Annotated in this window: 53 protein-coding genes, 2 tRNA genes and 1 pseudogene (1 of these 56 cut by a window edge); 21 read left to right on the forward strand and 35 right to left on the reverse strand. The window is 68.3% G+C overall.

The window, feature by feature from the left end; genetic code table 11:
• Window positions 1-103 precede the first annotated feature (103 nt).
• The 6 genes from WDU93_RS09325 to WDU93_RS09350 all read right to left on the reverse strand — a co-directional run bounded on the left by WDU93_RS09325 (window position 104) and on the right by WDU93_RS09350 (window position 6,556).
• Complete coding sequence (locus tag WDU93_RS09325; RefSeq protein ID WP_337319855.1) at window positions 104-1,591, reverse strand: amidohydrolase; 1,488 nt, start codon at window positions 1,589-1,591, stop codon at window positions 104-106.
• Window positions 1,588-2,220 (reverse strand): FMN-binding negative transcriptional regulator, encoded by a 633-nt coding sequence (locus tag WDU93_RS09330; RefSeq protein WP_337319857.1) that lies wholly within the window; start codon window positions 2,218-2,220, stop codon window positions 1,588-1,590. Before WDU93_RS09330 ends, WDU93_RS09325 begins: the two co-directional genes overlap by 4 nt.
• Before the next feature lie 49 nt (window positions 2,221-2,269).
• The gene (locus WDU93_RS09335) at window positions 2,270-3,754 is read right to left on the reverse strand and encodes an alanine/glycine:cation symporter family protein (protein ID WP_337319859.1); all 1,485 of its coding nucleotides are present in this window, start codon (window positions 3,752-3,754) and stop codon (window positions 2,270-2,272) included.
• A 92-nt stretch (window positions 3,755-3,846) separates the two neighbouring features.
• Window positions 3,847-4,845, reverse strand: coding sequence for an Fpg/Nei family DNA glycosylase (locus WDU93_RS09340; RefSeq protein ID WP_337319861.1), 999 nt, complete (start codon window positions 4,843-4,845; stop codon window positions 3,847-3,849).
• Between the two features lies 1 nt (window position 4,846).
• A complete protein-coding gene (locus WDU93_RS09345; protein ID WP_337319863.1) occupies window positions 4,847-5,332 on the reverse strand; it encodes a ribose-5-phosphate isomerase in 486 nt (161 codons plus the stop codon).
• Between the two features lie 39 nt (window positions 5,333-5,371).
• On the reverse strand, window positions 5,372-6,556 hold the full coding sequence (locus WDU93_RS09350; protein WP_337319865.1) for a ferrochelatase: 1,185 nt from the start codon (window positions 6,554-6,556) through the stop codon (window positions 5,372-5,374).
• A 123-nt stretch (window positions 6,557-6,679) separates the two neighbouring features.
• Here WDU93_RS09350 and pepN point away from each other — a divergent pair, with 123 nt between their 5' ends.
• The 4 genes from pepN to WDU93_RS09370 all read left to right on the forward strand — a co-directional run bounded on the left by pepN (window position 6,680) and on the right by WDU93_RS09370 (window position 12,502).
• Window positions 6,680-9,247 carry an aminopeptidase N gene (pepN, locus tag WDU93_RS09355; protein WP_337319869.1) on the forward strand — a complete coding sequence of 856 codons (2,568 nt, stop codon included), beginning with the start codon at window positions 6,680-6,682 and terminating at the stop codon, window positions 9,245-9,247.
• A 71-nt stretch (window positions 9,248-9,318) separates the two neighbouring features.
• On the forward strand, window positions 9,319-10,395 hold the full coding sequence (locus tag WDU93_RS09360; RefSeq protein ID WP_420064058.1) for a mechanosensitive ion channel family protein: 1,077 nt from the start codon (window positions 9,319-9,321) through the stop codon (window positions 10,393-10,395).
• Window positions 10,350-10,838 carry a globin gene (locus WDU93_RS09365; protein ID WP_420064063.1) on the forward strand — a complete coding sequence of 163 codons (489 nt, stop codon included), beginning with the start codon at window positions 10,350-10,352 and terminating at the stop codon, window positions 10,836-10,838. Before WDU93_RS09360 ends, WDU93_RS09365 begins: the two co-directional genes overlap by 46 nt.
• A complete protein-coding gene (locus WDU93_RS09370) occupies window positions 10,838-12,502 on the forward strand; it encodes an FAD-binding dehydrogenase (protein WP_337319872.1) in 1,665 nt (554 codons plus the stop codon). Before WDU93_RS09365 ends, WDU93_RS09370 begins: the two co-directional genes overlap by 1 nt.
• Here the strand turns inward: WDU93_RS09370 and WDU93_RS09375 are convergent, their stop codons facing one another.
• A complete protein-coding gene (locus WDU93_RS09375) occupies window positions 12,503-13,168 on the reverse strand; it encodes a DUF8185 domain-containing protein (RefSeq protein WP_337319874.1) in 666 nt (221 codons plus the stop codon).
• A 50-nt stretch (window positions 13,169-13,218) separates the two neighbouring features.
• Between WDU93_RS09375 and WDU93_RS09380 the strand changes: the two genes are divergently transcribed.
• Window positions 13,219-14,103, forward strand: a complete 885-nt coding sequence (locus tag WDU93_RS09380; protein WP_337319876.1) for an acyl-CoA thioesterase — start codon at window positions 13,219-13,221, stop codon at window positions 14,101-14,103.
• Between the two features lie 28 nt (window positions 14,104-14,131).
• On the opposite strand, the gene WDU93_RS09385 is transcribed toward WDU93_RS09380, so the two are convergent.
• The 4 genes from WDU93_RS09385 to WDU93_RS09400 all read right to left on the reverse strand — a co-directional run bounded on the left by WDU93_RS09385 (window position 14,132) and on the right by WDU93_RS09400 (window position 17,722).
• Complete coding sequence (locus tag WDU93_RS09385; protein ID WP_420064059.1) at window positions 14,132-14,650, reverse strand: acyl-CoA thioesterase; 519 nt, start codon at window positions 14,648-14,650, stop codon at window positions 14,132-14,134.
• A complete protein-coding gene (gene ettA, locus WDU93_RS09390) occupies window positions 14,601-16,280 on the reverse strand; it encodes an energy-dependent translational throttle protein EttA (protein WP_337319880.1) in 1,680 nt (559 codons plus the stop codon). Before ettA ends, WDU93_RS09385 begins: the two co-directional genes overlap by 50 nt.
• Before the next feature lie 124 nt (window positions 16,281-16,404).
• Window positions 16,405-16,953 carry a single-stranded DNA-binding protein gene (locus WDU93_RS09395; RefSeq protein ID WP_337319882.1) on the reverse strand — a complete coding sequence of 183 codons (549 nt, stop codon included), beginning with the start codon at window positions 16,951-16,953 and terminating at the stop codon, window positions 16,405-16,407.
• Between the two features lie 142 nt (window positions 16,954-17,095).
• Entirely contained in the window at window positions 17,096-17,722 is a 627-nt protein-coding gene (locus tag WDU93_RS09400) for a LysE family transporter (RefSeq protein ID WP_337319884.1), read from the reverse strand.
• 87 nt (window positions 17,723-17,809) lie between these two features.
• On the opposite strand from WDU93_RS09400, the gene WDU93_RS09405 reads away from it, so the two are divergent.
• Window positions 17,810-18,073, forward strand: coding sequence for a hypothetical protein (locus WDU93_RS09405; protein WP_337319885.1), 264 nt, complete (start codon window positions 17,810-17,812; stop codon window positions 18,071-18,073).
• A gap of 17 nt (window positions 18,074-18,090) precedes the next feature.
• Here WDU93_RS09405 and WDU93_RS09410 read toward each other — a convergent pair.
• Window positions 18,091-18,163, reverse strand: a tRNA-Arg gene (locus tag WDU93_RS09410).
• A gap of 59 nt (window positions 18,164-18,222) precedes the next feature.
• Here WDU93_RS09410 and orn point away from each other — a divergent pair.
• From orn to WDU93_RS09445, 7 genes and pseudogenes are all read left to right on the forward strand, one after another.
• Window positions 18,223-18,849, forward strand: coding sequence for an oligoribonuclease (gene orn, locus WDU93_RS09415; RefSeq protein WP_337319887.1), 627 nt, complete (start codon window positions 18,223-18,225; stop codon window positions 18,847-18,849).
• A gap of 34 nt (window positions 18,850-18,883) precedes the next feature.
• Window positions 18,884-18,959, forward strand: a tRNA-His gene (locus WDU93_RS09420).
• Window positions 18,960-19,184: 225 nt separating this feature from the next.
• Window positions 19,185-19,694 (forward strand): hypothetical protein, encoded by a 510-nt coding sequence (locus tag WDU93_RS09425; RefSeq protein WP_337319889.1) that lies wholly within the window; start codon window positions 19,185-19,187, stop codon window positions 19,692-19,694.
• Between the two features lie 48 nt (window positions 19,695-19,742).
• Window positions 19,743-20,135 (forward strand): annotated as a pseudogene (locus tag WDU93_RS09430) (GNAT family N-acetyltransferase); the annotation flags it as partial.
• Between the two features lie 120 nt (window positions 20,136-20,255).
• A complete protein-coding gene (locus tag WDU93_RS09435; RefSeq protein ID WP_337320200.1) occupies window positions 20,256-20,600 on the forward strand; it encodes a metallopeptidase family protein in 345 nt (114 codons plus the stop codon).
• A complete protein-coding gene (gene clpS, locus WDU93_RS09440) occupies window positions 20,597-20,887 on the forward strand; it encodes an ATP-dependent Clp protease adapter ClpS (RefSeq protein WP_337319891.1) in 291 nt (96 codons plus the stop codon). Before WDU93_RS09435 ends, clpS begins: the two co-directional genes overlap by 4 nt.
• Before the next feature lie 11 nt (window positions 20,888-20,898).
• A complete protein-coding gene (locus WDU93_RS09445) occupies window positions 20,899-21,387 on the forward strand; it encodes a DUF2017 family protein (RefSeq protein WP_337319893.1) in 489 nt (162 codons plus the stop codon).
• A 10-nt stretch (window positions 21,388-21,397) separates the two neighbouring features.
• Here WDU93_RS09445 and WDU93_RS09450 read toward each other — a convergent pair whose 3' ends face one another.
• The 6 genes from WDU93_RS09450 to gatC all read right to left on the reverse strand — a co-directional run bounded on the left by WDU93_RS09450 (window position 21,398) and on the right by gatC (window position 27,104).
• Window positions 21,398-21,979 carry a nucleoside/nucleotide kinase family protein gene (locus tag WDU93_RS09450; protein ID WP_337319895.1) on the reverse strand — a complete coding sequence of 194 codons (582 nt, stop codon included), beginning with the start codon at window positions 21,977-21,979 and terminating at the stop codon, window positions 21,398-21,400.
• A complete protein-coding gene (locus WDU93_RS09455) occupies window positions 21,963-22,280 on the reverse strand; it encodes a hypothetical protein (protein ID WP_337319896.1) in 318 nt (105 codons plus the stop codon). The genes WDU93_RS09450 and WDU93_RS09455 overlap by 17 nt, the downstream gene beginning before the upstream one ends.
• A 38-nt stretch (window positions 22,281-22,318) precedes the next feature.
• Window positions 22,319-23,572 (reverse strand): DNA polymerase IV, encoded by a 1,254-nt coding sequence (gene dinB / locus WDU93_RS09460; RefSeq protein ID WP_337319898.1) that lies wholly within the window; start codon window positions 23,570-23,572, stop codon window positions 22,319-22,321.
• Between the two features lie 198 nt (window positions 23,573-23,770).
• Window positions 23,771-25,285 (reverse strand): Asp-tRNA(Asn)/Glu-tRNA(Gln) amidotransferase subunit GatB, encoded by a 1,515-nt coding sequence (gene gatB, locus WDU93_RS09465; protein ID WP_337319900.1) that lies wholly within the window; start codon window positions 25,283-25,285, stop codon window positions 23,771-23,773.
• A complete protein-coding gene (gene gatA, locus WDU93_RS09470; RefSeq protein ID WP_337319902.1) occupies window positions 25,285-26,808 on the reverse strand; it encodes an Asp-tRNA(Asn)/Glu-tRNA(Gln) amidotransferase subunit GatA in 1,524 nt (507 codons plus the stop codon). Before gatA ends, gatB begins: the two co-directional genes overlap by 1 nt.
• On the reverse strand, window positions 26,805-27,104 hold the full coding sequence (gene gatC, locus WDU93_RS09475; protein ID WP_337319904.1) for an Asp-tRNA(Asn)/Glu-tRNA(Gln) amidotransferase subunit GatC: 300 nt from the start codon (window positions 27,102-27,104) through the stop codon (window positions 26,805-26,807). The genes gatA and gatC overlap by 4 nt, the downstream gene beginning before the upstream one ends.
• A gap of 43 nt (window positions 27,105-27,147) precedes the next feature.
• On the opposite strand from gatC, the gene WDU93_RS09480 reads away from it, so the two are divergent.
• From WDU93_RS09480 to WDU93_RS09490, 3 genes are all read left to right on the forward strand, one after another.
• Window positions 27,148-28,848, forward strand: coding sequence for a long-chain-fatty-acid--CoA ligase (locus WDU93_RS09480; RefSeq protein WP_337319906.1), 1,701 nt, complete (start codon window positions 27,148-27,150; stop codon window positions 28,846-28,848).
• A 25-nt stretch (window positions 28,849-28,873) separates the two neighbouring features.
• On the forward strand, window positions 28,874-30,706 hold the full coding sequence (locus tag WDU93_RS09485; RefSeq protein WP_420064060.1) for a DEAD/DEAH box helicase: 1,833 nt from the start codon (window positions 28,874-28,876) through the stop codon (window positions 30,704-30,706).
• Window positions 30,707-30,851: 145 nt separating this feature from the next.
• A complete protein-coding gene (locus tag WDU93_RS09490; RefSeq protein ID WP_337319908.1) occupies window positions 30,852-31,127 on the forward strand; it encodes an acylphosphatase in 276 nt (91 codons plus the stop codon).
• A gap of 7 nt (window positions 31,128-31,134) precedes the next feature.
• On the opposite strand, the gene ligA is transcribed toward WDU93_RS09490, so the two are convergent.
• Genes ligA through WDU93_RS09505 form a run of 3 tightly spaced genes read right to left on the reverse strand, consistent with a single transcriptional unit; the run spans window position 31,135 to window position 35,799 of the window.
• Window positions 31,135-33,462 carry an NAD-dependent DNA ligase LigA gene (gene ligA / locus WDU93_RS09495; protein WP_337319910.1) on the reverse strand — a complete coding sequence of 776 codons (2,328 nt, stop codon included), beginning with the start codon at window positions 33,460-33,462 and terminating at the stop codon, window positions 31,135-31,137.
• A gap of 54 nt (window positions 33,463-33,516) precedes the next feature.
• Window positions 33,517-34,614, reverse strand: a complete 1,098-nt coding sequence (gene mnmA, locus WDU93_RS09500) for a tRNA 2-thiouridine(34) synthase MnmA (RefSeq protein WP_337319912.1) — start codon at window positions 34,612-34,614, stop codon at window positions 33,517-33,519.
• Between the two features lie 9 nt (window positions 34,615-34,623).
• Complete coding sequence (locus WDU93_RS09505; RefSeq protein ID WP_337319915.1) at window positions 34,624-35,799, reverse strand: cysteine desulfurase family protein; 1,176 nt, start codon at window positions 35,797-35,799, stop codon at window positions 34,624-34,626.
• Between the two features lie 108 nt (window positions 35,800-35,907).
• On the opposite strand from WDU93_RS09505, the gene glgX reads away from it, so the two are divergent.
• The 3 genes from glgX (at window position 35,908) to glgB (ending at window position 42,319) form a co-directional block, all read left to right on the forward strand.
• Window positions 35,908-37,989 (forward strand): glycogen debranching protein GlgX, encoded by a 2,082-nt coding sequence (gene glgX, locus WDU93_RS09510; protein ID WP_337319918.1) that lies wholly within the window; start codon window positions 35,908-35,910, stop codon window positions 37,987-37,989.
• A 152-nt stretch (window positions 37,990-38,141) separates the two neighbouring features.
• Window positions 38,142-40,115: an alpha-1,4-glucan--maltose-1-phosphate maltosyltransferase gene (locus WDU93_RS09515; protein ID WP_337320203.1), complete on the forward strand. Its 1,974-nt coding sequence runs from the start codon at window positions 38,142-38,144 to the stop codon at window positions 40,113-40,115.
• Window positions 40,112-42,319 carry a 1,4-alpha-glucan branching protein GlgB gene (glgB, locus tag WDU93_RS09520; protein WP_337319920.1) on the forward strand — a complete coding sequence of 736 codons (2,208 nt, stop codon included), beginning with the start codon at window positions 40,112-40,114 and terminating at the stop codon, window positions 42,317-42,319. Before WDU93_RS09515 ends, glgB begins: the two co-directional genes overlap by 4 nt.
• Window positions 42,320-42,380: 61 nt before the next feature.
• On the opposite strand, the gene WDU93_RS09525 is transcribed toward glgB, so the two are convergent.
• Window positions 42,381-43,316, reverse strand: coding sequence for a tetratricopeptide repeat protein (locus tag WDU93_RS09525; RefSeq protein WP_337319922.1), 936 nt, complete (start codon window positions 43,314-43,316; stop codon window positions 42,381-42,383).
• A complete protein-coding gene (locus tag WDU93_RS09530) occupies window positions 43,313-45,172 on the reverse strand; it encodes a DUF8094 domain-containing protein (protein WP_337319924.1) in 1,860 nt (619 codons plus the stop codon). Before WDU93_RS09530 ends, WDU93_RS09525 begins: the two co-directional genes overlap by 4 nt.
• Window positions 45,173-45,295: 123 nt before the next feature.
• Here WDU93_RS09530 and WDU93_RS09535 point away from each other — a divergent pair, with 123 nt between their 5' ends.
• The gene (locus WDU93_RS09535) at window positions 45,296-46,351 is read left to right on the forward strand and encodes an AI-2E family transporter (protein ID WP_337319926.1); all 1,056 of its coding nucleotides are present in this window, start codon (window positions 45,296-45,298) and stop codon (window positions 46,349-46,351) included.
• 3 nt (window positions 46,352-46,354) lie between these two features.
• Here the strand turns inward: WDU93_RS09535 and WDU93_RS09540 are convergent, their stop codons facing one another.
• From WDU93_RS09540 to rpsB, 9 genes are all read right to left on the reverse strand, one after another.
• On the reverse strand, window positions 46,355-47,071 hold the full coding sequence (locus tag WDU93_RS09540) for an alpha/beta hydrolase (protein WP_337319929.1): 717 nt from the start codon (window positions 47,069-47,071) through the stop codon (window positions 46,355-46,357).
• Entirely contained in the window at window positions 47,068-47,355 is a 288-nt protein-coding gene (locus WDU93_RS09545; protein ID WP_337319931.1) for a hypothetical protein, read from the reverse strand. Before WDU93_RS09545 ends, WDU93_RS09540 begins: the two co-directional genes overlap by 4 nt.
• 9 nt (window positions 47,356-47,364) lie before the next feature.
• A complete protein-coding gene (locus tag WDU93_RS09550; protein WP_337319934.1) occupies window positions 47,365-48,024 on the reverse strand; it encodes an aggregation-promoting factor C-terminal-like domain-containing protein in 660 nt (219 codons plus the stop codon).
• Between the two features lie 46 nt (window positions 48,025-48,070).
• Window positions 48,071-48,631, reverse strand: a complete 561-nt coding sequence (locus WDU93_RS09555; protein WP_337319936.1) for a DivIVA domain-containing protein — start codon at window positions 48,629-48,631, stop codon at window positions 48,071-48,073.
• Window positions 48,631-49,827 (reverse strand): phosphatidate cytidylyltransferase, encoded by a 1,197-nt coding sequence (locus WDU93_RS09560; RefSeq protein ID WP_337319937.1) that lies wholly within the window; start codon window positions 49,825-49,827, stop codon window positions 48,631-48,633. The genes WDU93_RS09555 and WDU93_RS09560 overlap by 1 nt, the downstream gene beginning before the upstream one ends.
• A gap of 5 nt (window positions 49,828-49,832) precedes the next feature.
• Window positions 49,833-50,387: a ribosome recycling factor gene (gene frr, locus WDU93_RS09565; RefSeq protein WP_337319939.1), complete on the reverse strand. Its 555-nt coding sequence runs from the start codon at window positions 50,385-50,387 to the stop codon at window positions 49,833-49,835.
• A 71-nt stretch (window positions 50,388-50,458) separates the two neighbouring features.
• Window positions 50,459-51,175 (reverse strand): UMP kinase, encoded by a 717-nt coding sequence (gene pyrH, locus WDU93_RS09570; protein WP_337319942.1) that lies wholly within the window; start codon window positions 51,173-51,175, stop codon window positions 50,459-50,461.
• Window positions 51,176-51,267: 92 nt separating this feature from the next.
• The gene (gene tsf / locus WDU93_RS09575; RefSeq protein ID WP_337319944.1) at window positions 51,268-52,095 is read right to left on the reverse strand and encodes a translation elongation factor Ts; all 828 of its coding nucleotides are present in this window, start codon (window positions 52,093-52,095) and stop codon (window positions 51,268-51,270) included.
• Window positions 52,096-52,127: 32 nt separating this feature from the next.
• On the reverse strand, window positions 52,128-53,039 hold the full coding sequence (gene rpsB, locus WDU93_RS09580) for a 30S ribosomal protein S2 (protein ID WP_337319946.1): 912 nt from the start codon (window positions 53,037-53,039) through the stop codon (window positions 52,128-52,130).
• 319 nt (window positions 53,040-53,358) lie between these two features.
• Between rpsB and WDU93_RS09585 the strand changes: the two genes are divergently transcribed.
• Window positions 53,359-53,949, forward strand: a complete 591-nt coding sequence (locus tag WDU93_RS09585) for a murein hydrolase activator EnvC family protein (protein ID WP_337319948.1) — start codon at window positions 53,359-53,361, stop codon at window positions 53,947-53,949.
• A gap of 16 nt (window positions 53,950-53,965) precedes the next feature.
• On the opposite strand, the gene WDU93_RS09590 is transcribed toward WDU93_RS09585, so the two are convergent.
• The 3 genes in view from WDU93_RS09590 to WDU93_RS09600 are tightly spaced (at most 33 nt apart) and all read right to left on the reverse strand, a layout consistent with a single transcriptional unit that may run on beyond the window.
• Window positions 53,966-54,868 carry a tyrosine recombinase gene (locus tag WDU93_RS09590; protein WP_337319951.1) on the reverse strand — a complete coding sequence of 301 codons (903 nt, stop codon included), beginning with the start codon at window positions 54,866-54,868 and terminating at the stop codon, window positions 53,966-53,968.
• 33 nt (window positions 54,869-54,901) lie between these two features.
• Entirely contained in the window at window positions 54,902-56,083 is a 1,182-nt protein-coding gene (gene dprA, locus WDU93_RS09595) for a DNA-processing protein DprA (RefSeq protein WP_337319953.1), read from the reverse strand.
• Window positions 56,080-56,584, reverse strand: the 3' portion of a protein-coding gene (locus WDU93_RS09600; RefSeq protein WP_337319956.1) for a YifB family Mg chelatase-like AAA ATPase. Its footprint extends 1,025 nt past the window's final position; only the last 505 of its 1,530 coding nucleotides appear in the window; its start codon lies off the right edge, out of view — the gene reads right to left on this strand; the stop codon is at window positions 56,080-56,082. The genes dprA and WDU93_RS09600 overlap by 4 nt, the downstream gene beginning before the upstream one ends.

Below are 56,584 nucleotides of genomic sequence, written 5' to 3' on the forward strand. Positions count from 1 at the left end.
CCCCCCCCCCCCCCCGCGCCCCCCCCCCCCCCCCCCCCCCCCCCCCCCCCCCCCGGGGGGGCCCCCCCCCCCCCCCCCCCCCCCCCCCCGCTTCCGTGTGTGGTCAGGCCAGATGTGTCACCCGACCGCCGAGCAGGGTGGCGATGACGGGCATCTCCCGCAGCTGTTCGCGCGTCGACGTCAACGGATCCGCACCGCACAGCACGAGATCGGCCGCCCCGCCGATCTCCACCTCGGTCGAGCCGTGTCGGCTGCTGGCCCGCAGGGCCGCCTCGATCGAGACGCGTTCCTCAGGGTGCCACGCCTCCCGCTCGTCGCCGGTGCGGTGCACAGCTGCCGCGATCGTGAGCCACGGGTCCAGCGGAGCCACCGGAGCATCCGAGCCGAAACGCACCTGGACGCCGGCGGTGAGGAGCGATGCCAACGGGTACCCGATCGACTGTTGGGCCGCCCAGAGTCCCGTTGCGAGATCCCGATCGTCGACGGCGTGCTCCGGCTGCACGCTGGCGACCACTCCGAGGTGAGCGAAGCGGGCCAGGTCGGCATGCCGCACCAGCTGTGCGTGCTCGATCGTGCCCCGCGCCTGCGTGAAGGTGAACGCATCGAGAGCGGAGGCCACCGCGCGATCACCGATCGCATGCACGGCGACCTCCAGCCCCGACGCGGTGGCTGAGGTGAGCAGTTCACGCAGATCATCGGGCGAGATCGTCAGCACGCCGAAGTTGCTCGGGTCGCCGGCGTACGCGTGGGAGCAGGCAGCGGTCCGGGTACCCAGCGATCCGTCGCTGATCAGCTTCAGCGGCCCCATCCGCACCAGTCCCGCCGTGTCCGGCAGCAGCTCGCCGCTGCGCAGGCCCTCGTCGATAGCGCGCTGCAACCCCGCCGGGTAGACCGCGAACTCGACGTGGTGGGCATCGAATCCGGCGGATGCCCGGCGCTGCCAGGCGTCGGCATTCCACGCCATGTCGAAGTCGACCAGCCCGGTGATACCACGGGCTGCCGCCGCCGCACCCGCCTCCGCCACGGCCGCGTCAGCCGTGGCGTCATCGGCCGCATTCAGACGACGGGAAATCTCGAAGGCATCGTGCTCGCGCAGCATCCCGTCGACGGGGGCGATGAATCCTTCGCGACGGAATGCCGCAGTGTTCAGCCACACGCTGTGCACATCGGCGTTGATGAGATACGTGGGCCGCTCGCCTGTGGCCGCGTCCAGCAGCGCCAGCGACGGCGCATCCGGCCAGAGGCCGTCACGGAACCCGGCCCCGACGACGCGGCCGTCCGAGAGCGTCTCCGCAGCGCCCGCCAGCCGCGCCGCCTCCGCCGCCGTGGTGACCTTCTCGAGAGCGAACCGCTGGGCACGCAATGCCCACTGCACGGTGTGCACGTGGTGATCCCACAGGCCGGGAACGACCCGCCCGCCCTCACCGTCGATCACGGCGCCGCGCGGGCGAAGCGCCCCCGTCGGGGCGATGTCCGCGACGGCACCACCGTCGATGACGACATCCACCGGCTCGTCGCCGAATGCCGCAGCCGCCGACCCGCCCATGCGGACCGCGCGCAGAAACCCGACCTGCTCACCCGGCGCGATCATGCCGATGCGCTCCGGCGCGCATCACGGGCACGGCGCATCTCTTCGGCGAGGGCGTTGTTGCCTGCTGCGGTGAGCTCGGCGATCACGGTCTGCACCGCATCGTCTGGCTTGTTCTGACTGAGTTTGCGCTTCGCGACCACCTTCGTGGGGCGCAGCCTGAACCCGACCGTGCCCGCCGCCAGACGCCGCACGAAGGCGTCGTCGTTCGGCAGCTCCCACATCCCGCGCGGATGCGCCATGCCGCTCTCGAAGACATCGACCATGCGCTCCAGCACGCGGAGATTCTCGTCGTCGCTAAGAATCTCCGGCACACCGGACAGGTGCACGGCCACGTAGTTCCAGGTCGGAACGGCCGCGACATCCCCGTACCATCCCGGCGAGACATACCCGTGGGGGCCCTGGAACACGATCAGCAGCTCGCGCTCGCCCAGTCCGTGAATGAGGTCGTCGGGCCGCCCGACATGCCCGACGACGGTGAGGTCATCGGCATCGTCGTCCAGCAGCACCACGTAATGCGAGGCCACCAGTCCCTCGTCGGCGTCGCTGACGATCATCGCCCACGGCGAGGCCGCGATGACGCGGCGCAGCTCGGCCGGGTCGGTCATCGCGAAGCTGGGATTCTGACGCATCCTCTCAGCCTAATGAGGTCGCGACACGATGGCGTGTCGCGACTGTCACCTACTTGCCTGCGCCCTTGATCACTGGGATCGCCTGGGTCTTCCAGTCCTCGTACCCCTTGTCGCCTGCCATGAACGACTCCACCTCTGCGGTCGACGCCCGCAGCTTCGGGTCGTTGTCGAGGTACTTCTTCGTCTCGCGCGCGACGAGGCCCGACAGGATGAGCAGACCGATGAGGTTCGGCACCGCCATCAGACCGTTCATCACGTCGGAGAACGACCAGACGAGGCCGAGCTGCACGGTGCAGCCGACGAAGACAACGAGCGAGAAGAGGATACGGAAGGGCATGACCGCGCGTCGGCCGAACAGGCGCTCGACGTTGCGCTCGCCGTAGTACGACCAGCCGAGGATCGTCGACCCGGCGAACAGCACGAGACCGATCGTGACGATGTAGTGACCCCACTCCCCCGGCAGGCCGTGCGAGAACGCCTCCCCCGTCATCAGCGCGGGGCTGATCTGCTCACCGGTCGCGGGGTCGGTCATGTGCCAGACGCCGGTCGTGATGATGACCAGGCCGGTGCAGGTGACGACGATGATCGTGTCGATGAAGGTCTGCGTCATCGAGACAAGTCCCTGCCGCACCGGGTGGCTGGTCTTGGCGGCGGCAGCCGCGATGGCCGCCGACCCCATGCCCGACTCGTTCGAGAAGATGCCGCGCGCGACACCGAACTGCACGGCGATGATGATGGCCGAGCCGGCGAAGCCGCCGATGGCGCTCGTGCCCGTGAAGGCCTCGCTAAAGATCTGAGCGAACGCGGCCGGTACGCCGCCGATGTTGGCGATGAGGATGTACAGGGCGCCGAGCACGTAGAACACGATCATGATCGGCACCAGGCTCGCCGTCACCTTGCCGATCGACTTGATGCCGCCGACGAGGACGAGCATCGCGAACACGGTGAGGACGATGCCGGACACCCAGGTGGGCACGTCGAAGCTCGCCTGCAGGTTCGAGGCGATCGAGTTGCCCTGGGTCATGTTGCCGATGCCGAAGCAGGCGATGACCGCGAAGATCGCGAACGAGATCGCCAGCACCTTGCCGAAGGGACCGGGGATGCCCCGCTCGAGATAGTACTGCGGACCGCCGGACTTCTCGCCTGCGGCATCCGTCTTGCGGAAGCGCACGCCGAGGAAAGACTCCGAGTACTTCGACGCCATCCCGAGCAGGCCCGTGATCCACATCCAGAAGAGGGCGCCCGGCCCGCCGATGCCGATGGCCGTCGCCACGCCGACGATGTTTCCTGTGCCGACGGTCGCCGCGAGTGCGGTGGTCAACGCCTGGAACTGCGAGATGTCGCCGTCAGCTCCGGGGTCTTTGCGCGTGAACAGTCCCAGGCGCAGCGCGGCGCCGAGCTTGCGGAACTGGATGCCGCCGAGGCGGATGGTGAGGTAAAGCCCCGTGCCGAGCAGGAGTGGAATGAGGAAGAACGGCCCCCAGATCACGCCACTGAGCCAGTCGAGTGCCTGCTGCAAACCGGAAAGATCCATGGGGTCTCCTATCGTGAATGGACGCGAGCGGATTCGGCCATCCTATTCACAGCGTGCATTCAGGTTCGACCCGATGCCCCGGGGTGTCGCGTTCAGCGCTGACAGGAAGGGCACCAGTACAGCTTGCGCGCCCCGATCTCCTCCAGTGCGATCTCCGTGCCGCAGACCCGACACGGCAGCCCCGCCCGGTGATACACCCAGTGCCGGTCGTCCCGGCTCGCCATCGCCGCACGATACGCCTCGGGGTCGAGGTCGTCCATGGTCATCATCTGGCCGGTCTCGACACCGATCGCGAGCAGCCGCACCCAGTCATGCCACAGTTCGCGCAGCACTTCCTCCGGCACGTCGCGTCCGGGCGTGTGCGGGTTCAGGCGCGCGCGGAACAGCATCTCGGCGCGGTACACGTTGCCGATGCCGCTGACGACGGCCTGATCCATGAGCAGCAAAGCGATGGGCGTTGCTTTGCGCCGCACCGCCGCCACGAAGCGCTCCTCCCCCTCGGCCGGATCGCCGACGAGAGGGTCGGGCCCCAGCTTCGCGATCGTGCCCAGCACCTCATCGGGCGTCTGCAGCACGCAGGCCGTGGGTCCGCGCAGGTCGGCGCAGGTGATGTCGGTCAGCAGGCGCAGACGCACCTGGCCGACGACGGGGGGCGGCCACTGCTCGCCCTCATCGACGAGACCGCGCGTCTGCTCCGACATGCGCACGTGCACGCGGGACCGTCGGGGCGCCCCGATCGAGCTCAGCGAGTTCTCGCCGGCGTCGTCAAAGATCTGCTCGTCCAGATCCGTGCCGCGTTGGTTGGTCTGGCCCATCCGACCGTTGGCCGAGGCGATCGTTGGGTCCACGAGGATCTCACCGGCGAAGTCCCACGCACCGTAGAGCCCCAAATGCACCCGCAGCCAGACGTCGCCGTCGAACTCGAGGAACATCTGCTTGCCGACAGCCTTGGCCTGCAGCATCTCGCGCCCGTCGAGCACGGCGGCCCCCTCGGCGAACCGGCCCTGAGGGCTGGAGGCTGCAACCGGCTTACCGGTGAAGTTGCGCGCGAACTGGCGGGCTATCCGGTGGACGGAATGTCCCTCGGGCATGTCAGGCCCGCGGGTCGGGCAGCAGGGACCCGTCGCGTTCGAAGTCGGCAATCTGGGCTATCCGGCGCACGTGACGCTCTTCGCCCGAGAACGGCGTGTCGATGAAGCGGTCGATGAACGACGTCACCTCGTCGAACGTGTGCTGGCGTGCGCCGATCGCGATGACGTTGGCGTCGTTGTGCTCCCGAGCGAGCTCAGCGGTCGACAGATTCCACACCAGAGCTGCGCGGATGCCCCGCACCTTGTTCGCCGCGATCTGCTCGCCGTTGCCCGACCCACCGAAGACGACGCCGAGCGCATCGATGCCGGCCGTCTGATCGGCGACCACGGCCTGCGCCGCCCGGATGCAGAACGCGGGGTAGTCGTCGACCGGGTCATAGGCGATCGGCCCGTGGTCGATGACCTCATGGCCGCCTGCCCGCAGATGCTCCTGCAGTTGCGTGGAGAAGTCCAGCCCGGCGTGGTCGGTGGCGATGTGGATGCGCATGCCCTCCATCCTATTGACGGCATGCGCACCCATGACGGCTCAGGGGGCGATGCCGGCCGCCGCGGGCTTGAACCCCGCACGGATGTTTTCGCAGCAGCCAGGACGGCAGACATCGAAACCGGGGCCGAGATCGGTGACGTGTGCACGCTCGGCCGCAACGCGACCCTCCAGGCGTTCCTCGATGAGATCTACGATGCCGGCGACGAATGCCGGCGACACGCCCGGGGTGGGCGTACGCACAAAGGCGAGACCGGCCTCCTCAGCCGCTTCCGCAGCCTCGGTGTCCAGGTCCCACAGCACCTCCATGTGGTCGCTCATGAACCCGACGGGGACCACGGCGACGGCGGCACGACCGCGCTGGGGCAGTTCAGCGATCACGTCGCAGACGTCGGGGTCGAGCCAAGGCTGCGACGGGGGGCCCGATCGCGACTGGTAGACGAGCTCCCACGACACATCCGCCGCTGCAGGCACGAGGGACCGCACCCTGTCCATCACCCAGGCGGCCACGGCCTCGTGCTGGGCGGCGTAGGCACCGCCCTCACCCCAGTCGATGTCACGTGCACCGGAGCGCACGGCGTCGTCGGTCGGGATGCTGTGGGTCGAGAAGAGGATCTGGATCGCAGCGGGCGCGATACCCTGCGCCAGGAAGCCCTCGACGGCCTCTTTCACACCGTGCAGGAACGCGTCCACGAATCCGGGGTGGTCGAAGAACGGACGGATCTTGTCGATCGTCACGGTGTCAGCAAGGCCGGTGGTCTGCAGCACTCGCGCGAAGTCCTCACGGTACTGCCGGCAGCTCGAGAACGAACTGTAGGCGCTCGTGGCGAAGGCCAGCAGCGTCGTGTCCCCGACGGCCGCGGCATCCTGCACGGCCTCTTCGAGATAGGGAGTCCAGTTGCGGTTGCCCCAGTAGACCGGAAGGTCGATGCCGCGGCGGGCGAGCTCCGCGTCCAGCGCCGCCTTGAGCTCGCGGTTCTGCGCATTGATCGGGCTCACACCACCGAAGTGACGGTAGTGGTGTGCCACCTCTTCGAGGCGTTCGTCGGGGATGCCGCGGCCACGGGTGACGTTGCGCAGGAACGGGATGACGTCGTCCTGTCCCTCCGGTCCGCCGAAGCCGGCGAGGAGGATGCCGTCGTAGGCGACAGGGGTCTCGACATAGCGAGGACCGGGGGCGGCGGCCGGGGAGGCGAAGGGCACTGCTGTCGGTTCGATCACACTCACCCCTCCATCCTCCCACCTCCGCGGACTCGGCGAATGCGACGTCTGGCGTAGGCTGTCATGGTTGCCGTCGTCGCCAGCCGCGACGACTCAGGACGACATCCCCTCACCCTTGGGAGTAAAGCTGTGCCTGGAGAGAACCTCACCCGTAGCGAAGCGCAGGAGCGCCGCGCCGTCATCGACACCCAGTCCTATGAGGTCGCCCTCGACCTCACGAAGGGCCCGGAGGTGTTTGGATCGCGCAGCGTCGTCCGCTTCACCGCCACGCCGGGGAGCTTCACGTTCATCGACCTGATCGCCCGCGACGTGCGCGAGATCTCCCTCAACGGAGAGCAGCTCGACCCGTCCGAGGTGTTCGCCGACTCGCGCATCGCCCTCAGCGACCTGCAGACCGAGAATGTGCTCGTCGTCGACGCCGACTGCGAGTACACGAACACCGGCGAGGGGCTGCACCGCTTCGTCGACCCGGTCGACGGCGAGGTCTACCTCTACTCGCAGTTCGAGGTGCCCGACTCACGGCGCGTGTTCGCCGTGTTCGAGCAGCCCGACCTGAAGGCCACCTTCCAGTTCACGGTCACCGCGCCGGCTGCATGGAAGGTCGTGTCCAACTCCCCCACCCCCGAGCCGATCGTGCACGATGCGACCGGTAACGACGGTGAGCAGGTCGCCACCTGGGGTTTCGAGCCCACCCCTCGCATCTCGTCGTACATCACCGCCCTCGTCGCCGGCCCCTACGAGTCGGTGTTCTCCGAGCTCACGAGCGCCTCGGGCCGGGTCATCCCCCTCGGTGTGTACGGACGCAAGAGCCTCTGGCAGCACCTCGACGCCGACTACATCTTCGACAAGACGCGTGAGGGCTTCGCCTACTTCGAGTCGAAGTTCGGGGTGCCGTACCCCTTCGCCAAGTACGACCAGCTGTTCGTGCCGGAGTTCAACGCCGGCGCGATGGAGAACGCCGGCGCGGTGACCTTCACCGAGACCTACGTCTTCCGCAGCAAGGTCACCGACGCCGTCAAGGAACGACGCGTCGTCACGATCCTGCACGAGCTGGCCCACATGTGGTTCGGCGACCTCGTGACCATGAAGTGGTGGAACGACCTGTGGCTGAACGAGTCGTTCGCCGAGTGGGCATCCACCATCGCCACCGCCGAGGCGACGGAGTGGACCGAGGCGTGGACCACCTTCAACGCGATGGAGAAGACCTGGGCCTATCGCCAGGATCAGCTGCCCTCGACGCATCCGATCGTCGCCGAGATCAATGACCTCGAAGACGTGCAGGTCAACTTCGACGGCATCACCTACGCCAAGGGTGGATCGGTGCTCAAGCAGCTCGCCGCCTGGGTGGGCATCGAGGCCTTCTTCGCCGGCGTCTCGCAGTACTTCCACAAGCACTCCTGGGGCAACACCGAGCTCAGCGATCTGCTCAGCGAGCTCGAGGCCACCAGCGGCCGCGACCTGGGAACCTGGTCGAAGAAGTGGCTGGAGACCGCCGGTGTGAACACCCTCGCCCCGGTCATCACCGAAGACAGCGACGGCACCATCTCCCGCTTCGCCGTGACGCAGACCGCGCCGGCTGACTACCCGACGATCCGTCCGCACCGTCTGGGCATCGGCTTCTACGACCTCACCGATGGCGCACTCGTGCGCTCGCACTATCTCGAGGTCGACGTCGACGGCGACCGCACCGAGGTGCCAGAGCTCAAGGGCATGCGCCGCCCCGACCTCGTGCTGCTCAACGATGACGACCTCGCCTACGCGAAGATCCGTCTCGACGAGAAGTCCCTCGAGACCGCCATCGCCCACCTCTCCGACATCAGCGACCCGCTGGCGCGCTCGCTGGTGTGGGGTGCCGCCTGGGACCAGACCCGTGACGCCGAGACCTCGGCCACCGAGTACATCGACCTCGTGCTCGGCAACATCGGCCGCGAGACCGAGTCGACCACGGTGCGCACGACGCTCGCGCAGCTGCGCACGGCGGCCAGCCTCTACGTCGACCCCGCGGCGCGTCAGGCGGCCCGAGAAAAGGTCGCAGACGGCCTGTGGACGCTCGCGCAGGACGCGGAGGCCGGTAGCGACAACCAACTGCAGTTCGTGACGGCGTTCGCGAACTCCCTCGTCACCCCGGACCACGCAGGGATCGTCGGCCGGCTGCGCGCAGGTGAGGAGACTCTGCCTGGTCTCGAAATCGACGCTGACCTGTCCTGGCAGCTGCTCGTCGGCCTCGCCACGGTGGGCGCGACGGATGCTGCCGCGATCGATGCCGCACTGGCAGCCGACAACACCTCGAAGGGCGCGGAGTTCGCCGCGCAGGCGCGGGCGGCCCTGCCCACGGCCGAGGCCAAGCGCGAGGCATGGACGCAACTCGTTGAGAACGACGAGCTGCCGAACACGATCGTCCGCTCCGCGGCACTCGGCTTCGTCCACCCCGCCGGCCGTGAGGTGCTGGGCGAGTTCGTTCCCGCGTACTTCGACATGCTGCTGCCGATCTGGGAGTCCCGCACGTACCAGATCGCCCAGTACCTGATCGTCGGCCTGTACCCGACGGCCCTCGCCGACGTCGCGCTGCGCGACGCCACGCGCGCCTGGCTGTCGAGCAACCAGCAGGCAGCGCCGGCACTGCGTCGTCTCGTGGCGGAGAACCTCGCCGACGTCGAGCGCGCCCTCGCCGCGCAGTCGGTCGACGGCGACGTCTGAGTCCCGACACCACCGACGAGAGGGCCTCAGCGCACAGGCGGCGCTGAGGCCCTCTCGCTTAGGATCGTGACGTGCACCTGACCCCCTTCACCAACGAGACGCCCGCACCTGACGACTCGGCGCCCGCGCTGGTCATCGACCTGCTCGGATTCCTTGGCGTGGTGGGTCAGAAGTTGCTGTGGATCGCGATCATCATCGTCTCCTGTGTGGCCGCGGCCTTCGTGCTGCGCATCGTGATTCGACGCGTCGTGAAGAGGATCGTCGACAGCGCCAAGACGAAGGCGAACGTCGAGAACACACAGGCTTTGGAGCGCTCCCCGCTCGCCGATATGCGCCTGGTGCAGCGCACACGCACGCTCGGCACGATCTTGCAGAACATCGTGAATGTGATGCTGGTCGTCATCGCGCTCGTGCTCATCGTGAACACCGTCGACTCCAGCCTGCTCGGCTCGCTCACCCTGCTCACGGCCGCCGTGGGCGCCGGACTCGGTTTCGGCGCACAGAACATCGTCAAGGACGTGCTCAACGGCATGTTCATCGTCGCCGAAGACCAGATCGGCATCGGCGATGTCGTGGACCTCGGCCTGGCATCAGGTGTCGTCGAGTACGTCAGCGTGCGCATCACGCAGGTGCGCGATGTCAACGGCACGCTCTGGTACGTGCGCAACGGCGAGGTCACCCGGATCGGCAACCTCTCGCAGGGCTGGGCTCGCGTGATCATCGATCTCGGAGTACCCGCCGATGTGGATCTCGCGGCGGTCGAGGCCACCATGCTCGGCGCCGCCAAGGAGCTGGCGAAGGATCCGAAGTGGCGCACCCGCATCATCGAGAACCCCGAGCTGTGGGGTCTGGAGACGATCGAGGGTGATGCCCTCGTGGTGCGCGTGGTGATAAAGACTCGCGCGAACGCGAAGGATGACGTGGGGCAGGAGCTGCGGCGTCGGCTGCGGGCTGCGCTGATGGATCAGGATGTGGCGATCCCGAGCATGGCCGCTGTCACGCTGACCGGCCTGGAGGGCGCTCAGCGCGTCCGCGGTGCGAACCCGCCGAAGACCCGCCCCAACCCGGTCACCGGTGTGCCGCCGGTCGCGGAGCGCGGCATCTGGCGGCGCAAGAAGTCCAGTACCGATCCGGAGGAGAAGAAGTGACGTTCTACGACGAGGTCGGCGGATACGCGACGTTCGAGAAGCTCGTGGACGTGTTCTACGGCGAGGTCGCGCAGGATGCCGGATTCCGGGCGATGTACCCCGAGGAGGATCTCGGGCCTGCCGCCGAGCGGCTGACACTGTTCCTCGTGCAGTACTGGGGCGGCCCGACGACCTACGGAGACACCCGAGGTCATCCGCGGCTGCGCATGCGCCACGCACCGTTCCACATCGACCCGGCCGCGAAGGACACCTGGCTGCGACACATGCGCACCGCCGTCGACGCGGTGCAGCTGTCGCCCATGCACGAGGCCACGCTGTGGGACTACCTCGAGCGCGCCGCGCATGCCATGGTGAATACATTCGAGCCCTCGGGTATCGGCCCCGCAGCATCCGGCCGGCCCACGCTCGAGACCCGCACCGCACCGGAGTCGACGGAGACCTGATGACCAACGCGCCCGCCACCCGATCCACGGATGTCCTCATCATCGGGTGGGGGCTGGCCGGGCTCGTCGCGGCAGACGAGGCGGTGCGCGCCGGTCGGCGGGTCGTGATCGTGGATCAGGAGCCACGGTCGAACCTCGGCGGCCAGGCCTGGTGGTCATTCGGCGGTCTGTTCTTCATCGACTCGCCGGAACAACGCCGCATGGGCATCCGTGACTCCCTGGACCTGGCTCGCCAGGACTGGCTGGGCACCGCCGGGTTCGACCGGCCGGAGGACGATTGGGGTCGCCGCTGGGCGGAGGCGTATCTGCAGTTCGCGGCCGGGGAGAAGCGCGCGTGGCTGCGCGAGCGTGGAGTGGGGTTCTTCCCCGTGGTGGGATGGGCGGAGCGCGGCGGGTACGGCGCCCTCGGTCCCGGCAACTCGGTACCGCGATTCCACATCACCTGGGGAACCGGCCCCGGCATCCTGGCCCCATTCCTGGCGTCGCTCGCGGAGGCTGAACGCGAAGGGCGGCTCACGGTGCTCGCTCGGCACAGGGTGACGGGGTTGCGAACTGAGCGTGGCAGCGTCAGCGGTGCCCACGGCGACGTGCTGGCACCCGCCACGGAGGAACGCGGGGTGGTCACCTCGCGCGAGGTGACCGGATCGTTCGAGATCCGCGCCGACGCGACGATCATCGCGTCCGGCGGGATCGGCGGCAATCACGACCTCGTCCGCGCGGCGTGGCCGGCGCGGCTCGGGACTCCGCCCGCAGACATGCTCACCGGCGTGCCCGCCTACGTGGACGGCTCGATGCAGCAGGTGAGCGCCGCGGCCGGCGCCCGGCTGGTCAACGGCGATCGCATGTGGCACTACGTGGAGGGCATCACGAACTGGGATCCGGTCTGGCCCGGCCACGGCATCCGCATCCTGCCCGGCCCCTCCTCGCTGTGGTTGGACGCGAACGGGACCCGGCTTCCGGTGCCGCTGTTTCCCGGCTTCGACACGCTCGGCACGCTCGCCCATCTGCGCGCACGCGGGCATGACCACTCCTGGTTCGTGACCACGCGGAAGATCATCGAGAAGGAGTTCGCGCTCTCCGGCAGCGAGCAGAACCCGGATCTCACCGGCAAGGATGTGCGGCTGCTCCTCTCCTCCCGTCTCGCGAAGGGACCGACCGGTCCCGTGCAGGCCTTTCTCGACGAGGGTGTGGACTTCATCGTCGAAGACGACCTGGAGTCGCTGCTCGGGCAGATGAGCCGGCATCCGGGCGGCGAACTGCTCGACATCGATCAGGCACGACGGGAGATCGCGGCACGGGATCGCGAGATCGAGAACGAGTTCACCAAGGACGCACAGATCGGGATGCTGCGCTCGATGCGTGCGTACCGCGGCGACCGCCTGATCCGCACCGCGCCGCCCCACCGGCTGCAGGATCCGGAGGCGGGTCCGCTCGTCGCGGTCAAGCTGCACGTGCTCACCCGCAAGTCGCTCGGCGGCATCCAGACCGACCTCGACGGACGCGCGCTCGATGCGGCGGGCGACGTCATCCCTGGGCTGTTCGCGGCCGGCGAGGCCAGCGGATTCGGCGGCGGCGGCATGCACGGCTATCGGGCGCTGGAGGGCACGTTCCTCGGCGGTTGCCTGTTCAGCGGCCGTCAGGCCGGTCGCGCCGCGGCGCGCTGATCACGCCTGGCCGGTCGCCCGCACCTGCGTGAGCCCGGTCATCACCGGACCGCGTGCCAGCACATGCCCGCGACGGAATGCCAGCCGGGTCCACCGTCCGGAGCGTACGACGGGCACCTGCTCCTCACCGGAGATGAAGCCCAGCGCGTGTGCCGCGAAGGCCACGCCGCGGGGCAGGTCCGCGAGGTCGGCATCCGGTTCACCCCAGACGGCGGCGCGCAGCGCACGGACCGCCTCTTCCCCGGCTCCGGGCGTCGCACCACGCGCCACCGCGGAGATTCCCCACTGCGCGCGCTGCGCGATGACGGATGCGGCCAGGGTAACCCCCGTCGTCTCCCACCCTCCCCGCGGTGGGGCGACGCCGGCCCAGGATGGCGCGAGTCCGGTTTCGGGCAACTCCAGCACGTGCGCGTCGGGCGTGGCCGCGACCGAGCCCACCACGACATCACACTGCAGCTCGGGGTCGGCGCGCACGATCCGCATGCCGAGGATCGTCGGGGTCTGATCGAACAGGCCGTGCGGCGCGAGCACCGCCGTCGTGACGGCGAGCACTCCCCCGTCGGCCTGCAACCGGATGCCCTCATCGGCGGCATGTGAGGCGCGCCCCACGAACGTGGTCACATCGCGGGCGGTGTCGGCATCGGCGAGAACGAGGCGGGGAGGCACGCGCTCTAAACTACCAAGGGCCCAGACGACTGGGCGCGGAGGGAGGCCCCATGACCGACGATGCCCACGCACGCGCGTCCGTCGACCTGCTGCTGGACGTACTCGACCTCGACGCCGGGCAAGCACGCACCACCGAGGACATCTTCACCGGCCGCTCCCACCACATGCCGACGGGACGCATCTACGGCGGCCAGGTGCTCGCACAGACCCTGCTCGCCGCCGAACGCACCATGCCCGACGACCGGGCGGTGCATTCCATGCACGGGTACTTCCTGCGCCCTGGGGATGCCGCGCAGGGCCTCACGATCGCGGTGGACCGCATCCACGACGGGCGTTCGTTCTCGACCCGTCGCTCGCAGGCGTACCAGAACGGTGTGCCGATCTTCTCGATGATCGCGTCCTTCCAGGACGATGACGCCGGCATCGAGCACGCCGAGCCGATGCCGGAGGGCATTCCCGCCCCTGAGGAGCTCGCCCCCGACGAGGCGCTGGTGCGGGGTGTGCACCCGTTGACGATGCGGATGCTGACGGATCGCCCCGCCGACATCCGGCACGTCGACGCTCCGATCTTCCAGAGCGCGGGCGGCGAGCAGGTCGCCCACCAGGCCGTGTGGATGCGGATGCGCAGCTCGCTGCCCGATGACCCGAAGATCCACCGCGCCGCTCTGGCCTACCTCAGCGACATGACCATCCAGGAGTCGATCCTGCGTGCCCACGGCGTCGCCTGGTCGCTGCCTGGCCTCAAGGTGGCGAGTCTCGATCACGCCATGTGGTGGCATCGCCCGGCACGGGTGGATGAGTGGCTGCTGTACGTGCAGAAGTCTCCCAATGCGAGGGGCGGCCGCGGCCTGGCGACCGGTCACATCTACACGCAGGACGGCACCCTGGTGGCGACGGTGGCCCAGGAGATCATGATCCGAGTGCCCGCCACCTGACCCGACGTGCGGGCCCGGCGCTCGCGAGTCAGCGGTGGCTGTAGACGATCGACGGGCCGGTGAAGGGCTGCCACGCGCTCCGCATCTCGTCGCTCAGCCGCACCGGGCGACCGGTGGCTGCGTCGACGAGGACGATGATGGCCGTCGACCGGGCGTACAGCACGCGCTCGGGGCTGGCCGGATCGTTGTGCACTTCGTAGCAGACCTCCACGCTGGAGCCGCCGAGCTTTCCGAACCACATCTGTACCTCGAGGGGGCGCCGCTGATACGGCACCGGAGCGAGGTATTCGATCTCCTGACGCGCGATGAGCGTGAGGACGCCCTGGTCGATGCCAGAGTCGAGGATGGCCGTGCTGGGGCCCTCCTCCCCCGCGCCGGGGCGCCAGAACGCCCGCACGCGTGCCTCCTCGAGCAGCTTGAGCATCGAGGTGTTGTTGACGTGGTTGAACGCGTCGAGGTCGCCCCACCGCAGGTGGATGGGGATGTGCAACCGCTGCTCAGTCACGCGTGAGCTTGCGGTGCGTGGTCCGGTGCGGGCGTGCGGCATCCGCGCCGAGGCGCTCGACCTTGTTCTTCTCGTACGCCTCGAAGTTGCCCTCGAACCAGTACCACTGGTCGGGCTTCTCGTCCGTGCCCTCGTAGGCAAGGATGTGCGTCGCGATGCGGTCGAGGAACCACCGGTCGTGGGTGATGACCACGGCGCAACCGGGGAACTCGAGCAGCGCGTTCTCGAGCGAGCTGAGGGTCTCGACGTCGAGGTCGTTGGTGGGCTCGTCGAGGAGCAGCAGGTTGCCGCCCTCCTTCAGCGTGAGGGCGAGGTTCAGACGGTTGCGCTCGCCACCGGAGAGCACACCGGCCTTCTTCTGCTGGTCGGGGCCCTTGAAGCCGAACTTCGACACGTAGGCGCGCGAGGGGATCTCGGTTTTCCCCACAGTGATGATGTCGAGTCCGTCAGAGACGACCTCCCACAGCGTCTTGTTGGGGTCGATGTTCGCGCGAGACTGGTCGACGTAGCTGATCTGCACGGTCTCGCCGACCTTCAGGTCACCGCCGTCGAGCGGCTCGAGGCCGACGATGGTCTTGAACAGCGTCGTCTTGCCCACACCGTTCGGACCGATGACACCCACGATGCCGTTCGGCGGCAGGCTGAAGCTCAGACCATCGATGAGCGAGCGTCCATCGAAGCCCTTCTGCAGCTTCTTCGCCTCGATCACCACGTTGCCGAGGCGAGGACCTGCGGGAATCTGGATCTCTTCGAAATCGAGCTTGCGCGTGCGCTCGGCTTCGGCGGCCATCTCCTCGTAGCGGGCGAGACGCGCCTTCGACTTCGTCTGACGACCCTTTGCGCTGGAGCGAACCCACTCCAGCTCGTCCTTAAGCCGCTTGGCGAGCTTGGCGTCCTTCTTGCCCTGGATGTCGAGGCGCTCGGCCTTCTTCTCCAGGTAGGTCGAATAGTTGCCCTCGTAGCCGATCAGGCGGCCGCGGTCGACCTCGGCGATCCACTCGGCGACGTTGTCGAGGAAGTACCGGTCGTGGGTGATCGCGATGACCGCGCCCTTGTACGACTGCAGGTGCTGCTCGAGCCAGAGCACGCTCTCGGCGTCGAGGTGGTTGGTCGGCTCATCGAGCAGCAGGAGGTCAGGCTTCTGCAGCAGCAGCTTGGCGAGGGCGACGCGGCGCTTCTCTCCACCCGACAGCGGAGCGATCGCGGCGTCCGCCGGCGGGGTGCGCAGGGCGTCCATGGCCTGCTCAAGCTGGGAATCGAGGTCCCAGCCGTCGGCGGCGTCGATCTCCTCCTGCAGCACACCCATCTCCGCAAGCAGCGCATCGAAGTCAGCATCCGGGTCCGCCATGAGCGCGGAGATCTCGTTGAACCGGTCGAGCTTGGCCTTGATCGCCACGCCATCCTGGATGTTCTCGAGCACGGTCTTGGACTCGTCGAGCTCCGGCTCCTGCATGAGGATGCCCACCGTGAAGCCGGGGCTGAGCTTGGCCTCACCGTTGGAGGGCGTGTCAAGCCCGGCCATGATCTTCAGGATCGTCGACTTACCCGCACCGTTGGGACCGACCATGCCGATCTTCGCGCCGGGGAGGAACGCCATGGTGACGTCGTCGAGAATGAGCTTCTCGCCCACGGCCTTGCGGGCCCGGACCATGGAATAGATGTACTCGGCCACGAAGGTGCTCCTTGTGTCGACAGGCAGGAAGAACGCGGCCCAGGGGGCCGACACACCAGCCTACCTGCCCTGGTCCGCCGCCGAGGACCGGGCGCCGCGCCGGCACCGACGCGGCGCTCCGGACTCAGGCGTCGGCGTACGCGTCCTGCTCGACCTCCTCGCCGTCCTCCGCGATCTCACCCGTGCCGGCGATGACGTGCAGTCCCGCGGCGGTCCAATCCGCGACCTCCGCCTCGTCCGGCGCTTCACTGTCGTGCGGCGCTGCCGGAGCGGTCTCGTGGGTCGTCGGCGCCGCCGCGGCCGGTGCCGACGACGGACGCGGTGTGCGCATGAAATTGCTTGTGCCGCGAGCGAGGTCATGTCCGATCGATTCGGCGACGATGTCGGCGCTGAATCCGCTGCGCCCGTTGTTCTGCCACTCCTTCAGCTGCAGTTCGCCGGTGACGATCACGGCGTCCCCGCTGCGCAGCGACGCCTTTGCGTTGTCGGCCAGGCGCCGGAACGCCGTGACGGCATACCAGTTCGTGCCCGTCTCGACATAGGCGCCCGCACGCTTGTCCCAGTACCCGCTGCTGGATGCCACGCGAAAGTTCAGCACGCTGTCCCCGCCGTTGGTCGTGTTGCGCACGGGGTCAGTGCCGACGTTGCCACGAATGGTCACGATGTCGTTCATCTGGTTCTCCTCTGAACCCGGGTCGACGCCCGGCTGCATCCAGAGTGCGGCCCCGGGAGCGGAGGGCCAGTGAGGATTCCCGGCGACAGTGGAGAACTGGTCGAACAGGTCGACTGGTGAGGACGAAGCGCGCGGCGGGAGCTCAGTGCACGAGCAGCAGCAGCCCGGCGACCGCGACGAACAACGCGCCGAAGATGGTGTTCAGCACCCGTTGCCCCTTCGCGCTGCGCGTATAGCGGCGGAACGGCTTGGCCGCCGCGGCGAAGAAGAACCACATCACCAGCACGTCGACGATCACGACTGTGGCGATGAGGATGAGGTACTGCGGCAGCTGATCCCTATCCGTACGGATGAACTGCGGAACGAAGGCGAGGAAGAAGACGATCGCCTTCGGGTTGAGCAGGTTCACCCAGAAGCCTCGTCGGAACAGCGACCAGGAACTCTCTCGCGGCTGGACTTTCGCGGCGCCACCCTCATCAGGCTCCGGCTTGGACAGCATGAGGCGGATGCCGAGGAACACCAGATACGCAGCACCCGCGTAGCGGATCACGGCGAACAGCACCGGCGATTGCGACACGACAAGGCCGACACCCGCCGCCACGATGACGACCTGCAGGATGAGGGCCGCCTGCTGTCCGAGCACGCCCCAGAACGAGCGTCGCCAGCCCTGGTTGAGGGCGTTGCTCATGGTGTTGATCGCGCCTGCGCCTGGCGTGAAGCTGATCACCACGCAGGCGGCGAGCAGAGAGAGCCACACAGTCCAGGTCACCGTTCAAGTGTAATGACATCCGGATCGACGAGCCGCACAGGGCGATGTCGGTGGTCGTGCGTATGTTCGAACGCGAAAGGAGCTGACATGACCGCCACCACCTCGACCCTCCCCCTGTTTCTCTGGGAAGCACCGACGCTCGGCCGCGCGCCCGAGCGGCTGGAGCGAGCGGGCGATCACCTGTGGCGGGTGATCGACACGGACGGCACCATTCGCGGCCATCTTCGCCTGGTCGCCGACCCGTTGGGCATCCGGTACCGCGCAGAACGGCTGCATCTCGGCGCGGGCGGCTTCCAGTTGGTCGGCGAGTTCTGGGTTGCCGAGGATGCCGTGGCGGCGCTGCGCCACTGAGGCGCGAACACACGTTGTGCCCCCTGCAGGATTCGAACCTGCGACCAACAGATTAGAAGGCTGCTGCTCTATCCACTGAGCTAAGGAGGCGCGTCAACCAGGCTACCGCGCCGCGGGACGCCGTTTTGGCGCTGATTAGGATGTGTTCCATGGTTTCTGCGTCTGAGAACGACCGCCTCGTCTGGATCGACTGCGAGATGACGGGACTCGACCTCGACGTCGATGAGCTCGTCGAGATCGCCGTCGTGATCACCGACTTCGAGCTCCGCCTGATCGACCCCGGTTTCCAGGTCGTGATCAAGCCCTCCGAGGCCGCGCTGGCCAACATGAACGATTTCGTCACGAACATGCACGTCACCTCGGGGCTGATGGAGGAGATCCCCGCTGGCATCTCGCTGGCGGATGCCGAGGAGCAGACCCTCGCCTACATCCGTCGGTTCGTCCCCATGGAGCGCAAGGCACCCTTGGCGGGCAACACGATCGGCACCGACCGGATGTTCTTGGCGAAGTACATGCCGCAGATCGACCAGCACCTGCATTACCGGAACGTCGATGTTTCGAGCATCAAAGAGCTCTCGCGCCGCTGGTACCCGCGCGTCTTCTTCCAGGCCCCGGCCAAAGACGGTGGCCACCGCGCCCTCGCCGACATTCTCGAGTCGATTCGCGAGCTGCAGTACTACCGCGAAGCAGTGTTCGTCCCCGCTCCCGGGCCCTCCAGCGACGACGCGAAACTGATCTCGGAGCGCACCGTGTCAGAGTTCACCCCGAACGTGTAATAGACTCGTTCTTGCCCGCTGCAGCGGGTACATGGTGGGTATAGCTCAGTTGGTAGAGCGCCTGGTTGTGGTCCAGGAGGTCGCGGGTTCAAGCCCCGTTACTCACCCCAATACCCAGATCCCCGTGCTGTCCGACTCGCCTCGGCCGGCACGGGGATCTTGTGTGTGGGCACGTCGCGACCCCGGCGCGTCCTCACCCCTTCGCCGAGCCCGGCGGTTACCGTCGGAGCACGGCGACGAGGGGGACGACCATGCCAGAGCGCGAGACGAGAACCGGCGCAGCGACGCAGAATCAGCCGCCTGGCCGCCTCACCCGGGCTAAGGACCACGCGAGCATGGCAGTGGTGCTCTCTGCCGCCAGCGTCGCCTGGTTCGGCTGGGGCCACCAGGGCGGCGAGGCGATTGCCTGGCTGCGCTGGGGAATGGTCGTCGCGGTCGTGCTGCTGATCGTCTCGATCATCGTGCTCGTGCGAATCCGCGCGGTGCCGACGCTCGCCACCGACGCGCATGCGCGGAAGGTGTATTGGATCGCCGTCGCCGCCGAAGTGGTGCTCATCGTCGGCGGGGCCGTCGCACTCGCCCTGACCGGCTACAGCCAGTACCTGTCCACCTGGACGCTGTTCATCGTCGGCATCCACTTTCTGCCGTTCGTCTCCGCCTTCAACGCCCCGCTGCTGCGCCCGACAGCTCTCGCGTGCGCCGTGGTCGCAGGTCTCGCGCTCTGGGCAGGACTGGGGGGATGGGCGCCTGCGCCCACGATCGCGGGGGCCGGTGGAGGGCTCGTCCTGCTCGTGTTTGCGGCGCTGCTGTTACGCACAGCGACACGCCAGAACCGCGCGGAGTGACGACACACCTACCGGCCGCCGACCTCGCGCGCTCGATAGCATCGAGGGGTGCCATCCTTCGTCCGCTTCGCCTCCCCCGATGACCTGGAGCTGCTGGCCGACATCGAACGCGCAGCCGATGGCCTCTTCGCCGAGCACCTCCCGGATGCGGCCTGGGGCGAGCCGCCCGTCGGTGCCGAGCGTGCCGGGCATCCTGGCTTCGTGCTGATCGTCGCCGCGAGCGAGGATGGCCCCGCCATCGGCTTCGCGCACGTGATCGAGCACGACACGGGCGCCCACCTTGAGCAACTCTCCGTCCACCCCGACCACACGCGTCGCGGTCACGGTCGCGCCCTGCTGGAAGCCGCGATAGACGAGGCGGCAGCACGCCGGCATCCGACGCTCACACTGCGCACCTACGCCGACATCCCCTGGAACGCGCCCTTCTATCGCTCTGCGGGTTTCACCGAGGTGCCGGCACCAGACGACGACTTCCACCGCGCTCTGCGTGAGAGCGAGGATCAGCTGGGGCTGGCCGTTCACGGGCGGCGCGTACATATGCAGCTCGATCTGCAGGCCACGATGCACCTGGATGCGGAGGCGTTCGAACGTCTCGTGGTGGAAGAGCTCGATCTGCTGCCCGATGAGATGGTCGACGGCCTGGAGAACATCGTTTTCGTCGTTGAGGATGCGGCCGAGAACGGGGAGGAGCTGTTCGGGCTGTACGACGGGCTGGCCCTCACCGAACGCGGCCAGTACGGGATGGGTGAATTGCCCGACCGCATCATCGTGTATCGCACCGCGCATCTTGCCGCGTGCCGCACCGAACGGCAGTTGCGTGATGAGGTGCACACCACGCTCGTGCACGAGATCGCGCACTATTACGGCATCGACGATGCCCAATTGCATGAGATGGGGTGGGCATGAGCACCCCCGTCTCGACCCCGGCGCTCGATGAGCAGCTGACGGCCGCGCCCCTCGTGCCCTGGCAGCTGGTCGTCTGGGATGACCCAGTCAACCTGATGAGCTACGTCACCCGTGTGTTCCGCACCTACTTCGGATACAGCACCGAGCACGCCACCGCGCTCATGCTGGCCGTGCACAACGAGGGACACGCCGTCGTGGCGACCGGTCCGCGCGAGACCATGGAGATGCACGCACACGCGATGCACGATTTCGGCCTGTGGGCCACCGTTCGGCGGGTGCCGCAGTGAGTGCAGAGCCTGTGACCATCACTCTCCCGACCGTCGAGGGGCAGTATCTGCACGACCTCGTCGAGGAGTACCTGCAGGTGATCGGCGATGCGGCATCCTCCTCCGATACGGCTGTCGACCGGCTCACCCCCGACATCTACCCCGACGACCCTGAGGCGTCGGCCGCCTTCCGCACGGCCATGCATGATGACCTGCTCGGCCGGCGTCGTCACGACGCACAGGTCGTCCTCGCCTCACTCACCGCGCTCACGCGGAGCGACGCGCAACCGGCGGGCGCTCGCAGGGCCGCGGAGGTGGTGCAGCTCACCGATACGGAGCTGGATGCCTGGCTGCGCACGCTCTCGGCGATGCGGCTGATCATGGCCGACCGCCTGGGCATCGTCACGGAGGACACCCACGACCCCGATGACCTCCGCTTCGGCGTCTACGACTGGCTCGGCTACCGGCTCGACCAGCTCGTCAGTGCCGCCGATGACAGGGATGCGGCGAACGGACGTTAGCGCGCGGCCGTCACGGCACGTCGACCACGAGGTCAGCGAGTGAGCGCGGATCGTCCCGGCGGATGTGCGCCTCTTCCTGTGCCGCCCACATCTTCCAGTGCGAGCGGAACGCGTCGCCGTCGCGCTCCAGGGCGCGGTAGCGGCGCGACTCTGCGGGCCCATCCACCCACACCGTGAGGTCGGCGAGCCGCGCGGATGCCGGGGTCAGAACGCCGCATCCCTCGACCAGAAGGGCGAGTGCGGGATCCACGGCGTGGCTCTCGGCCTCTGCACCTTCATCCCAGTCCCAGCGCCGCCAGGTGCCGAGCAGACCGCGGCCGTGCGGAACGAGGATGAGCTCGCGTGCCCGCTCCGCTCCGGCGGCGAGGCCATCCCACCCTGGGTAGAGGGAGTCCAGCGCGACGACCTGCAGCCGACCGGCCAACGGCCAGGCATCGGCGACACGCGCCGCGAGCGAGGTCTTACCTGCGCCGCTGCGCCCGTCGATGAGCACGGCGGGGTTCGACGTCGACAGGCTGCGCACGCGGCCCAGAATCTCCGCGGTGGCGGCATCAAGCCGCTCCGCGAACGGATCGTTACTTCTTGAGTGCACGGATGATGCGCGTCAGGGCACGCCCGGTGACCCACACGAACGGCACTGCTGCGGCCAGCAGCACGATGAGGTTCGGCTCGAAGCGCAGACCCTCCTCACGGCGCACGTAGACGCCGAGCGGAATAGCGATCCCTCCCCCGGTCCCTCCGTCTCCGTTCTCGACGCCGCCGCCGGCGAATCCGGTCACCGCGAGGGCAACCGGCGTCACCTGTACGCCGTCGACGTCGATGGTGTCACCGTAGGCGCTCTTCACGCCGAAGGCGGACGCCTGCTTTCCGAGCTCCAGTGCAATGTTCGGCATGCCCTCCACGCTACTGGACGTGCGTGTCACGTGTGACCTCACTCCTGAGGGGCGCCAGGGCGCGGCGCCGATCCTCTGCCCTGCCCGCGCCCTACGTGGCGTGCCCGCGTGATCGTGCCGATGCCGAATCGCTCGCGAGCGCCGTCCAGCGCGTCTTCGAGGCGCCGCCGGTCGGCATCGTCGTCCCACAGCGCCAGTCCGGCACCGCCCGCGGGGCGCAGTCGCTCGGCGCGAACCCCGACAAGCCGCACCGGGTCATGCCGTTCAATCTGTTCGAACAAGCCGACAGCGATCTCACCGATCCGGTGTCCGACAGCGGACGCCTCGGCGAGCGTCGCCGATCTGTTCACGGTCGTGAAGTCGAGGAACCGGATCTTGATCGCCACGCCTCCGGCTTCCCACCCACCGGTCCGCAGGCGCGCACCGACGCGGTCGGCGAGGCGCAGCAGCTCGGAGCGCAGGAGCTCGCGGTCGTCGACGTCGGTCTCGAAGGTCTCTTCGTGCCCGATGCTCTTCTCGACCCGCGTCGTCTCGACCGCGCGAGCATCTTCGCCACGCGCCAGCTGGCGGATGCGCGCACCCAACGCGGGCCCCAGAGCACGGTCGAGGGCGGCATCCGGTGACTCGCGCACGTCGCGAATCGTGCGGATGCCGCGCCGTTCGAGCGCCTCTGCGGCCTTGGGTCCGACGCCCCACATGGCGCCCACCGGACGAGGGTCGAGGAATTCCTGTGTCCGCGCCGCAGGAATCACCAGCAGCCCGTCAGGTTTGCTCAGCGTCGAGGCCATCTTCGCCACATGCTTGGTCGCGGCCACGCCGACGCTGCACGTGATGCCCACCTCTTCTGCCACCCGTCGGCGGATGAGGGCGGCGATCTCGCCCGGACTCCCCCACAGCCGACGCACTCCCCGTACATCGAGGAAAGCCTCATCGATCGAGAGCGGCTCGAGCAGCGGCGTGATGCTCTCGAAGACCTGCATCACCCGGCTCGAGACGGCCTGATAGCGCCGGAAGTCGGGCGGGACGACCCGCGCGGTCGGGCACAGGCGCAGGGCCTGCCCCACCGGCATCGCGGCGCGCACGCCGTAGCGCCGTGCCTCGTAGGACGCGCTCGAGACCACCGAACGACCGTCCGGCGCGCCGATGATCAGCGGCAGCCCTCGCAGCGACGGATCGTGCAACACCTCGACCGCCGCGTAGAACGCATCCATGTCGACGTGCAGGATGCCGGTGCCGCTGTCGTCAGCGCCCGGCGGCGAGACGATCCGTCCCGACCCATCCCCTCGTCCCATGCATCCATTCTCTCCGCCGCCACCGACATCGTCCCTCGCCCGCCCGGTCCACCCTCCCATGTCCCACTTTTCGCAGACCATGTCCCACTTAACGCAGAGCGTGTCCCACTTTCTGCGGTCAAACAGGCTGTGTAACAGCAGAAAGTGGGACACGCTCGGGGTGGCGCTCCAACACACCGGCGGATGCCGGAGCGGATGCTACTGGGCGGCACGCTCCAGGATCAGCTCGCGCACGCGTGCGGCGTCGGCCTGGCCCTTCATCGCCTTCATCACCGCGCCGATCACGGCTCCGGCGGCCTGCACCTTGCCGTCCTTGATCTTCGCGAGCACGTCCGGCTGGGCGGCGAAGGCCTCGTCGATCGCGGCGAGCAGCGCTCCGTCGTCCGAGACGACCGCGAGGCCGCGGGCATCGACGACCTGCTGCGGCGTACCCTCACCGGCGATGACGCCCTCCAGCACCTGGCGGGCCAGCTTGTCGGTAAGGGTGCCATCGTCGACGAGCAGCTGCAGCGCGGCGACGTTCTCGGGGCTGACCAGCTCGGCGGCGTCACGCTCCTGCGCGTTGGCGACACGGGTGATCTCGCCCGTCCACCACTTGCGGGCCGCCGCCGGGGCAGCGCCGGCGGCGATCGTCGCCTCGACGACGTCGACGAGCCCGCCGTTGCGCACGTCCTGGAACTCCAGATCGGTGAAGCCCCAGTCGGCCTTCAGGCGACGCCGACGCGCGACGGGCTGCTCGGGCAGTGCCGCCCGCAGCTCCTCGACGAGCTCCCGCGAGGGCTCAACCGGCATGAGGTCGGGCTCGGGGAAGTAGCGGTAGTCATCGGCATCCGACTTGGGGCGACCGGGAGAGGTGACGCCCGTGTCCTCGTGCCAGTGACGGGTCTCCTGGATGATGGATCCGCCGTCGGCGAGAATCTGCGCCTGCCGCTGGATCTCGTACCGCACGGCACGCTCGACCGAACGCATCGAGTTCACGTTCTTCGTCTCGGTGCGGGTGCCGAGCTTCTCCTGGCCGCGGGGGCGCAGCGAGACGTTCGCGTCGCAACGCAGGTTGCCGCGCTCGAGTCGTGCCTCCGAGATACCGAGGGCGCGCACGATGTCACGGATCGCCGCGATGTACGCCTTCGCGTACTCGGGCGCACGGTGCTCGGCGCCGAAGATCGGCTTGGTGACGATCTCGACGAGCGGCACGCCGGCACGGTTGTAGTCGACGAGCGAGTACTCCGCACCCTGGATGCGGCCAGTGGCACCACCCATGTGCGTGAGCTTGCCGGCATCCTCTTCCATGTGTGCGCGCTCGACGGGGATCGTCACCAGCGTGCCGTCCTCGAGCTCCACCTCGACGGAGCCCTCGTAGGCGATCGGCTCGTCGTACTGCGAGATCTGGTAGTTCTTGCCGAGGTCCGGGTAGAAGTAGTTCTTCCGGGCGAAACGGCTCGACTCGGCGATCGAGCACCCCAGCGCGAGGCCGAGGCTGATCGACGAACGCACCGCCGTCGCATTCACGACCGGCAGCGAACCGGGAAGCCCCATGTCGACCGGCGCGATCAGCGTGTTCGGCTCGGCGCCGTGGTTGGCGTCGTTTGCCGGGTTCGGGGCGTCCGAGAACATCTTGGTCTCGGTGTTGAGTTCGACATGCACCTCGAAGCCGAGCACCGGCTCGAACAGTTCCAGTGCCTTGTCGAAGTCCATCAGCTTGTCCGCGGCCATCAGCGGGTCCCTCCTGCGGTGCCGAGCTGGGGTGCACGCGACAGCAGCGGCGCTCCCCACGAGTCAAGGAGCGCGGCCTCGAGGGCAGCGCCCACGCGATACAGGCGGGCATCCTCCCGCGCCGGGGCGAGGAACTGGATGCCGACCGGCAGGCCGTCTTCCTCGGCGAGCCCGGACGGGATCGAGATGCCGGGGATGCCGGCCAGGTTCGCCGGGATCGTGGTGAGGTCGTTCAGGTACATCTGCAGCGGGTCGTCGATCTTCTCGCCGATCTTGAACGCCGTGGTCGGCGCCGACGGGGTGGCGATGACATCGACCTCGGCGAACGCATTCGCGAAGTCCTGCTGGATGAGGGTGCGCACCTTCTGGGCGCTGCCGTAGTACGCGTCGTAGTATCCGGCCGACAGTGCGTAGGTGCCGAGGATGATGCGGCGCTTGACCTCGGGGCCGAACCCGGCCTCGCGGGTCGCCGACATGACGTCCTCGACCGTGGCGCCCCCCTCGGGGGTGACGCGCAGACCGAAGCGCACCGAGTCGAACTTCGCGAGGTTGCTGGATGCCTCGGCCGGCAGGATCAGGTAGTACGCGGCGACGGCGTACTCGAAGTGCGGGGCCGAGATCTCGACGATCTCCGCGCCCTGCGCCTCCATGCGCGCCAGCGACTCGCGGAAGGATGCCGCGACGCCGGGCTGGAAGCCCGAGTCGGGGAACTCGCGGATGACGCCGACGCGCAGCCCCTTGAGCACCTCACCGGTGGCGCCCTCACGGGCGGCGGCCGCGAACGAGGGCCAGGCCTCATCCAGCGACGTCGAATCCTTAGGGTCGTGTCCGCCGATGATGTCGTGCAGCAGACCGGCGTCGAGCACGGTGCGGGTGACGGGGCCGACCTGGTCGAGGCTCGACGCGAGCGCGATCGCGCCGTAGCGGCTCACGCCGCCGTAGGTGGGCTTGACGCCGACCGTGCCGGTGACGTGCGCGGGCTGACGGATCGAGCCACCCGTGTCGGAGCCCAGGGCGAGCGGCGCCTCGAACGCGGCGACGGCTGCCGCGGAACCGCCGCCCGAACCGCCGGGGATCCGGTCAAGATCCCACGGGTTGCGGGTCGGACCGTACGCGGAGTGCTCGGTCGAAGAGCCCATCGCGAACTCGTCCATGTTCGTCTTGCCGATCGGGATGAGCCCCGCAGCGCGCGAACGTGCGACAACGGTCGCGTCGAAGGGCGACATGTACCCCTCGAGGATCTTCGATCCACTCGTGGAGGGCTGATCAGTCGTGACGAGAACGTCCTTCACAGCGAGCGGCACACCCGCCATGGGGCCGAGGTCTTCGCCGGCTGCCCGGCGACGGTCGACGTCGGCCGCGGCGGCGAGAGCGTGCTCGTTCACGTGCAGGAAGGCGTGCACGTCGCCGTCGACGGCGGCGATGCGGTCGAGGTGGGCCTGCGTGGCTTCCACGCTGGACACGTCGCCGGCGGCGATCTTGGCGGCAAGCTCCGCGGCATTCAGGCGGATGATGTCGCTCACTGCTCCTCCCCCAGGATCGCGGTGACGCGGAAGCGGCCGTCGGCGGCATCCGGAGCGTTCTGCAGCGCCTGCTCACGCGTCAGCGGCGTGCCGACCACGTCGGGACGGAAGACGTTGCTCATCGCAATCGGGTGGCTCGTGGCGACCACGTCGGGGGTGGCGACCTGGGCCACCTTGGCGATGTTGTCGACGATGGCGTCGAGCTGACCGGTCAGCTGCGTCACCTCGTCATCGGACAGCTGGATGCGCGCGAGCACACCGAGGTGGCGCACAAGATCAGGGGTGATTTCAGACACCCCCTCAGTATAGTTGGACGCCCTGCGCACATATGCTGGGCGGGTGACGACGTTCCAGCCTCCTCGCCCCTGGGTCGCCAGCTACGCCGCTGGAGTCCCCGAAGACCTCACCCCCGTGACGGGATCCCTGATCGATATCGTGGCCGCCTCCGCACGCGACTATCCGGATGCCCCGGCGCTGGAGTTCTTCGGCCGGGAGACCACCTACGCACAGCTGCAGGAGGCGATCGACCGCGCGGCGGCGGGTCTGCGCGATCTCGGCGTGCGTGCCGGAGATCCCGTCGCCATCGTCCTGCCCAACTGCCCGCAACACATCATCGCGTTCTACGCGGTGCTGCGCCTGGGCGCGATCGTCGTCGAACACAACCCCCTCTACACCCCGCGGGAGCTGCGCAAGCAGTTCGAGGATCACGGCGCCAAGCACGCGATCGTATGGAGCAAGGTCGTCTCGACCATCCAGGAGTTCCCCGCCGACCTCGCCGTCTCGACGCTCATCTCGGTCGACGTGACGCGGGCCATGCCGTTCCTCACCCGCCTCGCCCTGCGCCTTCCGATCGCCAAGGCCCGCGAATCGCGCGCGGCCCTCACCGAGAAGGTGCGCGGCACGGTCTCCTGGGATGCCGTGGTCGCCTCCGACCCACTGCCCGCGTCGCATCCTGCGCCGCAGACCGACGACCTGGCGATCATTCAGTACACCTCCGGCACCACCGGATCCCCGAAGGGGGCGGCGCTCACGCACCGCAACCTCCTCTCCAACGCCGCGCAGTCGCAGTCGTGGGTGCCCTCGATTCACCGCGGCGACGGATGCGTCGTATACGCCGTGCTGCCGATGTTCCACGCCTACGGCCTGACCCTGTGTCTGACGTTCGCGATGTCGATGGGCGCCCGTCTGGTGCTGTTCCCCAAGTTCGACCCCGACCTCGTGCTCGACGTCGTGAAGAAGCATCCCGCGACCTTCCTGCCGCTGGTGCCGCCGATCGCCGACCGCCTGCTTTCCGCAGCGAAGGAGAAGGGCGTTTCGCTGGAAGGCATCGAGGTCGCGATCTCCGGCGCGATGGCCCTGCCACATGAACTCGTGGTGCCGTTCGAAGAGGCCACCGGCGGGTATCTGGTCGAGGGGTACGGACTCAGCGAGTGCTCACCCGTGCTGATGGCCAACCCCGTCGCCGACAACCGCGTGCCGGGCACGGTGGGTCTGCCGCTTCCCGGCACCGAATGCCGTGTCGTCGATCCGGAGAACCCGACGCAGGATGTCCCGCAGGGCACCGCCGGCGAACTCGTCGTGCGCGGGCCCCAGGTGTTCTCCGGGTACTACGGCAAGCCCGAGGAGACCGAGGCGGCGTTCGTCGACGGGTGGTACCGCACGGGCGACATCGTCACGATCGATGAGGCGGGTTTCGTGCGCATCGTCGACCGCATCAAGGAGCTCATCATCACCGGTGGCTTCAACGTCGCCCCGACCGAGGTCGAGAACGCGCTGCGGCAGCATCCTCTCGTCTCGGATGCCGCCGTGGTCGGGCTGCCCAGCGATCATTCCGGCGAAGAGGTTGTCGCGGCGATCGTCATCGACGGCGGTGCGGACGTCGATGTGGAGGCGGTGCGGGAGTTCGCACGAGGCATCCTCACGCCGTACAAGGTGCCGCGGCGCATCTTCGTCGTCGATGAACTGCCCAAGTCGCTGATCGGAAAGGTGCTGCGCCGCCAGGTCAAGGAGCAGCTCATCGCGCTCACCGGAGCGAAGTGAGGCTCGTAGGCGCTACCTTTGGGAAGTGACTCCTGAAGAAGCAGTGACGACCGAGTCGTCTGAAGAATCCGCCGCGACCCCTGGATTCGAGGACCTCGGTATCACCGGGCCCGTACTCAAGGCCATCCGCGACCTCGGCTACGAGACCCCCTCGCCGATCCAGGCCGCGACGATCCCCACCCTGTTGTCCGGTCGCGACGTGGTTGGCATGGCGCAGACCGGTACCGGCAAGACCGCCGCTTTCGCGCTTCCCGTGCTGGAGCGCCTCGACCCTTCGCAGAAGATCCCGCAGGCGCTCGTGCTCGCACCGACCCGTGAGCTCGCCCTACAGGTGTCGGAGGCGTTCGAGTCCTATGCGTCGCGGATGAAGGGCGTGCATGTGCTGCCCGTCTACGGCGGCCAGGGGTACGGCGTGCAGTTGTCTGCCCTCCGGCGCGGCGTGCACGTGATCGTCGGTACGCCAGGACGCATCATGGACCACCTCGCCAAGGGCACGCTGGACCTGTCCGAGCTGAAGTACCTCGTGCTCGACGAGGCCGACGAAATGCTCAAGATGGGCTTCGCCGAAGACGTGGAGCAGATTCTGGCGCAGACCCCCGAAGACAAGCAGGTCGCCCTGTTCTCGGCGACCATGCCGCCGCAGATCCGTCGTCTCGCCCAGCAGTACCTGCGCGATCCTGAAGAGATCGCGATCAAGTCGAAGACAGCCACGAACACCAACATCACCCAGCGCTACCTCGTGGTCTCCTACGCACAGAAGGTCGATGCCCTCACCCGCATCCTCGAGGTGGAGAACTTCGACGGGATGATCGTCTTCGTCCGCACGAAGAACGAGACCGAGACGCTCGCCGAGAAGCTGCGCGCCCGCGGCTACTCCGCCGCCGCGATCAACGGCGACGTACCCCAGGTGCAGCGTGAACGCAGCGTCAACCAGCTCAAGGACGGCAAGCTCGACATCCTCGTCGCCACCGACGTCGCCGCCCGCGGCCTCGACGTGGAGCGGATCAGCCACGTCGTGAACTTCGACATCCCCACCGACACCGAGTCGTACGTGCACCGCATCGGCCGCACGGGCCGCGCGGGCCGGACCGGCGACGCCATCAGCTTCATCACCCCGCGCGAGCGGTACCTGCTCAAGCACATCGAGCGTGCCACCCGCCAGGAGCCGACGCAGATGCAGCTGCCCAGCACCGAAGACGTGAACACCACGCGTCTGGCGCGCTTCGACGACGCGATCACGCAGGCGCTGCAGGAAAGCGCGCGTATCGAGGCGTTCCGCGACATCATCGCCCACTACGTGCGCAACAACGACGTGCCGGAGGCTGACGTGGCCGCCGCTCTAGCCGTGGTCGCACAGGGTGAGACCCCGCTACTGCTCGACCCCGAGCGCGACGAGCTCTCGCGTGCCGTGGAGCGTGACAACCGCCCGCCGCGGGAGAAGGGCGGCCGGGATGCCGGCCGCGAGCGTGCTCCTCGTACCGAGCGCCGCGGGCGTGGTGACTACGCGCCGTACCGCATCGAGGTCGGCCGTCGGCACCGCGTGGAGCCGCGCCAGATCGTCGGTGCGCTGGCGAACGAGGGCGGCCTGGGTCGCGATGACTTCGGCGCGATCAACATCCGCCCGGACTTCTCGATCGTCGAGCTGCCCGCGAACCTCGACCAGGCGGTGCTGGACAAGCTCCGCGACACCCGTGTGTCGGGCCGGCTCATCGAGATCAAGCCTGACCGGGGCCCGCGCGGCGGTGGACGCCGTGATAATGACGGTGGCGGGCGTGGCGGGCGCTATAACCGCGACGACCGTGCTCCGCGCGGCGACCGCGACGACAAGCCGTTCCGCAAGCCACGGCACAAGAACTGACGGCGTGCGCTCCGCGCGGAAATGAGCTTTTCGCGCGGGGGCATCCGGCCGTTCCGAGCGCGTGACGCGCACATCTCCGCGTCACGCGCTCGGAACCCAGGCGCAGGGTGAGCGCCTGGAGCGCAACCGGGTGCATCCTGGGTAGATGACCTCACGCAGAGTCACCGTCACCGGACGGGTGCAGGGTGTCGGCTTCCGCTGGTTCGTGCGGGCTGCCGCGGAGACAGCTGGTGTGTCGGGATGGGTGCGGAACCAGCGCGATGGAGCTGTCATGGCCGAGTTGCACGGCCGCGCCGACGCGGTCTCGCAGGTCACGGCAGCAATGCGGCGCGGCCCTCATCACGCTCGTGTCGAGCAGCTCACGATCGAAGAGCTCCCGGAGACGGATGCCGCAGGCTTCGACATCCTCTCGACGTCGTGACCTGCGCTCACGCCTCGCGGGCGTCGAGAGCGTCGGGCCCTTCGGTCACCAGCAGGTGGAATTGTGCGGCGTCAAGAATGCGGATGCCGAGCTCTTCGGCCTTGGCAAGTTTCGAGCCCGCACCGGGTCCTGCCGCGACGTAGTCGGTCTTCTTCGACACCGACGATGCCGCCTTCCCACCGGCCTTGATGATCGCCTCCTGTGCCCCTTCCCGGGTATAGCCCTCAAGAGAGCCCGTGGCGACGACGGTGAGGCCGTCGAGCACTCCGCCCGCATCCTGCGCCGCACCAGGACCGGGGTGCCCAGGCGTCGCCCACTGCACGCCTGCCTCGGTCCACCGGTCGATGATCTCGCGATGCCAGTCCACGTCGAACCAGTCGAGCAACGAGTCGGCGATGATGCCGCCGACGCCGTCGACCGCGGCGAGCTCGTCACGAGATGCCGCGCGAATCGCGTCCAGCGACCCGAACCACTGCGCCAGCTCCCGCGCGGCCACCGGGCCGACGTGACGGATGTTGAGCGAGACCAGCAGGCGCCAGAGCTCCTTGGTCTTCGCCTTCTCCAGCTCCGCGAGGAGTTTGATCGCCTGCGAGGACGGCTGCGGGCCGACGAGGCCCTCCTTCTTCTCGGCTGCGGTCGGGTTGCGCCGGAACGGCGCACGGGTCTTCACGATCCCGTCTTCGTCCTCCTTGGGAAGACCCGTCTCGGCGTCACGCACGAAGAGCTCGATCGGAACGATCTCTTCGAGGGTGAGCGAGAAAAGCCCCGCCTCCGTGACGAGCGGCGGCATCTCGGGGAACGTCGGCTGGGTGAGGGCGGCGGCGGTCACCTCGCCGAGCGCCTCCACGTCGAGCGCGCCACGCGATCCGATGTGCTCGACGCGGCCACGCACCTGCGCCGGGCACGAGCGGGCGTTCGGGCAGCGCAGGTCGATGTCACCCTCCTTCATCGGACGCAGCGGCGTCCCGCACTCCGGGCAGTCCGCGGGCATGACGAAGGCGCGCTCCGCTCCGGTGCGCTTCTCCACCACCGGGCCGAGCACCTCGGGGATCACGTCACCGGCCTTGCGCAGCACGACGGTGTCGCCGATGAGCACACCCTTGGCCTTGACGACATCCTGGTTGTGCAGCGTCGCCTGTCGCACGACAGACCCGGCCACGTGCGCCGGCGCCATCACGGCGAACGGGGTCGCGCGCCCGGTGCGGCCCACAGAGACGACGATGTCGAGCAGAGTGGTCTGCACCTCTTCGGGCGGGTACTTGTAGGCGATGGCCCAGCGCGGTGCCCGGCTGGTCGCCCCGAGCTCGTCGTGCAGAGCAAGCTCATCGACCTTCACGACGACGCCGTCGAGCTCGTGTTCGATGTCGTGGCGATGCTCGCCGTAGTAGGCCACGAAGTCGGCGACCTCGTCGATGGTCCGGCACACGCGGGTGTGCGGGCTGGTCGGCAGGCCCCACTCGGCCAGCAGCTCGTACACCTGAGACTGCGCCGCAACCGGCGGCTCCGTCCACGCGCCGATGCCGTGCACGTAGAGGTCGAGCGAGTCAATGCGCAGCAGGCCCGCCTCGCGCTCGAGCCCCTCCTTCTTATCGAGCTGCTGGCGCAGCCCGCCGCTGGCGGCGTTGCGCGGATTGGCGAAAGAGGGGAAGCGCCGGGCGGCTGCCGTGCGAGCCTTCTCTTCGTCGAAAGGCTTCTTGGCGCCGCCGCGTGCATCCCACCGGGCGAGTGCCTCGGCATAGGCCTGCTCCCGGAATGACGCCTGCGCGGCGTTGAGGCGCTCGAACGCAGCGACCGGGATGAACACCTCGCCACGGACCTCGACGATCGCCGGGTGTCCCTCGCCCCTCAGACGCGGGGGGATCTGCGGCAGACGCAGCGCGTTCTCGGTGACGATCTCGCCGATGCGGCCGTCGCCGCGCGTCGCCGCGGAGGTGAGCACGCCGTTCTCATAGCGCAGGTTGATGGCGAGACCATCGATCTTCAACTCGGTGAGCCAGTCGACCTCGCGCCCGGCCGCAGCTCGGGTCTTCGCGGCCCATTCACGCAACTCGTCGAGCGAGAAGACGTTGTCGAGACTCAGCATCCGCTCGGCGTGCTCGATCGTGTCCAGACCGGTCGTGTCGGCTGCACCGACCATCTGCGTCGGCGAATCCTGCCCCTGCAGCTCGGGGTGCAGCCGCTCAAGCTCTTCCAGGCGATGCATCCACCCGTCATAGGTGGCGTCGTCGACGAGCGAGGTGTCGCGACCGTAGTACGCGTCCTTCGCTTCAAGGATGCGGGTGGTCAGCTCTTCTGCCTCGGCACGGGCGGCTTCCAGCGAGATGTTCTCGGGCACCTGATGAGTCTACGAGCGACCTCGGACACGCGGTGCCGCGGGGTCGTGACGCGCTCAGACGCTGACCGGCACCGCCGAGACCGTGCGGTCGATCGTGAACTGACCGAGCACACGCGTGCCGACGTACAGCACCGCCGTCTGCCCCGGCGCAACGCCATCGAGCGGAACCTCCGGCACCACACGAACCCCGTCAGCGCTGACGTGGGCGACCGCCGCCGCCGGCTCCGCATGCGCGCGGATCTGCACCTCACAAGAGAACGATGACTGCGCGGGTGCCGCGCCCGCCCAGCTGTAGCGCTCCCCCGAGATCTCCGCGATCGCCAGTGCCTCCTTCGGGCCGACCACCACCGTGTTCGACACCGGGCGCACCTCGAGGACGAACCGGGGCTTGCCATCGGCAGCCGGCACACCGAGCTTCAGGCCTCGGCGCTGGCCGACGGTGAACGCGTGCGCCCCGTCGTGCGAGCCGACGACCTCACCCGACCGATCGATGATCTCCCCCGTCTCGGAGCCGGCCTTCTCGGCCAGCCACCCGCGGGTGTCGCCGTCGGGGATGAAGCAGATGTCGTGGCTGTCCGGCTTCTGCGCCACGCTGAGGCCCCGCTCGGCCGCCTCGGCCCTGACCTGCGCCTTGGACGGCGTCGAACCGAGCGGGAAGTACGTGTGCGCGAGCTGTTCGGCGGTGAGCACGCCGAGCACGTAGGACTGATCCTTGGCGTTGTCGGATGCCCGGTGCAGTTCAAGACCGCCCTCGCCGTCGATGAGCGTCGCGTAGTGACCGGTGCAGACCGCATCGAAGCCGAGCTCGAGGGCCCGCTCGAGCAGCGCGGCGAACTTGATCTTCTCGTTGCACCGCATGCACGGGTTCGGGGTGCGACCAGCCTGGTACTCGGCGATGAAGTCGTCGATGACGTCGTCGCGGAATCGCTCGGAGAAGTCCCACACGTAGAACGGGATGCCGAGACGGTCGGCCGCACGACGAGCATCCATCGCGTCTTCGATCGTGCAGCATCCGCGCGAGCCGGTGCGCAACGTGCCGCCCGCCCGAGAAAGCGCCAGGTGCACGCCGACGACATCGTGACCCGCCTCGACCGCGCGTGCCGCAGCCACGGCGGAATCGACGCCACCGCTCATCGCCGCCAGAATTCGCATCCGTCCAGTCTACGAGCGGATGCCTGAGCCGGCGCCGGATGCCCGTGCCACGGCATCGGTGATGGCCGCGAGCACGGCGTCCACATCGGCGTCGGTCGAGGTGCGTCCGAGTGAGAAGCGCAAGACGCTGCGGGCGTCCTGCTCGATGAAGCCCATGGCCATGACCACGTGGGAGGGTTCGGCGACCCCGGCCTGACAGGCCGATCCGGTCGAGGCGGCGATGCCGGCGACGTCGAGCAGAAACAGCAGGCTCTCCCCGACCGCGCCGGGGAAGAGCAGATGGGCGTTACCGGGCAGGCGGTCGTCCGGGTCGCCGAGCACCTGCGCGTGCGGCACGCGGGAACGGATGCCGGCTACGAGCCGGTCGCGGAGTCCGGCCAGACGACGCGCCTCGAGCTCCCGCTCTCGCTCCGATGCCACAGCCGCAGCCGCGAGCGCCACCGCCCCCGGCACATCCTGCGTACCGGCCCTGAGCCCGCGCTGCTGGGCCCCGCCGTGGATGAGCGCGCTCAGCCGCGCCGTGCGCGCCACCACCAGCGCACCCACGCCCACCGGCGCACCGATCTTGTGCCCGGCCACGCTGAGCGCGACCAGGCCCGCACCGGCCGGCGCATCGCCGCGGAGCCGACGGAAGGACAGCGGCAGATGCCCCCAGGCGGCGACCGCGTCCAGGTGCAGTGGCACCGCGGCGCCCGCGGCCGCATGGCTGAGTCCGGCGGCGTCGTTCACCGTGCCGACCTCGTTGTTCGCCACGAGGGCGGTGGCCAGGGCGGCGCCGGGCAGCGCAGCCGCGAACTCATCGACGGTGATCCGGCCCAGACTGTCCACGGGCACATGGCGCAGCACCGCGCCCTCGACGGCCAGAGCCACCGCCGTGTCCATCGTGGCGTGATGTTCGGCATCCGGCAGCACGATCGCGTCCGTTCCGGATGCCCGCGCGCGCCAGAGCCCGCTCAGCGCGAGATTGATCGACTCCGTGCCGCCCGAGGTGAACACGATCTCGATCGGATCGCAGTCCAGCACCGCCGCCACCTGTTCGCGGGCTTCTTCGAGCAGACGCCGCGCATCCTGACCCGCACCGTGCGTCGACGAGGCGTTGCCGAGCGTGTCGCTCGCCGCCACCCAGGCATCCCGAGCCTCGGGTCGCAAGGGCGTCGTTGCAGCATGATCCAGGTAGAACCGCATCCGACCATCCTCCCATCCGGCTAGCGCCCACGGACGGCGAAACCGAGGCGCATCCGATTCGCGACTCTGATTCACCGAAGCGGCCCGGCGAGCCATAGGATGTTCGCCATGCCTGAGCCCATTGCGCCGTCCTTCACGGGCGCCGCCCTCGACAACCTCGGCGTCCACCTTCACGACGGTGTCGGTACGCTGCGGGTCTGGTCACGCAACGCCTCTTCGGTCGAGCTTGTCGTCTTCGACGCGACCGATCTCGACTGGGAAACCGCTCAGGCACCGCTGGAGCGGCGGCCAGGCGGAGTGTGGGAGATCACGACAGATCTGCTGCAGGCGGGTACGCGCTACGCACTGCGCGTGAACGGTCCGCACGGCCCCGGGAACATCTTCAATCCCGAGACCCTGCTGCTCGACCCCTACGCCCGCGGTCTCGCACAGGGTGATGGTTACGAGGAGTGGCGTTCGGTTGTCATCACCGACGGTTTCGACTGGGGCGATGTGCGCAAGCCGCAGACGTCTCTGGATCGCACGGTGATCTACGAAGGTCACCTCAAGGGCATCACCAAGCGTCACCCCGACGTGACCCCTGCCCTGCACGGCACCTACGCCGGGCTCGCCCACCCCGCGATGATCGAGTACTACAAGAGCCTTGGCATCACCGCGATCGAGTTGCTGCCCGTGCATGCGTTCGTCACGGAGCCTCGCCTTCTCGAGCGCGGGTTGACGAACTACTGGGGCTACAACACGCTCAACTTCTTCACCCCGCACAATGCTTACGCCAGTGAAGCGGCGCGCAAGGGCGGCCCCGAGGCCGTGATCACCGAGTTCAAGGGCATGGTCAAGCTGCTACATGAGGCGGGTATCGAGGTCATCCTCGACGTGGTCTACAACCACACCAGCGAAGAGGGCATCGGCGGTCCGCGCTCCAGCTTCCGCGGCATCGACAACGCGCTGTACTACCGCCAGCAGGCCGACGGCGCCTATATCGACACGACCGGTGTCGGCAACACCGTGAACACGGCGACGGATGCCGCCGCCCGACTCGTGCTCGACTCGCTGCGGTACTGGGCGAACGAGATGCAGATCGACGGCTTCCGCTTCGACCTCGCCGCCGCGCTCGGCCGCAATGCCCAGCACGAGTTCGATCCCGAGCATCCGCTGCTCGTCGCGATCCGCGAAGACGAAGCGCTGCAGGGCGTGAAGATCATCGCCGAGCCCTGGGATGTCGGCCTCGGCGGCTGGCAGACCGGCAACTTCGGTGCCGGGTGGAGCGAATGGAACGACCGCTACCGCGACCGCGTCCGCAACTTCTGGCTCAGCGACATCGACTACGCGCGACGCGCCTCGGCGCCGGTCGGCATCGGTGGATTCGCCAACCGCCTCGCCGGTTCCGCGAACACGTACAGCGAAGAACGCGGACCGCTCGCGAGCATCAACTTCGTCACCGCTCACGACGGTTTCACCCTCAACGACCTCGTCTCGTACGACGTCAAGCACAATGAGGCCAACGGCGAGAACAACCATGACGGCGCGGACATGAACCGCTCGTTCAACCACGGCGTCGAGGGCCCCACCGACGACCCCGTTATCGATACCGCGCGCCGAAAGGCCATGCGTAACCTGCTCGGCACGCTGCTGCTGTCGGCCGGCATTCCCATGCTCACCGCCGGCGACGAGTTCGGGCGCACCCAGCGCGGCAACAACAACGCGTACTGTCAGGACTCCCCGCTCACCTGGCTGAACTGGGACCACGAGCCGTGGCAGAAGGACCTCCAGGCGCACGTCTCACTGCTCACGCGTCTGCGCGTCGAGAACCCGGCGCTGCGTCCGGCACGCTATGCCCGCCTTGGCGAACACGTGCCGGGGGCCTCCGTCATGGACTGGTTCGACCAGAATGGCGACACCATGGAGGTCGAGCAGTGGAACGACCCTCGCAACCGCACGTTGCAGTACGTCTCATCCAGCGTTCCGGAGAATGCCGCCGCGAATCGCATCCTGCTGATCGTGCACGGTACCGAGGCTCCGATCGATGTGCGGCTGCCGGAATCCGTCGAGGGCGCCACCGGTTTCGTGCAGCTGTGGTCCAGCGCGGATGAGCGTCCCACCGTCGATGAGAAGGTCTACGAGCCCGGTGCTGTGCTGCCGATCGAGGGCACCTCGATGCGGCTGTTCGAGGTCATCGGCGACACCCCCTGACATTCGGCGTCGGGAGGCGTGACGCACCCCACGCTGGGCTGTACATTCAAGGTGTGGTCGCACGAAACGCATCTCGTCCCGCGGGGTTCACGAGCCCCGCACTCATCCCGGTACGGCCTGCGGCCGTCACCGACGACCGCGGCGGTTCGTCGATGGGGCGCATCCCCCTGACCGATCCGTCGCCCCTGGTGCCTGACGGTTTCCCCGCCAAGGCGTTCTCCGGCGAGGTCGTGCCGTTCCGCATCGTCGCCTTCCGCGAAGGGCACGACATCATCGGGGTGCACCTGCGGCTGCGCGACCCGGACGGCACCGAGAGCCTGCACCGCCTCACGGCGGACGCCGACGGTACCGACGGCTGGAGCGCGCAGGTCGAGCTCGTCGCCGAGGGTGGGTGGAGCTACCGCTTCGAAGGCTTCGCCGACGACTTCGCGACCTGGGCGCACGCCGCCGAGGTCAAGGCGCTGGCCGGGGTCGACGTGCCGCTGATGGGAACGATGGGTGCTCAGCTGCTGCTGCAGGCCGCCGCAGAGAAGGATCGCCCGGCCGCTGAGAAGAAGGCGCTGAAGGCCGCAGCCGCCCGGCTGGACGGAGCGGATGCAGAAACCCTGCACGCCCTCGCCATCGACGAGACCCTGGCGGCGTACTTCGCTGCCCGGCCGCTCGCCAGCCTCGGCGCACACACCGTGTGGCTGCCGATCACCGTGGAACGCACCCGCGCGGGCGTGGGTGCCTGGTACGAGTTCTTCCCCCGCTCTGAGGGCGCCAAGCGCCTGAAGGACGGCTCGATCAAGAGCGGCACATTCCGCACGGCGGCCAAGCGTCTGCCCGCTGTCGCCGACATGGGCTTCGACGTCATCTACCTCGTGCCGATCCACCCGATCGGCACGACCAACCGCAAGGGGCGTAACAATACGCTCACCACCGAGCCGGGCGACCCCGGTTCCCCCTACGCGATCGGAGCGCCGGAGGGTGGCCATGACGCCATCCACCCCGAGCTCGGCAAGCCGGCCGACTTCCGCGCGTTCGTCCGAGCAGCCAAAGCCGAAGGCCTGGAGGTCGCACTCGACCTGGCGCTGCAGGCCTCTCCCGATCACCCCTGGGTCACCGAACACCCGGAGTGGTTCACGACCCTGCCCGACGGCACGATCGCCTATGCCGAGAACCCGCCGAAGAAGTACCAGGACATCTATCCGCTGAACTTCGACAATGACCCCGAGGGCATCTACCAGGAGATGCTGCGCGTCGTGCAGCACTGGGTGGGCCAGGGCGTGAAGATCTTCCGCGTCGACAACCCGCACACCAAGCCTCTGCAGTTCTGGGAGTGGCTGATCGCGACCGTCAACGCCACCGACCCTGACGTGATCTTCCTCGCGGAGGCCTTCACGCGCCCGGCGGTGATGCGCGCGCTGGCCGCCGTCGGCTTCCAGCAGAGCTACAGCTACTTCACCTGGCGCAACACCAAGGCCGAGCTCGAGGAGTTCCTCACGACGGTCTCGCAGGACACCGCCGATTACATGCGCCCGAACCTGTTCGTGAACACGCACGACATTCTCACCGAGTACCTGCAGTACGGCGGCCGTGCGGCGTACCGCATCCGTGCGTGCATCGCCGCCACCTCGGCGCCCACCTACGGTGTCTATGCCGGCTACGAACTGTTCGAGAACGTCGCACGTCCGGGTTCGGAAGAGAACATCGACAACGAGAAGTACGAGTTCAAGCTGCGGGACTGGGCCGGTGCCGAGGAGCGCGGCGACTCGCTCGCGCCGCTCCTCCGCCGCCTCAACGAGATTCGCCGTGCGCATCCCGCACTGCGACAGCTGCGCAACATCTCGTTCCACTGGAGCGATGACGACGCGGTGCTGGTCTATTCCAAGCATCTGGATGCCGAGTTCACCGGAACCGGCTCGTCGGACACGATCCTCGTGATTGCGAACGTCGACCCGCATTCGGTGCGTGAGACAACAGTGCACCTGGATTCGCGCATATGGGGTGTCACCCCGGGTGACGAGTTCGAGGTCGAAGACCTGCTCACCGGGGAGACCTGGACGTGGCGGGACCACAACTACGTGCGGCTCGACGCCTTCGCCGAGCCGGTACACATCCTCAGGGTGAAGGAGCGAGCATGAGCTACATCGAGGACGTCACGGCCTCCCCCGACTGGGCGGCGATCGCTGGTGCGGCCCATCATGACCCGCACTCGGTGCTCGGCGCACACCCGGACACCGATTCTCTGGGCCGAACGACCACGACCATCCGCGCCCGTCGGCCACTCGCCGAATCGGTCGAGGCCGTGTTCGATGACGGCAGCCGCCTGGCTCTCGCCCACGTCGCACACGGCATCTGGGAGGGGCGTCACGACGGACCTCCCGTGCCGTACAAGATCGCCACGGTGTACGCCGGCGGCGATGAGCTCGTCGCTGCTGACCCGTACCGGCACCTCAGCGCGCTGGGCGAGATCGACCTGCACCTGATCGGTGAGGGCCGGCACGAGCGCCTGTGGGACGTGCTCGGCGCGCGCCCTCTGTCGCTCGACGGTGACGATGGCGTCGACTTCGCTGTGTGGGCCCCCAATGCCAAGGCCGTGCGGGTGGTAGGCGACTTCAACTCGTGGAACGGCGAGGGGCACGCCATGCGCTCGATGGGGTCGAGCGGCGTCTGGGAGCTGTTCGTGCCCGACGTCCCCATCGGAGCCCGCTACAAGTACGAGATTCTCGCGGCTGATGGCCGTTGGCTGCTCAAGGCCGACCCGATGGCCCAGGCGGCAGAAGTACCGCCGGCGACGGCATCCGTCGTCACGCAGGGTTCATACACCTGGGGCGATGGCGCCTGGCTCACCCGCCGCGCGGCCACGCACGCGGTGGCGCAGCCGATGTCGGTGTACGAGGTTCATCTGGGCTCGTGGCGCGGCGGCCTCGGCTATCGCGAGGCGGCGGAACCGCTGATCGAGCACGTGCGTGCCACGGGCTTCACGCATGTCGAGTTCATGCCGCTGGCCGAGCACCCCTTCGGCGGCTCCTGGGGCTACCAGGTCACCGGTTACTACGCCCCGACGAGCCGTTACGGCTCGCCCGACGACCTGCGGTACCTGATCGACCGGCTACACCAGGCCGGGATCGGCGTGATCATGGACTGGGTGCCGGGGCACTTCCCCAAGGATGAGTTCGCGCTCGCCCGGTTCGACGGGCAGGCGCTGTACGAGCACCCGGACCCGCGGCGCGGCGAGCACCAGGACTGGGGCACGCTGATCTTCGACTACGGACGCAACGAGGTGCGCAACTTCCTCGTCGCGAATGCCCTGTACTGGATGAGCGAGTTCCACGTCGACGGTCTGCGGGTGGATGCCGTGGCGTCGATGCTCTACCTCGACTACTCCCGCAACGACGGCGAGTGGGAGCCGAACATCCATGGCGGTCGCGAGAACCTGGAGGCGATTCGCTTCCTGCAGGAGGTCAATGCCACGGCCTACAAGGCGCACAAGGGCATCGTCATGATCGCCGAGGAGTCCACCGCCTTCCCTGGCGTCACCGCCCCCACCAACCGCGCCGGCCTCGGCTTCGGTTTCAAGTGGAACATGGGCTGGATGAACGACTCGCTCGTCTACATGAAGCGCGACCCCATCCACCGCTCGCACCACGAGGGCGAGATCACGTTCTCGTTCGTGTACGGGTTCGGCGAGAACTACCTCCTGCCGATCAGCCACGACGAGGTCGTGCACGGCAAGGGCAGTCTGATCTCGCGGATGCCGGGCGATCACGCCCACAAGCTCGCGAATGTGCGTGCCTTCCTCGGTTACATGTGGGGCCACCCGGGCAAGAAGCTGCTGTTCATGGGGCAGGAGTTCGGGCAGATCGGCGAATGGTCGGTCGACCGCGATCTGGACTGGTGGCTGCTCGACCAGCCCGCTCACCGGCAGCTGCAGGAGCTCGTCGGCGCGATCAACGGCGTGTACCGTACGCAGCCGCCGCTGTGGGAGCGTGACAACGACAGCTCCTCGTTCACGCGCCTGGGCGGGCCCACCTGGGATCCGAGCGTCGTGGCGTTCGAGCGACGGGACAGTCACGGCGGCCGTCTCGTCTCGATCACCAACTTCGCCGGTGCGACACACACGGGCTTCCGCCTGGCGCTGCCGGTCGAGGGTGTGTGGCAGGAGGTGCTCAACACGGATGCTGCGGAGTTCGGTGGCAGCGGTGCCGGCAACTACGGGGTCGTCACCGCCCACCCGGAGACGGATGACGGTGCCGCGATCGCCAAGCTGACCCTGCCCGGCCTCTCGACGATCTGGCTGCGGTACCAGCCGGAGCCGCACGTTCCGACCGCGTCGCGCGGCTGAGATGTGACGAAGGCCGGTCCCTCCACGGAGGGGCCGGCCTTCGTCGTCAACGGGTGTCGGATCAGAACAGCAGCGACGCCAAGCGGGTGCGGGCGGCGGCGACGCGCGGGTCAGCCGACCCGACGAGATCGAAGAGCTCCACGAGTCGCTCGCGCACGGCTGCGCGCTCGTCGACGGGCACAGCCGCGAAGAGATCGAGCAGACGATCGAAGGCGTCCGCGACGTGTCCGCCTGAGATGTCGAGGTCGGCCACGGCGAACTGGGCCTGCACGTCGCGCGGTGCCGCCGCGGCCGCCTCGCGGGCCTGCTGCAGGTCGAGGCCCTGCACGCGATCGAGCAGGCGCACCTGCCCGAGTCCTGCCTTGGCATCTTCATCGCGAGGGTTCTCGGCGAGTGCCTTCTCGTAGGCCGCGACCGCGCGCGCGTAGTCACCGGCCTCGATCGCCTCGTACGCTTCCGCGTGCAGTGGCGGGAGCGGGGCCTCGGCGGCCTCCTCCGGGGCGTCGCGGGCATCCGCGCCGTCGGTCGGCACCGAACCGGTCACACCGTTCTGCGCGGCGAGCTCGAGCAGTCGAGAGAAGACGTCGCGCACCTGCTCCTCTGGGGTCGCACCCGTGAACATCGGCACGGGCTGCCCGGCGACGAGCGCGACCACGAGCGGGATCGATTCCGCCCGGAAGGCCTGGACGATCTGCGGGTTGGCGTCGACGTCGACCTTGGCGAGCACGACCCGACCGTTCTGCTCGCGCGTGACCTTCTCGATGAGCGGGGAGAGCTGCATGCTCGGCTCCGACCAGGCGGCCCACAGGTCGACGACCACGGGCACCGTGCGCGAGAGTTCCAGCACCTGCGGGAATGACGCGTCGGTCACGTCCACGACGACACCGCCGGTCGGCGCTCCGGATGCCGGTGCCGGTGCGCTTCCCGCTTGGGGACGGTTGCGGAGCGAGGAGAGGTCGACCGCGCCGCGGAGGGCGGCCGGAGAGATGTCGTTCACTTGATCACCTTCACACTGAGGAGGTCCTGATGCACGGCGAGCAGGCGGATCTGCTCAGACGATCCCTGGGCGGGAACGGCGAAGAAGAGTTGCAGGCCGTAAGTGGTGCGCACGCCCTTGGCCGACTCGGATGCCCCGGTGAGCGCCTTCGCCTCCGCGTTGTCGCCGAAACGGATGACGGCGTCGGAGGTCGTCGGAGTGATCGTCTCGAGGTCGGCGACCGAAATCGCGACGATCGCACCGCTGTCCAGCGTCGCCATCGACAACGGCTCGATCTCGGTCGGCTCCATATTGAAGGCCGCCTTGGTCGTCTTCGACGCCCCCTTCTTGGCGAGGTTCTTCACGACCGCCGCGCGACTCTCCTGGATCGAAGCGACCAGCGTCTGCGTGACCTCGTCGAAACTGCCCGCGTACTCGCTCTTGTCACCGGAGTCGACCAAGTCTGAGAAGGCTGCGCCGAGCTCGGCCGGGGGCAGCATGAGGAACGGCGACTCGGCGGGCACCTTCGTCGCTCCCAGCCAGGCCGGGGCGACGTCGGGGAACTCGCCGGAGGCGGGCATCTCGGCCACATCGGTGACCTTGTAGTCCGCCCATGGGTCGACCTGGGTCATCGTCAGCATCACCGGCGGCACGGTGTCATCGCCTTCGGCGACGGTCAGCACGAGAACCGAACGGGGCCAGGCGTCGGTGGCCTCGGGCAACAGCACGGTGATGTCTTCACGCGGCACCGTTGTCGGAGCCTCACGATCCTTGATTTTGGCGCGCAAGGTGTAGTCGGTCGTGCGCGCCGCGAGCGCGGCTCCGTCGTACCGGGTCGCGGCGAGGTCGATGTCGAGGTCCTCGTCGGCCTTCGTGATCGTGTCGGTGATCTCCTGCACGATCCGGGCAGCCTGCCCCTCGGTGACGGCCGGCGGTTTCTGGTTCTCCGGCGCAACGACGGTCGGGGTCGGCGATGGTGTGGCCGACGGGCCCTGCAGTTCGGGCCAGGAGTCGGCCGAGCACCCGGTGGCGAGAGCGGCGGTGAGCACCAGCGCCGGAGCACCGATGGCCAGCCGGCGGCGCACGGCACGCCGCTGCGCGGTACCGCTCTCGTCGGATCGGCGCGTCGCATCGGCATCCTTCACGTCGGATGCGTCGTCTGCGTCGGTACGCACGTCGTCCGCCCCAGCAACCGTGGTGATCGGCTGGGTTTCCGGCAGCGGGCCCAAGCCCTTGCGACGCGGGCCGCGTCCTCGACGCTGGTGACGGATGGCCAGCACGTAGAGCACGAGACCGGCCGCGAGCACGATGCCACCGGCCACCATGAGTGGGCCGGCGAGGGGCGTCCGGGTGTCCTGCTCCCAAGAGACGAGCATGTCGGTGGGCGCGGCCTCCACACCGTCCTTCGCGATCAGCACGCTGTTGCCCTCGGTGAGCTGCAGCCGGGCGACGACCGAATCCTGATCGCTGAACGAGTCCAGCCACAGGTCGGAACCGGCGGGGTTACGCCCCGACGTCTCGGCTCCGTCTTCGGCCGGCTGAGCGGCATCGACGTGCTCCGTCGTGGCCGTCGACGTGCCGTCTTCCGCGGTGTCGAGTGAGACATGGTTGTAGGCCGTGTCCGAGAGCCAGGCCGTCATGTCGGCCGTGCGACCGTAGGCGACGAACAGATCGCCTTCTCCGCGCACGAGCAGCGTCTGCAGGCCCTCGTTGGCGCGCAGCACCTCGCTGTCGACGAGCACGTAGGGCTCGGGGTCATCGACGGTCAGTTCCATCTGAATCTCGGATGGCCCCATGAAGATCGTGCGCTGGGCGATACCCGCACCGATCAGGACCGTGGCAAGCACGAAGGCCACGACGGCCCATACGAAACGCACGAATCAACTCCTTACGTGACTGCGGCCATGCGCCGACAGTCTCCGCTCGACATTCCAGCCTAGCGAAACCACCTGGACATTACCCACGAACTAGGCTTGCTGACCAGGAGGTTCGACGCGCATATGAAGATTCACAGCCCGTTCCGCACGGCGCTGGTCGCCACCCTCGGTGTCGGTCTCGGCATCGTGCTGATCAGCAGCGCCCAGACCCTATCCACCGTGCTGCTGTACGTCGGCACCGCGCTGTTTCTGAGTCTCGGCCTTGATCCGCTCGTCTCGTTCCTGGAGCGCAAGGGACTGCCCCGATGGGGGGCTGTGCTGGCGACCGTGCTCGGCGTGCTGGCGATCTTCGCCGGAATCGTGTGGATGATCCTGCCGATCCTCATCGATCAGATCGGCCAGCTGGTGCGACAGATCACCTTCTATCTGCAGAGCACGCACATCGACGACGTCAAGGAGTGGATCCTCGGCATCTTCCCTGGGCTGCAGCGCAGCTTCATCGACGACATGTTCAGCAACGCCACAGGCTGGCTGATCGGCAACTGGAGCACCATCACGGAAAGCGTCGTGGTCGTCGGCACCGCGATCGTCAGCGGCGTGTTCGGCGCCTTCATCGTGCTGATCCTCACGATCTACCTCACCGCCTCGACGCCGTCGCTCAAGGCGGCGGTGTACCAGCTCGTGCCGGCATCCAAGCGCGACCGGTTCATCGACCTGGGCGAGCAGATCACCGACTCTGTCGGCTACTACGTCATGGGGCAGGTGACGCTCGGCGTGATCAACGGCGTCTTGAGCGCGATCTATCTCACGATCATCCAGGCGCCGTTCCCGGCGGTGCTGGCTGTCATCGCGTTCTTCTTCTCGCTGATCCCCCTGGTGGGCACCCTCACCGGTTCGACGATCATCGTGTTGATCTGCCTGATCCCCGGGCTCGGCTCCCCCGCGACCGCCTTGGCCGCCGCCATCTACTACCTGATCTACATGCAGGTCGAGGCATACTTCATCAACCCGCGGATCATGAGCCGCGCTGTCTCGGTCCCGGGCGCTGTCGTTGTGGTCGCTGCCCTGGCCGGCGGCTCGCTGCTCGGCCTGCTGGGCGCCCTGATCGCCATTCCTGTCGCGGCGAGCATCTTGATCATCTACCGCCAGGTGGTCATCCCCAGGATGAACGAGCTGTGACGCTCACTCCTCCCAGACCGTCGCGAGGGGCAGAGCGTTCGGGTTGACGGCTGCGACGATCTCGGTCAGCACGCGGCGCGTCTGATTCTCACCGACCCACAGGTGCTTACCGCCCTCGACGGCGATGAGCGTGGCGTCGGGGATGGACGCGAAGCGCTCCCTGGCCTCGTCGGGGCGAAGGTAGTCATCGAACTCGGGCACGAGGATCACGACACGGTGGCCACTCGACGCCCACGCGGCGACCTCGGCGTCGGTGGCGCGGTGCAGCGGCGGCGAGAGCAGGATGATGCCCTCGATGTCGTGGTCGCGACCATACTTCAGGGCGAGTTCCGTGCCGAACGACCAGCCCAACAGCCAGGGACGCGGCAGGCCCCGGCCCCGAACAAAGTCCATCGCTGCGGCCACATCGAACTGCTCGGAAGCCCCCCCGTCGAAGGCACCATCGCTGGTACCCCGCGGAGACGTCGTACCGCGGGTGTTGAAACGCAGCACGGCGAGATCGGCTTGAGCCGGCAAGCGGGCGGCCGCCTTGCGGATGATGTGCGAATCCATGAAGCCGCCGGCGGTAGGCAGCGGATGCAGCGTGACCAACGTCGCGACGGGCGACCGATGCTCCGGAGTGGCGAGCTCGCCCACGAGCGTCAGCCCGTCTGCCGTCTCCAGCTCGATGTCTTCACGCTGCGCCGGCAGCTCGACCGGTCCGCGGATCTCCAGGGTCATGCAATCCTCCAACAGGCTGAATGCCAGTGTCGTCGTGCGGCAAGGTCGGCCGCCTCGCCGAGCACACCGTCGGCGCGCCAGGCAACGAGATGGGCCGTCCCAGGTTCGATCGTGCGTCCGCAACCAGGACACACGTAGGCCTTGACCGCCTGGACCGCAGAGACGGGCTGCACGGTCCACTCCTGGCCCCGGCGCGTCTCGGTGCGTTTCCACCCCGCGAGCAGGCGGTCAAAAGACTCATCGTGGTCGCGGGGCTCCGGGCGGCGTCTACGCGATCGCGGCATGTCGGCGGCTTACCACCAGTGGTTGCGCTGCCAGAAGGCGTACGCGTTGGCCCAGCTGCCGTAGCGACCGTTGGCGTAGCTGTTGCCCCAGGTCAGGTTGACTACGGGATTGTATGCGTTGGCGACCTTCGAGCAGGGGTAGATCTGCACCAGGCCGCACGCACCAGACGAGGAGTTCGTCGCGTTCGGGTTCCAGCCGCTCTCGCGCGAAACGATCGAGTCGACATACGCCCAGTCGCTCTGCGGGATGCCGGCGGCGCTCATCCACTGGTCCTTCGAGCCTCCCCCGCTGTATCGCGGTGCGGATGGCGCGCCGCTCGAGGTCGAACCAGACGATGCGGTCTCCGCGACGACAACGGGCTTCGGCTTCGGCTTGACGTACACCTCGAAGGTGCCGCGCGTCTGCGGGGCGAGGTCTGAACCCTCGACCGTGACGGTGAGGTTCTGCGTGTCTGCGGCCGCCAGCGAATACGCGGTCACGGTGTCTTCATCCGTCGCCGGGTCGGCGACGGCCATGCCGGTGGGGGCGATCATCGCGGCGGAGAATCCGACAACCGCGAACGATGCGAGGATGGCGACGATCGGTCGCCGTGTGCTGCTGCGGCGCGCGGCGGGCCGCTGAGGAGCGGCCGGGCGCGCGGACGAGATCAGTTCGTTATCGGGAGTCACGATGGGCATGAGTATACGCGGGACTGCCTGAATCCTCCATGAGAGCTCACCGCACGGCGAGCATGACTTCGACGGTCGCGTCCAGCAGCGCGTCGACCTGCTCCTCGCGATAGCCGCCGCGCTGCATACGGAACGCCGCCTTGCGCACCTGCTCTACGGTCAGCTCGTCACCGTCGCGGAGAAAGCCCGCGATGCGGTCGGTCACGTGATCGACCTCATCCTTGCGATATCCGAAGGTGAGGAATCCGGTGCGCGCGAAGCGGTGCCGGCGGTCACGACCGAGGTGATCGAGGATCACCTGCGCGTCCGCGCGCGCCTTCGCCACCCAGTTCTCCACACCTTCGCGCCGCACCGCGCGGGCCCGCGCACGGGCAGCGAAGGCATCCTCCACGCGTGCAAGGGCTGCGTCGACATCCTCGACGGCATACCCGTCGCGAACCATCGGGAACGACGCGAGCCGCACGTCATCGGCCGTGAGCGCGTCGTCATCCGATTCGAATGCCCGGCGCGCGGCGTCCAGGAAGGTGTCGACCGCGGCGCGGTGATAGCCCTTGGCCTTGCCGGTCACCACCGGGAAGGAGGCGCGGGCGGAGTCGTCGTCAGTCATCAGGCCACCGTCCACGGCGCGAGCAGGTAGTAGAGGGCGAGAGCAGGCACCGTCGACGGCAGGATGCTGTCCAGCCGGTCGAGCAGTCCGCCGTGACCGGGCAACCAGGAGCTCATGTCCTTGATGCCGAGGTCGCGCTTGAGCATGGACTCACCCAGATCTCCGAGTGTTGCCGAGAGCAGGATCGCGGCACCGAGGATGAGTCCGCACCACCATTCGAGGTGCAACAGGAACATGGCCAGCAGCACACCGGCGACGAGCGAGCCGATCACCGCACCGGCGAAGCCTTCCCAGGTCTTCTTGGGTGAGATCCGAGGCGCCATCGGATGCTTGCCGAAGGCAAGGCCTGCGGCGTAGGCGCTGGTGTCGGCCACGACCGCGATGACGATGAACGACAGGACCCACCACTCCCCGCCTTCGCGGATGAGCAGCATCAGCGCGATCGAGGCGAGGAAGGGCACGTAGACCTGAATGAACCCGCCCACGAGCACGTCAGAGAGCACGTCACCATAGGTGCGGCCATCTTTGGCGACCATTTGGGCGACCATCCGCCACACGCTGACGAAAGCGACGGAGGCGAACAGCACGACCCAGCACAGCCAGAGTTCGGCGAAGAACGCCGTACAGACGATCGCGGTTCCACCGATCAGCTGCGGAACGATGTCGACGCGTCGACCGCCGGTGCGCATGGCCCGGGACAGTTCGTAGATGCCCAGCAGCGCGGCGGCGAGCACGAGCGGCAGGAAGAGCGCCTTGAAGAACACCAACGATCCGACCAGCAGTGCGCCGAAGGCGACCCCGATGCCGATCGCGACGAGCAGGTCACGCCCCGTGCGCTGCTTGATGCGCTCGTTCGTCTGCTCGAACTGATCGCGCGCATGCGAGACGTGCGACTCGAAGTCGTCCCGCGCAGCACGGAGCTGCTCGCGGATGGCCGCATGGTCACCCGTCTTCGGCCGCCGAGGATCGGGCACATCACCATCGGGTGACGAGTCGCCAGGCAGCGGCGGGCGTGGCGGGATCACCGATGCGTCGAACGACGGAAAGGCCGCATCGGTCAGCGGCACGCCGCGAACCGGAGTCTCGGTGTCCTCCGCCTCCCCCGGCGCGTCGGCCGGGGTCTGCTCAGGAGCATCCCCATCACGCACCTCGCGGCGTGTGAGTGGACGGTCCTCAGCCTCGGAATCGCCAGACATCCGCGTCAGACCTCGAGAAGCTCAGCCTCTTTGCGCTTGAGCGCGTCGTCGATGAGATCGACGTGCTGACGGGTCAGAGCGTCGAGCTCCTTCTCGCCGCGTGCGATCTCATCCTCGCCGACCTCGCTCTTGAGCGCGTCCAACTCGTCCTTCGCCTTGCGGCGGATGCCACGGACGTGCACCTTGGCATCCTCGCCCTTGGACTTGACGAGCTTGACGTACTCCTTGCGACGCTCGGCCGTGAGTTCCGGCATCGTGACGCGCACGATGTTGCCGTCGTTGGTCGGGTTAGCGCCGAGGTTCGGCATGTCGCGCACCGCCTGCTCGATGGCCTTCAGCGCCGACTTGTCGTACGGCGTGATGATCAGGCTGCGTGCCTCGGGGTTTGCCAGCGAGGCGAGCTGCGCGAGGGGCGTCGGCGTTCCGTAGTAGTCCACGAGGAGCTTCTGGAACAGCTGCGGGTTCGCGCGTCCCGTGCGGACCGTCGCGAAGTCCTCCTTGGCGGCATCGACCGCGCGCGTCATTCGTGCGGTGGTTTCAGCGAGGACATCCGCGATCACGGGGTCTCCTATCGTCGAGGGGTTTCGGGTGATTCTATCGTTGGAGGTGCACCGAACCGGTGCGCACACGGTCAGGCGGTGACGACCGTGCCGATCTTCTCGCCGAGCAGCGCGCGCGTGACGTTGCCTGCCGGCTCCATGCCGAACACGTGCATGTCCATGTTGTTGTCCATGCACAGGCTGAAGGCGGTGGAGTCGACCACCTTGAGTCCGCGCTGGAGCGCATCACGGTAGGTGACACGGTCGATGCGCTCGGCATCCGCGTGCTTGTTGGGGTCTGCGGTGTAGATGGCGTCGACGCCGTTCTTGGCGACGAGCACCTCCTGTGCACCGATCTCGAGGGCGCGCTGCGCAGCGACCGTGTCGGTGGAGAAGTACGGCAGACCGGCGCCGGCGCCGAAGATCACGACGCGCCCCTTCTCCATGTGGCGCTCTGCGCGCAGGGGGATGTAGGGCTCGGCGACCTGGGTCATCGAGATGGCGGACTGCACGCGGGTGGCGGCGCCGGCCTGCTCGAGGAAGTCCTGCAGGGCGAGCGCGTTCATGACGGTGCCGAGCATGCCCATGTAGTCGGCACGGCCGCGATCCATGCCGCGCTGGCTGAGCTCGGCGCCGCGGAAGAAGTTGCCGCCACCGACGACGACGGCGACCTCGACGCGGTCGACTGCTGCGGCGATGTCACGGGCGATCTGGCCAACGACGTCGGGGTTGACGCCGAGCTGTCCGCCACCGAAGGCTTCGCCGGAGAGCTTGAGCAGGACGCGGCGGCGTCCGGTGCGTTCAGTCATGGATGTGGTCCTCTCGTCCCGATTCAAGATAGTGCCTCGTGGGCATGAAGAAGGGGGTTCGGATCTGTCGGATCCGAACCCCCTTGCAGTCGTTACGCGCCGACCTTGAAGCGCGCGAAGTCGGTCACCGTGATGCCGGCGTCCTTCGCGACCTGCGCCACAGACAGCTTGTTGTCCTTGGCGTAGTCCTGCTCGAGCAGGGCGACCTGCTTGATGAACGCGGCGACGCGGCCCTCGACGATCTTCGGCAGGGCGGCCTCGGGCTTGCCCTCGTTGCGGGAGATCTCGGTGACGATCTCGCGCTCCTTCTCCACGTCGGCTGCGGGGACGTCCTCGCGGCTGAGGTAGGTGGGGTTGGCGAACGAGATGTGCTGGGCGATGCTGCGCGCGGTCGCGGCGTCGTCACCGGTGTAGGCGACGACGACACCGATCTGCGGCGGCAGGTCCTTGCTGGTGCGGTGCAGGTAGACCTCGACGTGCTCACCCGTGATGGTGCGCACCTTGCGAAGCTCGACCTTCTCGCCGATGATGGCTGCCTCGTCAGAGATCAGCTGCTCGACGGTCTGGTCACCGGCAGCGGCCGCGAGAGCAGCCTCGACCGAGTCGGCCCCGGCCGCAGCAGCGGCGTCGGCGACCTTGTCGGCCAGCGCGATGAAACGGTCGTTCTTCGCGACGAAGTCGGTCTCGCACGCGAGCTCGATGAGCGTCACGGCGCCGTCCTGCTCGCGAGCGACGATGATGCCCTCGCTGGTGGAACGGTCAGCGCGCTTGGCGTTGCCCTTGGCACCCTTCAGACGCAGGATCTCGGTGGCCTTGGCGATGTCGCCGTCAGCCTCCTCGAGTGCGTTCTTGGTGTCGACCATTCCGGTCCCGAGCTGCTCACGCAGCGCCTTGATGTCGGCGATGGTGAAGTTGGCCATGTGTGGTGGCTCCTTGCTTGTGTTCGCGGGGATTACTTGGAGTCGGCTGCCTCGGCGGCGGCGACGTCAGCGACGTCCTCGCCCGACGCGGCGGCGATGGCCTCGTCGTGTGCCTCGGCACCGGCAGCGTCAGCGGCGGCGACCTCGGGAGCCTCGACGAGCTCCGGGGCGTCAGCCGGGGTCTCGGAAGCCGGGGTCTCGAGCAGCTCGCGCTCCCACTCGGCCAGCGGCTCAGCGTCGCCCGCGTCAGGGTTGTGCTTCTGCTGCAGGCCCTCGGCGGCAGCGTCGGCGATGATGCGCGTCAGCAGCGACACCGAACGGATGGCGTCGTCGTTGCCGGGGATCGGGTACTGGAAGTCGTCCGGGTCGGCGTTCGTGTCGAGGATGCCGGTCACGGGGATGCCGAGCTTCTTGGCCTCGTCGATGGCGAGGTGCTCGCGCTTGGCGTCAACGACCCACAGAGCCGAGGGGGTCTTGGAGAGGTTGCGGATACCACCGAGCGACCTGTGCAGCTTGTCGAGCTCGCGCTTCTTGAGCAGCAGCTCCTTCTTGGTGAAGCCCGAGGCGGCCGGGTTCTCGTAGTCGAGCTCCTCGAGCTCCTTCATGCGGGCCAGACGCTTTGCGATGGTGGAGAAGTTGGTGAGGAGGCCACCGAGCCAACGCTGGTTGACGTAGGGCTGGCCGACGCGGGTAGCCTGCTCGGCGAGGATCTCCTGCGCCTGCTTCTTGGTGCCGACGAAGAGGATGGTGCCGCCGCGTGCGACGGTCTCCTTGACGAAGTCGTAGGCCTTGTCGATGTACGACAGCGACTGCTGCAGGTCGATGATGTGGATGCCGCTGCGCTCGGTGAGGATGAAGCGCTTCACCTTCGGGTTCCACCGGCGGGTCTGGTGTCCGAAGTGCACGCCGCTGTCGAGCAGCTGGCGGATGGTGACCACAGCCATGGTCGTCTCCTTGTTCTGGCGCGTGCGCGCCGTTGAGGTTGATTCGCCGATCGACTGACCGACTGTCCTGGTGCCCGGCACACACCCGCCTGCTCGTGAGAGTGGACCTGTGGGTGCGGATGCCACGACCGAAGTCGCAAATGGGCACGCGTAGTCACCTCGGATTCGAGGTGCATCGACCAGCATACAGGATCGGGGTGCGCACGGCGGCGAGCCACGGGTGCGGTTCGCTCTCCCCCGGGGGCATCACGCGGCGACTTCTCCCCCGCCCCCGGGTTCCGTCGCCTTCGCGCAGGTTCACACGCGGAAGGCTGGGGTGATGGCACAACCTGTGATCGCTCGGTCCTCCTCCCGGACGCACCGCCGGTGCGCCATCGCGGCGACCCTGGCACTCGGCCTACTGCTGTCTGCCCCCGTCACACCCGGGTATGCCTCGGGATTGCAGTCGGCGGTCGGCGGACAGGCCGCGGGGCAGGACAATGAGCTGCCCGACGTCGACCCGCGGTGGCGCTGGCCGGTGGACGACCAGGGGCGCGTGGTCGAGCCCTTCCGCGCCCCCGCGCATGAGTACGGGCCGGGTCACCGGGGCATCGATATCGCCGCCCCGGTCGGGTCCGCTGCGCGCGCTCCGGCTGACGGCGTCGTGGCGTTCCGCGGCACAGTCGTGGATCGTCCGCTGCTCACGATCGAGCACGCGACGGGCCTCGTCGTCACCTTCGAGCCGCTCGCCTCTGATCTCACACCGGGTGATGTTGTCGCAGCGGGCGAGAGCATCGGCACCGTGGCGACCGGTGGTCACACACCGCCGGGCCTGCTGCACGTGGGTGTGCGGTGGCATGGGGACTACCTCAACCCACTGCCGCTGTTCGGTGAGCTGCCACGGGCCGTGCTGCTGCCGTGTTGCTCATGAGGCAGGAGCCGCCGGCTCAGGCGCGGGGGTGCGCGATCTTGTACGCGGCGGTGAGGCGCTCCGCCGACACGTGCGTGTAGATCTGCGTCGTGCCGAGGCTGGCGTGCCCGAGGATCTCCTGCACGGCGCGCAGGTCAGCGCCCCCGTCGAGGAGGTGCGTCGCGGCGGAATGGCGCAGCGCGTGGGGTCCGACGGTCTCGGCGCCCACGATCGGCGCGAGCGCCTGCGACACCACGCCGTACACCGTGCGGGGCGCCAATCGACCGCCCCGGGAGCCGAGCAGCAGCGCCGAACTCCCATCCTCCCCCCGGGCCGCCAGGGCCGGCCGGGCACGGGTCAGATAGGCCGTGACCGCATCCAACGCGGGCCGCCCGAACGGCACGACACGCTCCTTCGAGCCCTTGCCGAGCACGCGAGCGGTGGCGCGGTGCGTGTCGAGGTCATCGACGTCGAGGCCGCACAGCTCCGATACGCGGATGCCCGAGCCGTAAAGGAGCTCGAGCAGGGCGCTGTCGCGCAGGGCGATCGGGTCGCCCTGCGCGGCGCGCTCACGATGCGCGTCGAGCATGTCGGTGAGGGCGAGCTGCGAGGCGACCACGGGCAACGTGCGAGAGCGCTTCGGGGTGACCAGGCGCAGGCTGGGGTCGGCCGGGATGTGCTCCTCCTCCTTAGCCCACGCGAAGAAGGATCGTGCCGCCGCGGCCCGGCGGGCCAAGGTTGAGCGGGCATCGCCCCGTTGCGTGGCACGCCAGAGCCACTCCCGCAGGTGTTCCAGGTCGATCTCCGCGAGGTCCATCTCGGCGACCCCGTCGCCGAGATCACGGAGGTCGTTGCGATAGGCGCGGACGGTCGCGGGCGAGAGCCGCCGCACCTTCTCCAGGTGCACGGTGAAGGCTTCGACCGCGACGGGGTATCGCATGTTTCCAGAGTGCCGCGAAATCGGCGCCGGCGCTCATGTGCCACGCCGCCACTGGTGTCCCTCGCGCACGACCATCCCGTCCAGGTCCAGCAGCCCCAGTTCGGCGCGCACCCGGTCGACTGAGAGTCCGCTTCGCCTCGCGAGCTCTTCGGTATCGCGTGCCGCACGCGAGCTGAGCGCGTCGAGTAGGCGCGTGCGCTCAGGAGTCGCCCGAGCCGATGGCGCGGCGGTCTCGGTATCGTCTCCGCACAATTCACGCACCTCCGCTGCCGTGGTCACGCAGACAGCGTCGTACTCACGCAACAGGCGATGGCATCCGGCAGAGGCGGCAGACGTCACAGGGCCAGGCACGGCACCGAGCGGACGCCCCAGGGCAGACGCGTGTCCCGCGGTGTTGAGGGATCCGCTACGCCACCCCGCCTCGACGACGACTGTCGCCGTGCTCGCGGCGGCGATCAGCCGGTTGCGCGCGAGGAACCTCCACTTGGTCGGCGCGGCCCCGCAAGGCACCTCACTGATGATCGCGCCGTGGTTGCGGATCCGCTCGAAAAGCCGTTGATGCCCGGCAGGGTACGGGCGGTCGACCCCGCCGGCCATGAAGGCCACCGTGCTCCCACCGGAGCCGACCGCGGCGCTGTGCGCCGCCCCGTCGATCCCGTACGCTCCGCCCGAGACGATCACCTCGCCGCTGGCCGCGAGATCTCCGGCAAGCTCGGCGGCCATGTGTTCGCCGTATCCGGTGGCCGCTCGCGCGCCCACAATGGCGACGGCCCGGGCATCCGACAGCGCTCCCGCGTCGCCGCGTACCCAGAGCGCGAGCGGCGCGTGCGGTCCGAGGTCGTCCAGCCGCTCGGGCCACAGCGCATCGCCAGGCACCAGCAGCAGCGCCCCGACCTCACGAGCGCCGCGCACGGCATCGCGCACCGCTCGAACGTTCGCGCGCGGCAGCCAGCGCCCCCGTGCCTCGGACAGCGCCCGTGCCGAGGCGGCATCTCCGACACCGAGCAGCACGCTATCCGAGAATGCCGCCGCCAGCGCACCGCTCGCACCGTGCACCGATACCAGCGCCCCGGCAACGCCGTCACCGGGCTCAGCGAGCACCGACCAGGCGGCGCGCGCCGCAGTCTCGGCGAAATCACTCGTCGGGGCGATGCCGCGCAGAGCCGCGAGAATCTCCGCATCGGCGAGAAGGTGGTCCGTGGTGAAACCGCTCATGCGGCCATTCCCTTCTTCAAGAACAATGCGCGTCCGATCTCGTCGGCCCCAGGGCTCGTCGTGCCCTCGAGATCACTCATCGTCCATGCCAGGCGCAGCGCACGGTCATACGCCCGCAAGGTGAGGCTTCCGCGCTCAAGCGCACGGTCGAGGGGCGCCCGCACCGCCCCCGGCAGCCGCAGAGAACCCTGCCGCAGTCGTGTACCAGGCACATCGCCGTTGATCTTCCATGGCGTACCCCGCCACCGCTCGGCCGCAGCCGCACGCGCCTCCTGCACGCGTACACGCGCGGCTGCCGACGTCACGGTCGACCGCTCCCCCGACGTCGCGCGCGATGCGGCGACACGCGCCACGTGCAGTTCGATGTCGATCCTGTCGCGCAACGGACCGGAAAGCCGTGCCCCATAGCGGCGAATCGCCATCGGCGGACATGTGCACTCGGCCCCGCGCACGCCGTAGTTGCCGCAGGGACACGGATTCATCGCCATCACCAACTGGAAT

Origin of the sequence: Microbacterium istanbulense (assembly GCF_037204145.1) — a bacterium.
Lineage (GTDB): Bacteria > Actinomycetota > Actinomycetes > Actinomycetales > Microbacteriaceae > Microbacterium > Microbacterium istanbulense.

What these genes read in the sequence shown, in the direction of transcription:
- WDU93_RS09325 (WP_337319855.1), bottom strand. Translation starts at nt 1,591, where the DNA reads ATGATCGCGCCGGGTGAGCAGGTCGGGTTTCTGCGCGCGGTCCGCATG.
- WDU93_RS09330 (WP_337319857.1), bottom strand. Translation starts at nt 2,220, where the DNA reads ATGCGTCAGAATCCCAGCTTCGCGATGACCGACCCGGCCGAGCTGCGC.
- WDU93_RS09335 (WP_337319859.1), bottom strand. Translation starts at nt 3,754, where the DNA reads ATGGATCTTTCCGGTTTGCAGCAGGCACTCGACTGGCTCAGTGGCGTG.
- WDU93_RS09340 (WP_337319861.1), bottom strand. Translation starts at nt 4,845, where the DNA reads ATGCCCGAGGGACATTCCGTCCACCGGATAGCCCGCCAGTTCGCGCGC.
- WDU93_RS09345 (WP_337319863.1), bottom strand. Translation starts at nt 5,332, where the DNA reads ATGCGCATCCACATCGCCACCGACCACGCCGGGCTGGACTTCTCCACG.
- WDU93_RS09370 (WP_337319872.1), top strand. Translation starts at nt 10,838, where the DNA reads ATGACCAACGCGCCCGCCACCCGATCCACGGATGTCCTCATCATCGGG.
- WDU93_RS09380 (WP_337319876.1), top strand. Translation starts at nt 13,219, where the DNA reads ATGACCGACGATGCCCACGCACGCGCGTCCGTCGACCTGCTGCTGGAC.
- WDU93_RS09385 (WP_420064059.1), bottom strand. Translation starts at nt 14,650, where the DNA reads ATGCCGCACGCCCGCACCGGACCACGCACCGCAAGCTCACGCGTGACT.
- WDU93_RS09395 (WP_337319882.1), bottom strand. Translation starts at nt 16,953, where the DNA reads ATGAACGACATCGTGACCATTCGTGGCAACGTCGGCACTGACCCCGTG.
- WDU93_RS09405 (WP_337319885.1), top strand. Translation starts at nt 17,810, where the DNA reads ATGACCGCCACCACCTCGACCCTCCCCCTGTTTCTCTGGGAAGCACCG.
- orn (WP_337319887.1), top strand. Translation starts at nt 18,223, where the DNA reads ATGGTTTCTGCGTCTGAGAACGACCGCCTCGTCTGGATCGACTGCGAG.
- WDU93_RS09425 (WP_337319889.1), top strand. Translation starts at nt 19,185, where the DNA reads ATGGCAGTGGTGCTCTCTGCCGCCAGCGTCGCCTGGTTCGGCTGGGGC.
- WDU93_RS09435 (WP_337320200.1), top strand. Translation starts at nt 20,256, where the DNA reads ATGCACCTGGATGCGGAGGCGTTCGAACGTCTCGTGGTGGAAGAGCTC.
- clpS (WP_337319891.1), top strand. Translation starts at nt 20,597, where the DNA reads ATGAGCACCCCCGTCTCGACCCCGGCGCTCGATGAGCAGCTGACGGCC.
- WDU93_RS09455 (WP_337319896.1), bottom strand. Translation starts at nt 22,280, where the DNA reads ATGCCGAACATTGCACTGGAGCTCGGAAAGCAGGCGTCCGCCTTCGGC.
- dinB (WP_337319898.1), bottom strand. Translation starts at nt 23,572, where the DNA reads ATGGGACGAGGGGATGGGTCGGGACGGATCGTCTCGCCGCCGGGCGCT.
- gatB (WP_337319900.1), bottom strand. Translation starts at nt 25,285, where the DNA reads ATGGCCGCGGACAAGCTGATGGACTTCGACAAGGCACTGGAACTGTTC.
- WDU93_RS09490 (WP_337319908.1), top strand. Translation starts at nt 30,852, where the DNA reads ATGACCTCACGCAGAGTCACCGTCACCGGACGGGTGCAGGGTGTCGGC.
- mnmA (WP_337319912.1), bottom strand. Translation starts at nt 34,614, where the DNA reads ATGCGAATTCTGGCGGCGATGAGCGGTGGCGTCGATTCCGCCGTGGCT.
- WDU93_RS09505 (WP_337319915.1), bottom strand. Translation starts at nt 35,799, where the DNA reads ATGCGGTTCTACCTGGATCATGCTGCAACGACGCCCTTGCGACCCGAG.
- glgX (WP_337319918.1), top strand. Translation starts at nt 35,908, where the DNA reads ATGCCTGAGCCCATTGCGCCGTCCTTCACGGGCGCCGCCCTCGACAAC.
- WDU93_RS09515 (WP_337320203.1), top strand. Translation starts at nt 38,142, where the DNA reads ATGGGGCGCATCCCCCTGACCGATCCGTCGCCCCTGGTGCCTGACGGT.
- glgB (WP_337319920.1), top strand. Translation starts at nt 40,112, where the DNA reads ATGAGCTACATCGAGGACGTCACGGCCTCCCCCGACTGGGCGGCGATC.
- WDU93_RS09535 (WP_337319926.1), top strand. Translation starts at nt 45,296, where the DNA reads ATGAAGATTCACAGCCCGTTCCGCACGGCGCTGGTCGCCACCCTCGGT.
- WDU93_RS09540 (WP_337319929.1), bottom strand. Translation starts at nt 47,071, where the DNA reads ATGACCCTGGAGATCCGCGGACCGGTCGAGCTGCCGGCGCAGCGTGAA.
- WDU93_RS09545 (WP_337319931.1), bottom strand. Translation starts at nt 47,355, where the DNA reads ATGCCGCGATCGCGTAGACGCCGCCCGGAGCCCCGCGACCACGATGAG.
- WDU93_RS09555 (WP_337319936.1), bottom strand. Translation starts at nt 48,631, where the DNA reads ATGACTGACGACGACTCCGCCCGCGCCTCCTTCCCGGTGGTGACCGGC.
- WDU93_RS09560 (WP_337319937.1), bottom strand. Translation starts at nt 49,827, where the DNA reads ATGTCTGGCGATTCCGAGGCTGAGGACCGTCCACTCACACGCCGCGAG.
- pyrH (WP_337319942.1), bottom strand. Translation starts at nt 51,175, where the DNA reads ATGACTGAACGCACCGGACGCCGCCGCGTCCTGCTCAAGCTCTCCGGC.
- tsf (WP_337319944.1), bottom strand. Translation starts at nt 52,095, where the DNA reads ATGGCCAACTTCACCATCGCCGACATCAAGGCGCTGCGTGAGCAGCTC.
- rpsB (WP_337319946.1), bottom strand. Translation starts at nt 53,039, where the DNA reads ATGGCTGTGGTCACCATCCGCCAGCTGCTCGACAGCGGCGTGCACTTC.
- WDU93_RS09585 (WP_337319948.1), top strand. Translation starts at nt 53,359, where the DNA reads ATGGCACAACCTGTGATCGCTCGGTCCTCCTCCCGGACGCACCGCCGG.
- WDU93_RS09590 (WP_337319951.1), bottom strand. Translation starts at nt 54,868, where the DNA reads ATGCGATACCCCGTCGCGGTCGAAGCCTTCACCGTGCACCTGGAGAAG.
- dprA (WP_337319953.1), bottom strand. Translation starts at nt 56,083, where the DNA reads ATGAGCGGTTTCACCACGGACCACCTTCTCGCCGATGCGGAGATTCTC.